Genomic DNA, 57,490 nt, shown 5'->3' with positions numbered 1-57,490 from the left:
ACATGCCTGATCGGGAGAAACATGCGCCAGTTCCGCTATTGGCGTCTGCCGGAACGGACCGCCGGAAGCCGTCAGCAAAATCCGACGTACACCGACCGCCTCAAGGCCACGGGCATAATCCAGCGGCATGCACTGAAAAATCGCGTTGTGCTCGCTATCGATCGGCAGCAGCACCGAACCGCTCTTGCGCACGGCCTGCATGAACAGCGCGCCGGACATGACCAGCGCTTCCTTGTTGGCCAGGAGGATCTTTTTGCCAGCCTCGACCGCCGCCAGTGTCGGGCGCAACCCCGCCGCGCCGACGATGGCCGCCATGACCGTATCGACCTCCGGATCGGAGGCAACCTGACACAAACCTTCCTCACCCACCAGGACACGGGTCGAAAGACCGGCCGCGCGCAAATCATCCTGCAGGGTGCGGGCAGCAGCGACTTCAGGCACCACAGCAAATCGCGGGACATGGCGCACGCATAACGCCAGCAATTCACTCAAGCGAGTGAAGCCACTCAAGGCAAAGACCTGATAACGATCAGGATGGCGAGCGATAACGTCGAGCGTACTCAGGCCAATCGAGCCGGTCGCACCCAGAACGGTAATCTGTTGCGGGCGGCTCATGGTGCCGCCATCCACAACAGCACGGCAAATACCGGAATCGCTGCCGTCAGGCTGTCGATACGATCCAGCACGCCGCCGTGCCCCGGAAGCAGATTGCTGCTGTCCTTGATCCCGGATTGACGCTTGAACATGCTTTCAGTGAGATCGCCCACCACCGAAACGAACACGATCAGTGCGGCACCGATCAGTCCCTTGAGCAACTCGGCCACCGTCCAGTCACGCACCAGAGCAACGATTGCGGTAATCACCAGACTCAGCGCCAGACCACCATACACGCCTTCCCAGCTTTTGCCCGGACTGACCTGCGGTGCGAGCTTGCGCTTGCCGAAAGCACGACCAGAGAAGTAGGCGCCAACATCGGCGCCCCAGACCAACACCATCACCGCCATGATCAGCCAGTTACCCAGCGGGTATTGTTTGATCTGCACCAGACCTTGCCAGGCCGGCAGGAGAATCAACAGGCCGATCACCAACCTGGTCGCCGCATTGGACCAATGCTCGCCCGAACGCGGATAGGTCAGCACCAGATACGTCGCCAACGCCCACCACAGCACCGAAGCGCCCAACACCCAGGGCGCGAGGCCGGGCAGGATGTACATGAGGAACAGCATAAAAGCGACCACAGCGGCATAGCCGACGCGGAACGCTTGACCGGCGAAACCCGCCAGACGCGACCACTCCCAGGCACCAAGGGTTACCACCAACCCGATGAACAGTGCAAAACCGGAACCTTCAAGCAGGAAAAACCCGCACAGGGCAATCGGTAGCAGGATCAGTGCAGTGATGATTCGTTGTTTAAGCATTAAACCCGGGCTCCAGCCTCTACCTGCTCGCTCGTTTTACCGAAGCGGCGCTGGCGGGAAGCGAAATCGGCCAGCGCATTGCGCATGGCATCGTGTTTGAAGTCCGGCCAGAACAGGTCGGAGAAATACAGCTCGGCATAGGCCAGCTGCCAGAGCAGGAAGTTGCTGATGCGGTGCTCGCCACCGGTACGGATACACAGGTCCGGCAGCGGCAGGTCGCCCGTGACCAGGCAGGTCTGCAGCAGATCAGGCGTGATGTCTTCCGGACGCAAGTGTCCGGCCTGAACCTCTCGCGCCAGTCGTTGCGCAGCTTGCGCGATATCCCACTGACCGCCGTAATTGGCGGCGATCTGCAGGATAAAACGATTGGCACCAACCGTCATGGCCTCGGCTTCACGCATGGCAGCCTGCAGCTCGGGATGAAAACGCGAGCGGTCACCAATGATGCGCAGGCTGATGTTGTTGTCGTTGAGGCGCTTGGCCTCACGACGCAGCGCCCTGAAGAAGAGCTCCATCAAGGCGCTGACCTCATCGGCCGGACGCTGCCAGTTCTCGCTGGAAAAGGCGAACAAGGTCAGCACTTCGACCTTGGCCTCAGCACAAACCTCAATGACCGCACGCACCGCATCCACACCCGCTTTATGCCCGGCGACACCCGGCATAAAGCGCTTTTTCGCCCAACGATTGTTACCATCCATGATGATCGCGACATGGCGCGGCACCGCGGGCGGTGCAGTCTGCTTTGTCTTATCCATGAAAACGCGACTCTTATACGGCCATCAGGTCTTTTTCTTTCTGCGCCAGATCCGCGTCGATTTTAGCCACGAACTTCTTGGTCAAATCGTCGATCTCGCCAGTCGCACGACGCTCTTCGTCTTCGCTGATCTCTTTTTCCTTGACCAGATCCTTGAGCTGGCTGTTGGCATCACGACGGATGTTGCGCACGGCAACACGGGCATCTTCAGCCACGTCACGCGCCTGCTTGGTGAAGCCCTTACGGGTTTCTTCGGTCAGGGCAGGCATGGAGATCAACAGCAGCTCGCCAAGGTTGGTCGGGTTCAGGTTCAGACCCGCACTACCGATCGCCTTGTCGACGGCACCCAGCATGTTGCGTTCGAAAGCAACGACTTGCAGGGTACGGGCGTCTTTGACGGTGATGTTGGCCACTTGCTTGATCGGGGTGTCGGAGCCGTAGTACGGCACCATCACGCCTTCCAGGATGCTAGGGTGCGCCTGGCCGGTACGAATACGGCCGAAGTTGTGCGCCAGCGATTCCACGGACTTCTGCATGCGCTCTTGAGCGTCTTTCTTGATTTCGTTGATCATTGTTCGCCTTCCTCGATCAGGGTTCCTTCAGCGCCGCCATGCACGATGTTCAGCAGGGCGCCGGGCTTGTTCATGTTAAATACGCGTAGCGGCATCTTGTGGTCGCGGCACAGGCATATGGCCGTCAGATCCATCACACCCAGCTTGCGATCCAGCACTTCATCGTAGGTCAGATGATCGAACTTCTCGGCATGCGGGTCTTTGAACGGGTCAGCGGTGTAGACACCATCGACCTTGGTCGCCTTGAGCACGACATCGGCATCGATTTCGATTGCACGCAGGCAGGCAGCCGAATCCGTCGTAAAGAACGGGTTGCCGGTACCGGCCGCGAAAATCACCACGTCCTTGGAGTTCAAGTGACGCATGGCCTTGCGGCGATCGTAGTGATCGGTCACGCCAACCATGGAAATAGCGGACATCACGATGGCCGAAATGTTGGCGCGCTCAAGGGCGTCGCGCATGGCCAGGGCGTTCATCACAGTGGCCAGCATGCCCATGTGGTCGCCGGTGACCCGGTCCATGCCAGCCTTGCTCAGCGCTTCACCGCGGAACAGGTTGCCACCACCGATAACCAGACCGACCTGAACACCGATGCCGACCAGCTGGCCAACTTCCAATGCCATGCGATCCAGAACTTTCGGGTCGATCCCGAACTCTTCCGAGCCCATCAGGGCCTCGCCGCTAAGCTTGAGTAGAATGCGTTTATAGCGAGCCTGATAACCACTGCCCTGCTGAGCCATTGCGAATCTCTCCTGCGGCGTATTTTAAAAATTCTTTGCGAGCTGTTTACAGCTGGCGCTCACTCTAGCTTGGCGCTGCTTCAGCGCCATCGGAACATGGCTTTGTAAGCCAGTTCCAAAAGGAAACCAATTAAAAATTGGTGCCCCATCTGAAAAGAGGCTGCGCGCGTGAGCGGGCAGCCTCTTCTGGGCGACAGTTAAAAAACCGTCTTATTGCTTGGCGGCAGCCAGCTGGGCAGCAACTTCTTCTGCGAAGTTGTCCACTGGCTTCTCGATGCCTTCGCCTACCTTGAAGTAAGTGAAGGAAACGATTTCAGCGCCGGCTTTCTTGGCCAGGGCACCTACGGTGACTTCCGGATTCATGACGAAAGCTTGCTCGACCAGGCTGGCTTCAGCCAGGAACTTGGTGATACGGCCAGCGATCATCTTCTCGACGATTTCAGCTGGCTTGCCTTTCATCTTGTCTTCGTTCAGGGTCAGGAAAACGCCCTTCTCGCGCTCGATGGCTTCTGGCGAAACCTGCGATGGCAGCAGGAACTCAGGGTTGCTTGCAGCCACGTGCATGGCGATCTCTTTGGCCAGCTGAACATCGCCGCCCTTGAGAACAACAGCAACACCGATCTTGTTACCGTGCAGGTAGGTGCCGACAACGTCACCCTCTACGCGCACCAGGCGACGGATGTTGACGTTCTCGCCAACTTTCGCCACCAGGGCTTCACGAGCTGCTTCCTGAGCGGCGATCAGCGGAGCTGCGTCGGTCAGTTTTTCGTCAAAGGCTTTTTCTACGCTGGCAGCAACGAAGTTTTTGAAGTCATCTTGCAGGGCCAGGAAGTCGGTCTGCGAGTTGACTTCCAGCAGCACGGCTGCCTTGTCGTCAGCCTTGATGGCGATTGCGCCTTCAGCGGCAACGTTGCCGGCTTTCTTGGCAGCCTTGATGGCGCCCGAAGCACGCATGTCATCAATGGCTTTCTCGATGTCGCCGCCAGCCTTGGTCAAGGCCTTTTTGCAGTCCATCATGCCTTCGCCAGTACGCTCGCGCAGTTCTTTGACCAACGCTGCAGTAATCTCTGCCATTTCAAAAATCCTCTTGGATAGGTTTTCAACCATTCCACCCGATCGAACGGGCGATCAATTCTTCCCGAACCACCCTTGTTAGCTGCCGCACGTTACAGATAGAGCGGTGGGCGCCGACAAATGGTTTTCGAGGTGGCAAAAAGGGGGCCAAGCCCCCTTTTTGCTTACTGAGTCAACGCCAAGGCGTCAATTACTCAGCTGCTGCTACCGGAGTTTCTTCAACGAATACTTCGGTGCCGCCGGCAACATTGTTGCGACCGCGGATGACAGCGTCAGCCATCGAACCCATGTACAACTGGATAGCGCGGATTGCGTCATCGTTGCCTGGGATGATGTAGTCAACGCCTTCCGGGCTGCTGTTGGTATCGACTACGCCGATAACCGGGATGCCCAGCTTGTTGGCTTCGGTGATCGCGATGCGCTCGTGATCAACGTCGATGACGAACAGAGCGTCCGGCAGACCGCCCATGTCCTTGATACCACCCAGGGAACGATCCAGCTTTTCCAGGTCACGAGTGCGCATCAGCGCTTCTTTCTTGGTCAGCTTGGCGAAAGTACCGTCCTCGGCTTGAACTTCAAGGTCACGCAGACGCTTGATGGAAGCACGGATGGTTTTGAAGTTGGTCAGCATGCCGCCCAACCAGCGGTGATCGACGTACGGCGAACCGCAACGTGCTGCTTCTTCAGCAACGATCTTGCCAGCGGAACGCTTGGTGCCGACGAACAGAATCTTGTTTTTGCCCTGGGCCAGACGCTCTACGAAAGTCAGCGCTTCGTTGAACATTGGCAGGGTTTTTTCAAGGTTGATGATGTGGATCTTGTTACGCGCGCCGAAAATGTATTTACCCATTTTCGGGTTCCAGTAACGGGTCTGGTGACCGAAGTGCACACCGGCCTTCAGCATATCGCGCATGTTGACTTGGGACATGATAGTTCCTTAATAAGTCGGGTTTGGCCTCCACGTATCCCAATGACCAACCAGCAGCATCAGCTGAAGGCACCCAGGTCATCGTGTCGACACGTGTGTGGATTTAGGCTTTTCGGGACATCCCCGGAAAGCGGCGCATTTTATACCACAAGGCAGGGCAAAACGGAACCCGGATTCTGAAATCCTGGCGAGCGCTTTGCTCCATCCCTTGGAATCCGCCAAGAATGCACCATTCTATAGAGAGAAGCGATGCACACAGGCGCAGATTTGCGCTGATCGTCTGGTAGAATCGCATTTTTCAGGGCCGCGAAGTTCGATCGCGCAATGCCCTTTCCGTTTAGAAAGCGCCGCCTGGCGCAGAGAGAGCCTGTATGACCGTCACCCTCAAAACCCCCGAGGATATCGCCAAAATGCGTATCGCCGGCAAACTGGCCGCCGATGTGCTGGAAATGATTGCCGAATACGTCAAGCCGGGCGTTACCACCGATCAACTGAACCAGATCTGCCACGACTACATCGTCAACGAGCAGAAGGCCATTCCTGCCCCGCTCAACTACAAGGGCTATCCAAAGTCGATCTGCACGTCGGTCAACCATGTGGTCTGCCACGGCATCCCGAACGACAAGCCGCTGAAAGACGGCGACACCCTGAACATCGACGTCACCGTCATCAAGGACGGTTACCACGGCGACACCAGCCGCATGTTCCACGTCGGCACTGTGCCGGTCTGGGCCGAGCGCCTGTCCCAGGTGACCCAGGAATGCATGTACAAGGCGATTGAAATCGTCAAGCCCGGCTGCCGCCTGGGCGACATCGGCGAAATCATCCAGAAGCACGCTGAGAAGAACGGTTTCTCGGTGGTTCGCGAATTCTGCGGTCACGGTATCGGCAAGGTGTTCCACGAGGAGCCGCAGATCCTGCACTACGGCCGCGCTGGCACCGGCATGGAACTCAAGGCCGGCATGACCTTCACCATCGAGCCGATGATCAACCAGGGCAAGGCCGACACCAAGGTACTGGGCGACGGCTGGACCGCGATCACCAAGGACCGCAAGCTCTCGGCACAGTGGGAGCACACCCTGCTGGTGACCGAAACCGGTTACGAGATCTTCACCCTGCGCAGCGATGACACCATCCCTCGCGTTTCGGCCTGACCCCGTTACCGTACATCGCCTATAGAAAGGAAAGCCAATCGATGCCGCAGGTGGATCCCGAACTCTTCGACCGCGGCCAGTTCCAGGCTGAACTGGCCCTGAAGGCAAGCCCGATCGCGGCCTTCAAGAAGGCGATCCGCCAGGCCCGCGAGGTGCTCGACGCGCGCTTTCGCAGCGGACGCGACATTCGCCGGCTGATCGAGGATCGCGCCTGGTTCGTCGACAACATCCTGAAAAAGGCCTGGGAGCAGTTCGACTGGAGCGAAGACGCCGACATTGCGCTGGTTGCGGTCGGCGGCTACGGCCGAGGTGAATTGCATCCTTACTCCGATATCGATTTGCTGATCCTGCTGGACAGCGCCGACCACGAAGTTTTCCGCGATTCCATCGAGCGTTTTCTGACGCTGTTGTGGGACATCGGCCTGGAGGTCGGTCAGAGCGTTCGCTCGGTCGACGAGTGCGCCGTCGAGGCCCGCGCCGACCTGACGGTTGTCACCAACCTGATGGAAAGCCGCACCATCGCCGGCCCCGAGCATTTACGCCAGCGCATGCTGGACGTCACCAGCACCGGGCACATGTGGCCGAGCAAGGACTTCTTCCTGGCCAAGCGCGCCGAACAAAAGGCTCGCCACCACAAGTACAACGACACCGAATACAACCTGGAACCCAACGTCAAAGGCTCACCCGGCGGCCTGCGGGATATCCAGACGATTCTGTGGGTGGCCCGCCGCGAGTACGGCACCCTGAACCTGCGGGCACTGGCTGGCGAAGGATTCCTGGTCGAGAGCGAAAACGCCCTGCTCGCCTCTTCCCAGGAGTTCCTGTGGAAGGTTCGTTATGCCCTGCACATGCTGGCTGGCCGCTCCGAAGACCGCTTGCTGTTCGATCACCAGCGCACCATTGCCGGGCTGCTGGGCTTCAAAGGCGATGACACCAAGCAAGCCATCGAAAACTTCATGCAGCAGTATTACCGGGTGGTGATGAGCATCGCCCAGCTCAGCGACCTGATTATCCAGCACTTCGAAGAAGTCATCCTCGCACCGGAAGACGAAACGCCACCGCAACCGATCAACTCGCGCTTCCAGTTGCATGACGGCTACATCGAGGCACGCAACGACAACGTCTTCCGTCGCACGCCGTTCGCCATGCTCGAGATCTTCGTGCTGATGGCCCAGCAGCCGGAAATCAAAGGCGTGCGCGCCGACACCATTCGTCTGCTGCGGGAAAACCGTCACCTGATCGACGACGACTTCCGCAACGATATTCGCAACACCAGCCTGTTTATCGAACTGTTCAAGTGCAAGATCGGCATCCACCGCAACCTGCGGCGAATGAACCGTTACGGCATCCTGGGGCGTTATCTGCCCGAATTCGGTTTTATCGTCGGGCAGATGCAGCATGACCTGTTCCACATCTATACGGTCGACGCGCACACACTGAACCTGATCAAACACCTGCGTAAATTGCAGTACACCCAGGTGTCGGAAAAATTCCCGTTGGCCAGCAAGCTCATGGGCAAGCTGCCCAAACCCGAGCTGATTTACATGGCCGGCCTCTACCACGACATCGGCAAAGGCCGGCATGGCGACCACTCGGACATCGGTGCCGTGGATGCCGAGGCCTTTTGCCAGCGCCATCAGCTGCCAGTTTGGGACAGCCGCCTGATCGTGTGGCTGGTGCAAAACCACCTGGTGATGTCGACCACCGCCCAGCGCAAGGACCTGTCCGACCCGCAGGTCATCCACGATTTCGCACAGATCGTCGGCGACGAAACCCGCCTCGACTACCTCTATGTGCTGACCGTCGCCGACATCAACGCCACCAATCCGACACTGTGGAACTCCTGGCGCGCCAGCCTGCTGCGCCAGCTCTACACCGAAACCAAGCGCGCCCTGCGTCGAGGCCTGGAGAACCCGGTGGACCGTGAAGAGCAGATACGCCAGACCCAGAGCGCCGCCCTGGATATCCTGGTGCGTGGCGGCACCGACCCGGACGACGTCGAGCAGCTGTGGGCGCAGTTGGGTGATGACTATTTCCTGCGCCACACCGCCGGCGACGTTGCCTGGCACAGCGATGCGATCCTCCAGCAACCGGCCGACGGCGGGCCACTGGTGCTGATCAAGGAAACCACCCAGCGCGAGTTCGAAGGTGGTACGCAGATCTTCATCTATGCCCCGGACCAGCACGACTTCTTTGCCGTGACCGTGGCGGCGATGGACCAGCTCAACCTGAACATTCACGACGCCCGGATCATCACCTCCAGCAGCCAGTTCACCCTCGACACCTATATCGTGCTCGACGCCGACGGCGACTCGATTGGCGACAACCCGGCACGGGTCAAACAGATCCGCGACGGCCTGACTGAAGCCCTGCGCAACCCGGACAACTACCCGACCATCATCCAGCGCCGGGTGCCGCGCCAGCTCAAGCATTTCGCCTTTGCGCCACAGGTGACGATCCATAACGACGCCCAGCGCCCGGTGACAGTGCTGGAACTCACGGCGCCCGACCGCCCGGGCCTGCTGGCGCGAATTGGCACGATTTTCCTGGAGTTCGATCTGTCGCTGCAAAACGCCAAGATCGCCACCCTCGGCGAGCGCGTGGAAGACGTGTTCTTCATCACCGACGCGAACAATCAGCCGCTGTCCGACCCACTGCTGTGCAGCAGCCTGCAGGATGCGATCGTCGAACAACTGAGCGTCAACCAGGAACCCGATATCAAACTGTCGCGCATCAGCTTCTGACTTAACAACGGCCCGCCTTTTGTAGGAGCGAGCTTGCTCGCGATTGAACTCAAATACGCCGCGTTATTCTGGCAAGAACGCGTTATCGTTGACGACCATCGCGAGCAAGCTCGCTCCTACAGGGACCAGCGCCGCTCCAACACCGAACGAGATTTATCGATGAACAACGCTCTGTCACAGCTCCAGCCCTACCCCTTCGAAAAGCTCCGCACCCTGCTCGGCAGCGTGACGCCGAACCCGGACAAGCGCCCGATCGCATTGTCCATCGGCGAGCCGAAGCACCGTTCGCCAAGCTTCGTCGCCGAAGCCCTGGCCAGCAATCTGGAAAAAATGGCGGTGTACCCGACCACCCTCGGCATCCCGGAGCTGCGTGAAGCCATCGCCGCCTGGTGCGAGCGTCGCTTCGATGTCCCCAAAGGCTGGATCGACCCGGCGCGCAACGTCCTGCCGGTCAACGGCACCCGTGAGGCGCTGTTCGCCTTCACCCAGACCGTGGTCAACCGTGGCGATGACGCGCTGGTGGTCAGCCCGAACCCGTTCTACCAGATCTACGAAGGCGCGGCGTTCCTCGCCGGGGCCAAGCCGCATTACCTGCCGTGCCTGGACGAGAACGGCTTCAACCCGGATTTCGACGCCGTGTCGCCGGACATCTGGAAGCGCTGCCAGATCCTGTTCCTGTGCTCGCCGGGCAACCCGACCGGCGCCCTGATTCCGGTCGACACCCTGAAGAAGCTGATCGCCCTGGCCGATGAATACGACTTCGTGATCGCCGCGGACGAGTGCTACAGCGAACTGTACTTCGACGAACAAACCCCGCCGCCTGGCCTGCTCAGCGCTTGCGCGGAACTGGGTCGCCAGGACTTCAAGCGTTGCGTGGTATTCCACAGCCTGTCCAAGCGTTCCAACCTGCCGGGCCTGCGCTCGGGTTTTGTCGCCGGCGACGCCGACATCCTCAAGGGCTTCCTGCTCTACCGCACCTACCACGGCTGCGCGATGCCGGTTCAAACCCAACTGGCCAGTGTTGCCGCGTGGAATGACGAAGTGCATGTGCGCGCCAACCGCGCGCTGTATCGCGAGAAATTTGATGCGGTACTGGAAATCCTCAGCCCGGTCATGGACGTACAGCGACCGGATGGCAGTTTCTACCTGTGGCCGAATGTAAACGGTGATGACGCGGCGTTCTGCCGTGACCTGTTCGAACAGGAACACGTGACCGTGGTACCGGGCTCCTACCTGTCCCGCGATGTCGATGGCGTCAATCCGGGTGCCGGGCGCATACGCATGGCGCTGGTAGCACCGTTGGCTGAATGTGTGGAAGCGGCCGAGCGCATTCGCGCGTTCATTACCCGCAACAAATAGTCTCCCCGCCCGCACTGTGCAACACAGTGCGGGTACTTTTTATAACCAGTAACACATCACCCGTAATTAAAACTCACCGAACTGCAGAGACCTCTTATTCTTATGCAGCGCATCACTGTGCGCACTCACAAAACGTTAGCCCTTACTTCATGGAAGAAGTACCCAATGAACAGTATTGAAAACTGCACCCTTATCCAATGGCCCAACGACCAGCAATCCTACGACGCGGCTATCAATGAAAACCCCGGGAATGCAGGATCCACTCGCGGCACACGTCGCAAGCGCTCTCTGATCGATTATTCAAAGTTGTGGGCAAATGGACGCACGCTCAAAATCGCATTTATCGACGATCCCGACGATGAACACAAACAGAAGATCATCAGGGCGGCCAGTCAGTGGCTGCCCTATATCAATCTGAGTTTCGATTTCGTCGAAGGGCTGGAAGGCGATATCCGAATCGCGACAAAAAACAATATCAACAGCTCGATGTTGGGCACCGATGCGCTATTGATTCATCCGGACTCGCCAACCATGGATCTGGGCGTCAAACCTGAACATGAAGATTTCGAAGTGATCGTGACTCATGAGTTCGGACATGTATTAGGGGCGATGCACGAACATCAACACCCCGAAGCCAATATTCCCTGGGATAAACCGAAAGTGTATGCGTTCTACCAGAATCGAGAGATGAATCCACTGACCAAAGAACAAGTCGATAGAAACCTCTTTGAACCGTTCAATACAATCGAAGCGATTTATACGCCTTACGACAGGAATTCCATCATGCATCACCCCGTGGCTAACACACTGACATTGGGCGATTGGGAAATCCCTATCAACCGCAAGATCAGTAAAAAAGACAAACAACTCATGAAGTTACTGTATCCAAAACGCTAACAGCCCAACACTTCCTGCAATGCGTCATCACCGATCTGGTGATGACGGCCGAGGCTATGCCACTCCAGCCGTTGCTCTCATAGATCTGTACCAGCGACGACTGCAGTGGGGGCATCCGTCCGATGCGGCTGCCTGTTGCCCCCCATGTCGCTCGACGCAGCTGATTGCCAGGTCGAAAAGACAAACCCGACCACAGCCGACGCGAAACCGTCCGGTCATGGCATAATCCGTCACCTTTTATTTTCAGCACCTGCAAAGGGGGCGATTCCTTGACCGTTTCAAGCAAAACGTTGCACCTTTTCGGCATCAAAGCCTGCGATACCATGAAAAAGGCGCGCACCTGGCTCGATGAACACGCTGTCGGTTATGACTTTCATGATTACAAAGCGGTCGGTATCGACCGTGAACACCTGACCCAATGGTGCAACGAGCACGGCTGGGAAGTGGTGTTGAACCGTGCAGGCACGACCTTTCGCAAGCTCGACGACGAACGCAAAGCCGATCTCGACCAGACGAAAGCCATCGAACTGATGCTTGCACAACCTTCGATGATCAAGCGCCCGGTGCTCGATCTCGGTGACCGAACCCTGATTGGCTACAAGCCAGATATCTACGCGGCCGCGCTCAAGTAAGCAGCCCGTTCAATTTTGTTAGAGGTATACACATGTCCACTACCCTGTTCAGCCTGGCCTTCGGCGTCGGCACTCAAAACCGTCAAGGCGCATGGCTGGAAGTGTTCTACGCCGCCCCGGTACTCAAGCCATCGGCTGAAGTCGTCGCTGCTATCGCACCGATTCTGGGCTACACCGAAGGTAATCAGGCCATCGCATTCAGCACCGCCCAGGCCTCGCAACTGGCCGAAGCCCTCAAAGGCGTCGACGCTGCCCAGGCTGCGCTGCTGACCCGTCTGGCCGAAAGCCACAAGCCGCTGGTCGCCACCCTGCTGGCCGAAGATGCCCAGCTGTCGTCCACCCCCGAGGCTTATCTCAAGCTGCACTTGCTGAGCCATCGCCTGGTCAAGCCACACGGCCTGAACCTGGCCGGCATCTTCCCGCTGCTGCCGAACGTGGCCTGGACCAGCCAGGGCGCGGTCGACCTGAGCGAACTGGCCGAACTGCAACTCGAAGCCCGTCTGCGCGGCGAGCTGCTGGAAGTGTTCTCGGTGGACAAGTTCCCGAAAATGACCGACTACGTGGTACCGGCCGGCGTGCGTATCGCTGACGCTGCGCGTCTGCGCCTGGGCGCTTACGTGGGCGAAGGCACCACCGTGATGCACGAAGGCTTCATCAACTTCAACGCCGGCACCGAAGGCCCGGGCATGATCGAAGGCCGCGTATCCGCTGGCGTATTCGTCGGCAAGGGTTCGGACCTGGGCGGCGGCTGCTCGACCATGGGCACCCTGTCGGGCGGCGGCAACATCGTGATCAAGGTCGGCGAAGGCTGCCTGATTGGCGCCAACGCCGGTATCGGTATTCCGTTGGGCGACCGCAACACCGTCGAGTCGGGCCTGTACGTGACCGCTGGTACCAAAGTGGCGTTGCTGGACGAAAACAATCAACTGGTCAAAGTGGTCAAGGCCCGTGAACTGGCCGGCCAGCCGGACCTGCTGTTCCGTCGCAATTCGGAAACCGGTGCCGTGGAATGCAAAACCCACAAATCGGCCATCGAGTTGAACGAAGCGCTGCACGCTCACAACTAAGCGTCACACGTCTTCCTGTAGGAGCGAGCCTGCTCGCGAAAAACGTAAAGGCAACGCGGTTATTCAGACAATGCGCGTTATCGTTCACGTCCATCGCGAGCAGGCTCGCTCCTACAGGGGGCCGGCGTACGCCCGCCCATGTTCACCAGGGCCCGATAACATGATGATTCTCTCTCCCTGGCGTGTCGATTTTCCAGCCATCGCCGCCCTGCAACGGCAAGACCAGACCTATCTGGACAACGCCGCCACCACGCAAAAACCTCAAGCCCTGCTCGATGCCCTGGCGCACTACTACGTCAACGGCGCGGCCAACGTACATCGGGCTCAGCATTTGCCCGGCGCCCACGCCACCCAGGCGTTCGAGGACAGCCGCCGCAAAGCCGCGCAATGGCTCAACGCCAGTGACTGTGGGCAGATCATCTTTACCCACGGCGCGACGTCCGCGCTGAATCTCCTGGCCTACGGCCTGGAACACTTTTTCAACCCGGGCGACGAGATTGTCATCAGCGCCCTGGAGCATCACGCCAACCTGTTGCCGTGGCAGCAACTGGCGCACCGTCGCGACCTGAAACTGGTGATCCTGCCGCTGGATGCCGACGGTGTGATCGACCTTGAAGCCGCTGCCGGTTTAATCGGCTCGCGCACACGCCTGCTGGCGGTCAGTCAACTGTCCAACGTGATTGGCGCGTGGCAGCCACTGCCCGAATTGCTGGCACTGGCCAAGGCGCACAATGCCTTGACCGTGATCGACGGCGCCCAGGGCGTGGTCCACGGCCGCCACGACGTGCAAGCGCTGGGCTGCGATTTTTATGTGTTCTCCAGCCACAAACTCTACGGGCCCGATGGCCTGGGCGTGCTGTTCGGACGCCATGAAGCGCTGCAACAACTGCGCCCGTGGCAATTCGGCGGTGAGATGGTGCTGGACGCCAACTACCACGACGCCCGCTTTCGCCCGGCACCACTGGGCTTTGAGGCCGGGACGCCGCCGATTGCCAGTGTGATCGGCCTCGGAGCGACCCTTGATTACCTCGCCGGGCTCGATCAGGACGCCGTGTCCGCCCATGAAGCGGCGTTGCATGCCTGCCTGCTCAAGGGCCTTGAGGCACGTCACGGCATCCACCTGCTGGGCAAGCCGCAAGTGGCACTGGCCAGTTTTACCGTCAAGGGTGTGCATAACGCCGATCTCGCGCATTTGCTGACCGAACAAGGGATCGCGGTGCGCGCCGGCCATCACTGCGCCATGCCGCTGCTCAAACGCTTTGAACTGGCCGGGGCGATTCGGGTGTCGTTGGCGCTGTACAACGACTCCGAGGACCTGGAGCGGTTCTTTGAAGCCCTGGATCAGGCACTGGAGCTATTGCGATGAACCTGCCTGCCGATGCCGTTACGGCGCTCGAAACCTTTCACAAAGCTGCCGGTTGGGAACAGCGCGCACGCCTGCTGATGCAATGGGGCGAGCGCCTGCCAGCGTTGAGTGACGTGCAGATGTGTGATGCCAACCGGGTGCACGGCTGTGAAAGCCAGGTGTGGCTGGTGGGTGAGTTGCGCGATGGCCATTGGCAGTTCAGTGCCAACAGCGATGCGCGGTTGATTCGCGGATTAGTGGCATTGCTGCTGGCGCGGGTCAACGGGTTGTCCGCGGCCGAGTTGCAGCAGGTGGATTTGCCGGACTGGTTCAATCAGTTAGGGCTGGGGCGGCAGTTGTCCGAATCCCGCAGTAATGGCTTGAATGCGGTGCTTCAGCGGATGCGGGAGTTGGCACAGTAACGGGGCCGCTTCGCAGCCCATCGCGAGCAAGCTCGCTCCCACAGGGGTATGCATTCCAAATGTGGGAGCGGGCTTGCTCGCGAAGAGGCCATCAGCAGCAACCTCAATCTTGAGGCTTGATACGATCCGCCGGCCGCCGCACACCCGCCACTATCTTGTCCACAGCCTTGGTCGCCGCGACCATGCCGAAGGTCGCCGTCACCATCATCACCGCACCAAACCCGCCGGCACAGTCGAGCTTCACCCCGTCACCGACAAAACTCTTCTGCAGGCAAATGCTGCCGTCTGGTTTCGGATAGCGCAGTTGCTCGGTGGAAAACACGCACGGCACGCTGTAATGGCGGGTCACGGTGCGTGAGAAGCCGTAGTCGCGGCGCAGCGTGGAGCGTACTTTCGACGCCAACGGATCGTTGAACGTGCGATTCAGGTCGCAGACCTGAATCAAGGTCGGATCGATCTGCCCGCCGGCACCACCGGTGGTGATGATCTGGATCTTGCGGCGCTTGCACCAGGCGATCAGCGCAGCCTTGGCGTTGACGCTGTCGATGCAGTCGATCACGCAGTCGATGTTCGGCGTGATGTACTCGGCCATGGTGTCGCGGGTGACGAAATCAGGCACCGCGTGCACCGTGCAATCGGGATTGATCCCGCGCAGACGCTCGGCCATCACCTCGACCTTGGGCTTGCCCACAGTGCTGTCCAGCGCGTGCAACTGACGGTTGGCGTTGCTGACGCAGACGTCGTCCAGATCGAACAGCGAAATCTCGCCCACGCCACAACGGGCCATGGCTTCCGCCGCCCAGGAACCGACGCCACCGACACCGACGATCGCCACATGGGCCGCGCGCAGGCGCTCAAGGCCTTCGATGCCATACAAACGGGCGATGCCAGCAAACCGCGGATCTTCTGTACTCATGACCATTACCCCAAAAACCGGCGCGCATTATAAGGGGTCTCCTGCCTCACAAACACTGTTCCTTTTTGACGGCGTCTGTTGCCGTCATGCTGCGTTGCCGCTCCTCGCCATAGCGGGCTATGACTCGTCGCGGCGCCTTGCCTGACGACAACAGCCACTCGTCAAAAGAGGAACGTGTCTGCGAGGCAGGACACCTACGCAGCAACAAGATTTAAGTTTCAAGCGACAAGTGTAAGAACTTATGTGAAAGCCAATTGCCCAACGTCAGGCATTTCCCTGTCCGATGTACGTTCAGTGAGCTGCCGGTGTAGGATGCGCGCCCCTTGGCGGCAGCCAACCGTTCCTTCGTTCCACAGCCTTTGGAACCTGAAATAACCATGTCATCGCGTAAATTTGGACTCAACCTGGTCGTGGTGCTCGCCATCGCAGCCTTGTTTACCGGCTTCTGGGCGCTGATCAATCGCCCGGTCACCGCCCCCAACTGGCCGGAGCAGATCTCCGGTTTCTCCTACTCACCGTTCCAGCAAGGACAATTCCCACAGAAGGATCAGTATCCGTCCGACGATGAGATGCGCCGTGACCTGGAGATCATGAGCAAGCTGACGGACAACATCCGCATCTACTCGGTCGATGGCACCCTGCAAGACATCCCGAAACTGGCGGAAGAATTCGGCTTGCGGGTGACACTGGGGATCTGGATCAGCCCGGACCAGGAACGCAACGAACGGGAAATTACCCGCGCCATCGAAATCGCCAACTCCTCACGCAGTGTGGTTCGCGTGGTGGTGGGCAACGAAGCGATCTTCCGCAAGGAGATCACCGCCGCCGAACTGAGCGTCATGCTCGACCGAGTCCGCGCAGCCGTGAAGGTGCCGGTGACCACGTCCGAGCAATGGCACGTGTGGGAAGAACATCCGGAACTGGCCAAGCACGTCGACCTGATCGCCGCGCACATCCTGCCTTACTGGGAGTTCATTCCGGTGGACAAAGCCCAGCAGTTCGTTCTGGATCGCGCCCGCGACCTGAAAAAGATGTTCCCGAAAAAGCCGCTGCTGCTGTCCGAAGTGGGCTGGCCGAGCAACGGCCGCATGCGCGGTGGCGCCGATGCCTCACCGGCAGACCAGGCGATCTACCTGCGCACCCTGGTCAACAAGCTCAATCGCCAGGGCTTCAACTACTTCGTGATCGAAGCGTTCGACCAGCCGTGGAAAGCCAGCGACGAAGGCTCCGTCGGCGCCTACTGGGGCGTGTTCAACGCAGCGCGCCAGCAGAAGTTCAACTTCGAAGGCCCGGTGGTGGCGATTCCGCAATGGCGCGTATTGGCCATTGGTTCGGTGGTGTTGGCGCTGTTGTCGCTGACCCTGCTGATGATCGACGGCTCGGCCCTGCGCCAGCGCGGTCGCACCTTCCTGACCTTCATTGCGTTCCTCTGTGGTTCGGTGCTGGTGTGGATCGGTTACGACTACAGCCAGCAATACAGCACCTGGTTCAGCCTGACGGTGGGCGTCTTGCTCGCCCTCGGTGCGCTCGGGGTGTTTATCGTATTGCTGACCGAAGCCCATGAACTGGCCGAAGCGGTGTGGGTGCACAAGCGCCGGCGCGAGTTTTTGCCGGTGGAAGGCGATTCCAGCTACCGCCCGAAAGTGTCGATTCACGTACCCTGCTACAACGAACCGCCGGAGATGGTCAAACAGACCCTCAACGCCCTGGCCAACCTCGACTATCCGGATTTCGAAGTCCTGATCATCGACAACAACACCAAGGACCCGGCGGTCTGGGAACCGGTGCGCGACTACTGCGCAACCCTCGGCCCGCGCTTCAAGTTCTTCCACGTGGCACCGCTGGCCGGCTTCAAGGGCGGCGCGTTGAACTACCTGATTCCGCACACCGCCAAGGATGCCGAAGTCATTGCCGTAATCGACTCGGACTACTGCGTCGACCGCAACTGGCTCAAGCACATGGTGCCGCACTTCGCCGACCCGAAAATCGCCGTAGTGCAATCGCCGCAGGATTACCGCGACCAGAACGAAAGCACGTTCAAGAAGCTCTGCTACGCGGAATACAAAGGCTTCTTCCACATCGGCATGGTCACCCGCAACGACCGTGACGCGATCATCCAGCACGGCACCATGACCATGACCCGTCGCTCGGTGCTCGAAGAACTGGGCTGGGCCGATTGGTGCATCTGTGAAGACGCCGAATTGGGTCTGCGGGTCTTCGAAAAAGGCCTGTCGGCGGCGTATTACCACACCAGCTACGGCAAAGGCCTGATGCCCGATACCTTCATCGACTTCAAGAAACAGCGTTTCCGCTGGGCTTACGGAGCGATTCAGATCATCAAGCGCCACACCGCCAGCCTGCTGCGCGGCAAGGACACCGAGCTGACCCGCGGCCAGCGCTACCACTTCCTCGCGGGCTGGTTGCCGTGGGTGGCGGACGGCATGAACATCTTCTTCACCGTCGGCGCACTGCTGTGGTCGGCGGCGATGATAATCGTGCCGCAACGGGTCGATCCACCGCTGCTGATTTTCGCGATCCCGCCGTTGGCGCTGTTCGTGTTCAAGGTCGCCAAGATCATCTTCCTCTACCGTCGTGCGGTTGGAGTGAATTTGAAGGATGCCTTCTGCGCGGCGCTGGCCGGTCTGGCGTTGTCTCACACCATCGCGAAAGCGGTGCTGTACGGTTTCTTCACCAGCAGCATTCCGTTCTTCCGTACGCCGAAAAACGCCGACAACCATGGCTTCTGGGTAGCGATTTCGGAAGCCCGGGAGGAGATGTTCATCATGCTGCTGTTGTGGAGCGCGGCGCTGGGGATTTATCTGGTCAATGGCATGCCGAGCAACGACATGCGCTTCTGGGTCACCATGTTGCTGGTGCAGTCGCTGCCGTATCTGGCGGCGCTGATCATGGCGTTCCTGTCGTCGCTGCCGAAACCGGCCGCCGAGCCTGAAACGGCACCAGCGGTCTAAATCTCTGCGGATGCACTAAACGGCGGCCAATGGTCGCCGTTTTGCTTTAAGATAACCGCCATTTTGCGGGGCTTGGCTCAAGGGCCGACCCCAATACCTGTAGGAGCGAGCTTGCTCGCGAGAAACGCAAGGACAACGCGGTCACACAGATCGCACGCATTATCGTTAACGTCCATCGCGAGCAAGCTCGCTCCTACACATTTACAGATTCCGGAGTTTTCCATGACGGCCCACGCCGACCTTTCGCCGACCCTCCAACTCGCCATCGACCTGATCCGCCGTCCGTCCGTGACGCCGATCGACGCCGATTGCCAGAAGCAGATGATGCAGCGCCTGGGCGATGCCGGTTTCACCCTGGAACCGATGCGCATCGAAGATGTGGATAACTTCTGGGCCACCCACGGCCAGGACGACGGTCCGGTGCTGTGCTTTGCCGGTCACACCGACGTGGTCCCGACCGGCCCGGTGACGGCCTGGCAGATCGAGCCGTTCAACGCGCTGATCGACGAACACGGCATGCTCTGCGGCCGTGGCGCCGCCGACATGAAAGGCAGTCTCGCCGCCATGACCGTCGCCTCCGAGCGTTTCGTCGCCGACTACCCGAATCACAAGGGCAAAGTCGCGTTCCTGATCACCAGCGATGAAGAAGGTCCGGCGCACCACGGCACCAAGGCGGTGGTTGAACGCCTGGCCGCGCGCAAGGAGCGCCTGGACTGGTGCATCGTCGGCGAACCGTCGAGCACCACTCTGGTCGGTGACGTGGTCAAGAACGGCCGTCGCGGCTCCCTCGGCGCCAAGCTGACCGTGCGCGGTGTGCAAGGCCACGTGGCTTACCCGCACCTGGCGAAGAACCCGATCCACCTCGCCGCTCCGGCCCTGGCGGAACTTGCCGCCGAGCACTGGGACCACGGCAACGATTTCTTCCCGCCGACCAGCTTCCAGATCTCCAACGTCAACTCCGGCACCGGTGCGACCAACGTGATCCCGGGTGACCTGGTGGCGGTGTTCAACTTCCGTTTCTCGACTGAATCCACCGTCGAAGGCCTGCAAAAGCGCGTCGCCGACATCCTCGACAAGCATGGCCTGGACTGGCACGTCGACTGGGCTTTGTCCGGTCTGCCGTTCCTCACCGAGCCAGGCGCGCTGCTGGACGCGGTGTCGTCGAGCATCAAGGACATCACCGGTCGCGACACCAAGGCGTCCACCAGCGGCGGCACCTCCGACGGGCGCTTCATCGCAACCATGGGCACGCAAGTGGTTGAGCTGGGCCCGGTCAACGCGACCATCCACCAGGTCAACGAGCGCGTGCTGGCAGCGGATCTCGACGTGCTGACCGAAATCTACTACCAGACCCTGATCAAGTTGCTCGCCTGATGCTTGCCTGCCCTATCTGCAGCGAACCGCTCAATGCGGTGGACAACGGTGTGGTCTGCCCCGCCGGGCACCGTTTCGACCGTGCGCGCCAGGGTTACCTGAACTTGCTGCCGGTGCAGCACAAGAACAGCCGCGACCCTGGGGATAACCAGGCAATGGTCGAAGCCCGCCGCGACTTCCTGAATGCCGGGCATTACGCCCCGGTGGCCAGGCGTCTGGCGGAGCTGGCAGCCAGCTATGCACCACAGCGCTGGCTGGACATCGGTTGTGGCGAGGGCTACTACACCGCGCAAATCGCCGAGGCGCTGCCGGATGCCGAAGGTTATGCCCTGGACATCTCCCGCGAAGCGGTCAAACGCGCCTGCAAACGCAACCCGCAGCTCACCTGGTTGATCGCCAGCATGGCGCGGGTGCCGTTGGCTTCCGGCAGTTGCCAGTTCCTCGCCAGCGTCTTCAGCCCACTGGACTGGGAAGAAGCCAAACGCCTGCTCAGCGTCGGCGGCGGCCTGATGAAAGTCGGACCGACCAGCGGCCACCTGATGGAACTGCGTGAGCGGCTGTACGATGAAGTCCGCGAGTACATCGACGACAAGCACCTGGACCTGGTGCCGGAAGGCATGTCGCTGGCGCACAGTGAAACCCTGGAATTCAAGCTGACGCTCGACAGTGGTCAGGATCGTGCCAATCTGCTGGCGATGACGCCCCACGGCTGGCGCGCCAGTGCCGAGCGCCGTGCTGCCGTGATCGAGCAGGCCGAGCCATTCGAGGTCACCGTGTCGATGCGCTACGATTATTTCGTTCTTCAATAACTTCAAACATTTTTGGTCTTGGGCAACGGCTCAAGACCGGCTAAATCCGCGAATGGATTTTTCAGACACGCAGTGAGGACATCCATGCGCCAACCCGATATCGAGATTTACCTGAAAGACGCCGACGTCGATCACAAAGCCATTGCCGCCTGGCTCGGCGCGGCACTTGGCCCGTGTTCGGATTGGGTCCAGAAGGGCCAGACCTACAAGTGCAAGGCCGGCAACGTGCCGGTGACCTGGCTGCCAAAAGCCGTTGGCAAGTGGAACAGCCTGTACCTGGAAAGCGACCAGACCCCATGGGATGACGACATCGCCTGCGCCCGCGCCGCGTTTGCCGCGCTGAACGTCGAAGTGCGTTGCGCGCCGGGAACCTGGGTCGAGGAAGAAGGTGAAGAGACGGCGGACCGCTGGATTCGCATCAGCGCCGATGGTGAAGAAGAGATCACCTGGAAGACCGCTTAAGAGTCAGCAACACCGATCAAATGTGGGAGCGGGCTTGCTCGCGAATGCGGTGGATCAGCCGATATCAACTGCGACTGGCACACCGCATTCGCGAGCAAGCCCGCTCCCACAGTGGTTTTGGGTGATCTGAAGAACTGTTTACAGCCCCACCACATCCTCAGCCTGCAACCCCTTCTGCCCTTCGACCACCGCATATTCAACCTGCTGGCCTTCGGTCAGCGAACGGTGCCCTTCGCCGCGAATCGCGCGGTAATGCACGAACACGTCCACCCCGTCCTCGCGCTGAATGAAGCCGTAGCCCTTGGCGTCGTTGAACCACTTCACATTGCCGGTTTCGCGTGTTGCCATTTGTTCATACTCCCTTTTTATTATTGATCGGGCTTTTCGCAGGAAAGCCTCGGGAACGTCAGCCTGCGCATACCGGTCCCATGAGGGCAACGGCGACAGAGCGCCGAGTATATGACAGACGCTGAAACTCTCAATAGCAGTTTACTTCGCCGCTTTTTTGCCGATTTTAAGCGAATACGGCACACTATCGGCCGCCCGAGCAAACGCTTGGTTTCATTCACTCACGCAGAAGCCGTATGACCCGTTCCCCGTTCCGCCGTCTTGTGTTTGGCGCCCTGCGCCGACTGTTGTACCTCTGGGTTCGCTCCGAGACGATCAACCAGTCGTCGTTCACCCTTAACCTCGACCGCAGTCGTCCGGTGTTCTACGTCCTGCAAAACCCTTCGCTGACCGATCTCGCCGTGGTCGACACCGAGTGCAGCAAGGCCGGCCTGCCACGTCCGGTGCTGCCGGTCTCGGTGGGCAACCTGCTGGAACCCGCCGCGTTCTTCTACCTGACACCGGACCCGGACTGGCTCGGCCGCCAGGACAAGCGCGGCGCGCCGCCGACACTGACACGCCTGGTCAGCGCCCTGAGCCAGAACGCCGCCGAAGATGCGCAGATCATTCCGGTCAGTGTGTTCTGGGGTCAGTCGCCAGACAGCGAAAACAGCCCGTGGAAACTCCTGTTCGCCGACAGCTGGGCCGTTACCGGGCGCCTGCGGCGCTTGCTGAGCGTCATCGTGCTGGGGCGCAAGACCCGCGTGCAGTTTTCCGCGCCGATCCACTTGCGCGAACTGATCGAGCACAACAAGGGTCACGAGCGCACTGTGCGCATGGCCCAACGCATCCTGCGGGTGCACTTTCGCAACCTGAAGGCCGCGGTGATAGGCCCGGACATTTCCCACCGCCGCAACCTGGTCAAGGGCCTGCTCAACCAGCCGCAGGTCAAACAAGCGATCCTCGACGAAGCCGAACGCGAGAACATCTCGCCGGAGAAGGCCAAAGCTCAAGCGCTGCGCTACGGCAACGAAATCGCCTCCGACTACACCTACACTGCGATCCGTTTTATGGAAGTGGTGCTGAGCTGGTTCTGGAACAAAATCTACGACGGGATCAAGGTCAACCACATCGAGGGCGTGCAGAAGGTCGCCCAGGGTCACGAAGTGATCTACGTACCGTGCCACCGCAGCCACATCGACTATCTGCTGCTGTCCTACCTGCTGTTCCGCAACGGCCTGACTCCGCCGCACATCGCCGCCGGCATCAACCTGAACATGCCGCTGATCGGCGGCCTGCTGCGCCGTGGCGGCGCGTTCTTCATGCGCCGCACGTTCAAGGGCAACCCGCTGTACACCTCGGTGTTCAACGAATACCTGCACACCCTGTTCACCAAGGGCTTCCCGGTGGAGTACTTCGTCGAAGGCGGCCGTTCGCGCACCGGGCGCATGCTGCAACCGAAAACCGGGATGCTGGCGATCACCCTGCGCAGCTTCCTGCGCTCCTCGCGCATGCCCATCGTGTTCGTGCCGGTGTACATCGGCTACGAGCGTGTACTGGAAGGCCGGACCTACCTCGGCGAACTGCGCGGCGCGAGCAAGAAGAAAGAGTCGATCTTCGATATTTTCAAAGTCATTGGCGCACTCAAGCAGCGCTTCGGCCAGGTCGCCGTGAACTTCGGCGAGCCGATCAAACTGGCGGAATTCCTCGACAGCGAGCAGCCGGACTGGCGCAAGCAGGAACTCGGCCCGCAGTTCAGACCCGCCTGGCTCAACGAAACCACCAACCGTCTCGGCGAGAAAGTCGCCCGGCATTTGAACGAAGCGGCGGCGATCAACCCGGTCAACCTCATTGCCCTGGCGCTGCTGTCCACCAGCCGCCTGGCCCTGGATGATCGCGCCATGGCGCGGGTGCTCGATCTGTATCTGGCGCTGTTGCGCAAGGTGCCGTACTCGCCGCACACCACCCTGCCGGACGGTGACGGCCGGGCGTTGATCAAACATGTGAAAGACATGGACCTGCTGTCCGAGCAGAGCGATGCGTTGGGCAAGATCCTCTATCTGGACGAGCAGAACGCCGTCCTGATGACCTATTACCGCAACAACGTGCTGCACATCTTCGCCCTGCCGGCGCTGCTGGCGAGCTTCTTCCAGAGCGCCTCGCGCATGAACCGCGAACAGATCCTGCGCTACACCCGCGCGCTGTACCCGTACCTGCAAGCGGAGCTGTTCATTCGCTGGTCGCTGGACGAACTGGATGCGGTGATCGATCAATGGCTGGAGGCGTTCGTCGAGCAAGGCCTGCTGCGTTTCGAGAACGATGTGTACCTGCGCCCGGCGCCAAGCTCACGGCATTTCGTGCTGCTGACCCTGCTGTCGAACAGCATCGCGCAGACCCTGCAGCGCTTCTACATGACTGTGTCCCTACTGCTCAACAGCGGCCAGAACAGCATCAGCGCCGAAGAACTGGAAGACCTGTGCACGGTCATGGCCCAGCGCCTGTCGATCCTGCATGGCCTGAACGCCCCGGAGTTCTTCGACAAGAGTCTGTTCCGCCACTTCATCCAGACCATGCTCGACCTCGACGTACTCAAGCGCGATGAAGCGGGCAAGCTGAGCTATCACGAGTTGCTCGGTGAACTGGCCGAAGGAGCGGCCAAACGGGTCTTGCCGGCGGAGATTCGGTTGTCGATCCGGCAGGTGGCGTTGCATCGCGGTGAAGATGCCGCGGAGTTGGTGACGCCAGTCTGATACAGCGATGTAAAGGCCTTACAGAAGCAAGGAAGCTTCTCACCCATATTGCTGTTCATTCGCTACCGAAGGAAGGACTTTCCCTACGCGGGATTCTGCACCCAGGCGATACGCTGCCAGCTCGTCACTTTCGACGAATCATTGGATAAGGAAATCAATATGAGCAACGAAACCGTAAGGACCATTAGTGGCAAAGCAGATTACCTGCCAAAGATAGGGCTGCCACCTAATTCGACTTTTCATGTCCGCCTGCTGGATGTCAGCCTGCAAGATGTCGTCGCGAAGGAACTGGCCGCACAGACCACTACCAACGCAATAGCAGGCAGGCTGAACTTCAACCTGACGTACAACCTTGCCGATGTCCTGCCCGGCCATACCTATGCAATCAGCGCGAGCGTCACCCACGAAGACCGTCTGCTCTACGCCACTCCTCAACCACAGCAGGTGGAACTGGGCGTCGATTGTGTAAATGAGCAGGAAGTGTGGATCAACCTCTTCTGAGAACACCCCCGAGGCAAGTTGGGCGATATCCTCGGTAAAATCCGTTAAATTGTCGTTGGCGCCGGTCTTCTTCGGGCGCCAATGACAAGGATCCGCTTCATGAAAAAACTCTCTCTCCTCGGGCTTACGGTTTTGCTCGGCGCCTGCCAATCCATGCAACCTGCCCCGAAAGCCAGCCTCGACGGCGAAGTCTTTTACCTGCAACGCAGCGCCCTGCCGCCCACCGCTACCCTGAACGTGAGCTTGCAGGACGTGTCCCTGGCCGATGCACCGGCCATTGTCCTCGACGAACAGAAAGGTCAGGTCAAAGGCCAGGTGCCACTGCCGTTTCATCTGAGTTACGATCCGGCGCAGGTCAAACCGGGTCATCGTTACTCGGTCAGCGCGCGCATCGAAGTCGACGGCAAGCTGATGTTCATCACCACCGAAAACCATGCCGTGCGTCTTGATGGCAAGGACCCGCAACCGCTGAAAGTCCGCGTCGACGCCGTTCGCTAATTCTCTCTTTTTTTGAACAAGGAAGCTGCCATGCTCCGCCCTACCCTTCGTTTTGCCGGCCTGTGCGCAGGTTTGATGATCTGCGCCAACGCCCTGGCGCTGTCCCTCAGCGACCTGTCGCAGAAAGACGCCACTGGCGGACTCAAGGACGCACTGACCCAAGGCGCGCAACTGGCCGTGAAACAACTCGGCACCCCGGGCGGCTTCAGCAACAACCCCGACGTGAAAATCGAACTGCCGGGCAAACTGGGCAAGGTCGCCAGCAAAATGAAACAGTTTGGCATGGGTGATCAGGTTGATGAATTGGAAGCCAGCATGAACAAGGCGGCCGAAACCGCCGTGACCCAGGCCCAGCCAATCCTCATCGATGCCGTGAAGAAAATGACCGTGGAAGATGCCAAGGGCATCCTCAGCGGCGGCAACGACTCGGCCACCCAATACCTGAACAAGACCAGCCGCGAACAGATCCGCGCCAAGTTCCTGCCGATCGTCAAGCAAGCCACCGACAAGGTGGGTCTGGCCCAGCAGTACAACTCGTTCGCCGGACAAGCCGCAACAATGGGTGTAGTGGATGCGAAGAATGCCAACGTCGAAAACTACGTCACCGAGCAGGCGCTGAATGGCTTGTTCGAAATGATCGGCAAACAGGAAGAAACCATCCGCCAGAACCCGGCGGCTGCGGCGACCAGTTTGGCGAAAAAGGTGTTTGGTACGCTCTAAGCCACAACACAAAACCCTGTGGGAGTGGGCCTACTCGCTCCCACATTGGTTTAGGTCGCGGAGGCAGGTCGTAGAAAAAACACCCACTCCTGTCCCATCTTCCGTTTCTCAAATAACTTCAACTCGACCAGCCCATTCAATGTGGCTGATGCCGTGTTGTAAGAGCATCCCAGGTTTTCCTTCACATTGACCGCGGTAAATTCCTTGGCCATTCCGCTCTTGGCCACTTGAAACACGGCCCGCTGCTTCTCCGTGAGTTGGTCGAGAAAACCACTTTCCCGCAACCATCGATCAAAGCACTCGGCATCAACCAGACTTTTCCGATACGCCTCGGTAAAACTGCCCACGGCACGCAGCACCACCGAACACTGGAAATCGATGAAGTACGTCAGATCCAGATCATCCGCCTCGGTATCCAGGTATGAGCGCCCGTACTTCACCGGCGCATTGCGTAACAAGACGCTGATCGCGATGTAACGGAACGCCGAGAAGTCATTCTTGAACATGAACCAGTAAAACAGCGCCCGCGCGACCCGACCATTACCATCGCGAAAAGGATGCTCGTAACCCAGGGCAAAATGCAGAGCGATGCCTTTGATCAAAGGATGAAGGTAATCCGCTTGATGGAGGTTGTCATGGGAATGGTTGATCCATTCCGCCAGCGCCTGCAAACGCAACCCAATGCCTGCTGCGGGCGGCGGCGTATGAACGGTGTTGCCCTCGCCATCCTGCACCACGACATCATCACGGCTTCTGAACACCCCCGGCGAATACTGCGGATCATCGATGCCCTCGACGCCAACGCGGTGCATCGCCGCGATCAACTCAACGCTCAGAGGCTCGTAGCGCTGCTCCCAGGCGAAGTTCATCATCTTGAAATTACCGATGACCATTCGCTCGTCCGGCGTGCGCGGCAGGCGATGACGCTTGAGCATATCCTTGGCCACACGTGTCGTGGTTGCCGCACCTTCGAGCTGGCTGCTACTGATGGCTTCATCTTCAATCAGGTCATTGAGCAGATAGCTGAAGTGCGCACGCTCACCGATCTGGCTGGTCATGTACTCCAGCACGGCCGTAGTGGTTTGCCGGTCTACCGCGGAAATAGCCTTTTGCGCCAGCGGCGTCAGCACGAATTGCAGCCACCGCACCGGATCACCCAATGGCAAAAGACTCGAATACTGCGCCGTCCGGGCTTTCTTGACCAAGGCCCAGCACAAATTGGAATCCAGACCCGGCGCCCAGCGATAGCGCAATGCATCGAATGGCAGATAACGCCCCTGATCGTCCAGGGGCTTGAGCAGAGCCAAGTAATCCGAGAGGCGTTCCTTGTGAGGCGACTGCCCTAGCCGATCAAACACCGGGTCGGTCCTTCCCCGCAACTTGGGTGGATTCTTCATACGCACTGTCTCAAACATTCACAAAACCGGGTTTTGAGTACAACACCTGGGCTCTTGAGCCTCAATATCAGACGGGTCTGAGATAAATGTAGGAACAATGAGGGCCCGCTGATTGGTACAGGTTCAGCGGGCTTCTTACTATTGCTATTGCTGCTGATCCAACTGATCGAGGACGCGATTCACTGATAGCTGCGCCAGGACAATCATCTGCTGAATGCCGAGTGCCAGATTGCAGGCTGGGCCGCTCAGGATGGACGACAGTTCGGTTGCCATTACATTGGCTGAAGCGAGAGTTTCATAGGCGTGGACCAAGAGGGTTTCGGAGTTGATGCCTGGGCGGATGGTGAAAATTGGGCAGGGGCGGTGTGGAGTGCCGGTATTTTCTTCGGACTCTGGGGCCGGGGGTTGGGGCTGGGTTTGATCATTGTGAAGCTCCTAACAAAAGTTGGAGCAGCCAGCATCACTTGCAGATGATGGGTGGCAGCTGTATGCGGGTCTGCAAGACCGAGTCGTTAGGCAAACCCGGCAGACCCGAAGATCTCCCGCACACAGCCACCATAAATCGGTGGTCGCTAAAAAAGCGCCACGATTATAGGTGCGCCAGTAGGCGCCTAACAAACTATTGGCGGGCTTGCAGTCCCGGTCGCTGAATTGGCAGCGACCGTCAGAGGCTAGGGATCGTGCTTCCGACAGGCAACCTGAAAGTCTTGTGGGAATGGTCTGAATGGTTGGCTTGGGCGATAAACGTTGTTGACTGTTGGGCAGCCATCGCGAGCAAGCTCGCTCCCACAGTTGGGCCGGGGACACCTGAAAGAAATTGGTCGGTTGGCAGGCCGCCATCGCGAGCAAGCTCGCTCCCACAGAAGAGCAACGGCCGGTCGGCGTACACCCAAGCTCTTCACCACTCATCAGGCCGAGCGTTAGCTCGCCTGCAGCTCTTGATCTTGATCCACCCGCCCCCTCGGCAGGCTGAGTGGAGGTGTTCATCCGGGGATGGGCGCGCAGCGCCGTTCGACGCAGTCGAACTCATTGCATGCAGGTCGCGCGAAGCCGACCGGAGGGCAATGCCCCCGGATGAATACCGGAGCGAAGGAACCCCGAGCCTAAGCGAGGGGCCGTACGTAAGGGGCGAGACCTTTGGTTCCTTTGGGGCGTTTGCCAAAGGGACTCGCCGTAAGGGCGAAACCCTAAGTAGCCGTTACCGAGAAAATGGATATGTCCCCGGTCAAACAGGCTCCTTCCTGACCCGAAACCAAGCCGCATACAACGCAGGCAAAAACAGCAGCGTCAACGCCGTGGCCACAATCAACCCCCCCATGATCGCCACCGCCATCGGCCCGAAAAACACACTACGCGACAACGGAATCATCGCCAGAACAGCAGCCAGTGCCGTCAACACAATCGGCCGAAACCGCCGCACCGTCGCCTCGATAATCGCCTGCCAGGGCTTCAAACCGGCAGCAATATCCTGCTCGATCTGATCCACCAGAATCACCGAGTTACGCATGATCATCCCCGACAACGCGATAGTCCCCAGCATCGCCACAAAACCGAACGGCTGGCGAAACACCAACAAAAACAGCGTCACCCCGATCAACCCCAGCGGCGCTGTCAGGAACACCATCGCCGTGCGCGAAAAACTGCGCAGTTGCAGCATCAGCAAGGTCAACACCACCACGATGAACAACGGCACGCCGGCCTTCACCGAGTTCTGTCCGCGCGCCGAGTCTTCCACCGTGCCACCGACATCGAGCAAGTAGCCGTCGGGCAGTTCGGCGCGGATCGGATCGAGGGTCGGCATGATTTGTTGCACCAGCGTCGCCGGTTGCTCCTTGTCATAGATGTCGGCGCGAACCGTCACGTTAGGCAAGCGATTGCGGTGCCAGATGATGCCCTCCTCGAAGCCATATTCCAGGGTCGCGATCTGCGACAGCGCGACACTGCGCCCGTTATCGGTCGGCACCGCCAGGCTCGGCAGCAATGACAACTCGGTGCGCTCATGCAAGGTGCCGCGCAACAGGATTTCGATCAACTCGTTGTCTTCGCGGTACTGGCTGACGCTGGAACCGGTCAGGGAGCTTTGCAGGAACCTCGACAGGTTCGCCGTGCTCACGCCCAGCGCCCGCGCGCGATCCTGATCGATGTTCAGGTACACCACCTTGCTCGGTTCTTCCCAATCCAGATGGACGTTGACCACATGCGGGTTCTCGCGAACCTTGGCCGCGACTTTACGTGCCAGCGCCCGCACCTCTTCGATGTGCTCTCCGGTCACACGGAATTGCACCGGGTAGCCAACCGGTGGGCCGTTTTCCAGACGCGTGACCCGCGAGCGCAGCGCCGGGAATTGCTCGTTGAGGGTCGAGATCAACCAGGTGCGCAGGGTTTCCCGTTCTTCGATGGTTTTGGCCAGGACGACAAACTGGGCGAAGCTCGCCGCAGGGAGTTGCTGATCCAGCGGCAGGTAGAAACGCGGCGAACCGGTACCGACATAGGCCACGTAATTGTCGATCCCAGCCTTGTCCTTGAGCAGCGCTTCGAGGCGCTTGACCTCGTCGGCAGTGTTGCTCAGCGAAGCGCCTTCGGCCAGTTTCAGGTCGACCATCAACTCCAGGCGACCCGATGCCGGGAAGAACTGCTGCGGCACAAACTTGAACAGCACGATAGAGGCAATGAACAACAGCACAGTCGCCAGGATCACGGTTTTGCGCCAGTGCACGCACCACTCCACCAGACGCCGGACGCGCTGATAGAACGGTGTGCCATACGGATCGGGCTGGCCGGCACCGTGTTTGGCTGCGTGAATTTTCGCCAGGTCCGGCAGGAGTTTTTCCCCCAGGTACGGCACGAAGACCACCGCGGCCACCCACGACGCCAGCAGCGCGATGGTGACCACCTCGAAGATCGAACGGGTGTATTCGCCAGTGCCCGATTGCGCCGTGGCAATCGGCAGGAAGCCGGCCGCGGTGATCAGCGTACCGGTGAGCATCGGAAACGCGGTACTGGTCCAGGCATAACTCGCCGCTTTGACCCGGTCGAAGCCCTGCTCCATTTTGATCGCCATCATTTCCACGGCGATGATCGCGTCGTCCACCAGCAAGCCCAGGGCCAGTACCAGCGCGCCGAGGGAGATCTTGTGCAGGCCGATGCCGAGGTAATACATGCAGGCGAATGTCATCGCCAGCACCAGCGGAATCGCCAGCGCCACCACCATGCCGGTGCGCACGCCGAGGGAGAAGAAGCTCACCAGCAACACAATGGCCAGCGCCTCGACCAGCACTTGCACGAACTCGCCAACACCGGTTTTCACCGCCGCCGGCTGGTCGGAGACTTTGCGCAACTCCATGCCGGCCGGGAGGTTTTTCTGGATGCGGGCGAACTCGACTTCCAGCGCCTTGCCCAGCACCAGAATGTCACCGCCATCCTTCATCGCCACCGCCAGGCCAATGGCGTCCTGCGCCATGAAGCGCATGCGCGGTGCCGGTGGATCATTGAAACCACGGCGTACGTCGGCCACATCGGAGATGCGGAAGGTGCGATCACCGACGCGGATCGGGAAGTTCTTGATCTCGTCGACCGTCTGAAAACTCCCCGTCACCCGTAGCTGCAATCGCTCGCTGCTGGTTTCGAAGAAACCTGCCGTGGACACCGCGTTCTGCTCTTCAAGGGCTTGCTGGACAGCCGCCAGCGGCAAGCCGAGGGTGGCGAGCTTGACGTTGGAGAGTTCGATCCAGACTTTCTCGTCCTGCACCCCCAGCAGTTCGACCTTGCCCACATCCTTGACCCGCTGCAGCTGGATCTGGATGCGGTCGGCGTAATCCTTGAGCACGGCGTAGTCGAAACCCTCGCCGGTCAGGGCGTAGATATTGCCGAAAGTGGTGCCGAACTCATCGTTGAAGAACGGCCCCTGAATCCCCGGCGGCAGGGTATGACGGATGTCGCTGATCTTCTTGCGCACCTGATACCAGAGCTCCGGGATCTCCACCGAGTGCATGGAGTCGCGCGCGATGAAGGTCACCTGGGATTCGCCCGGACGAGAGAACGACACGATGCGCTCGTACTCGCCGGTTTCCATCAGTTTCTTTTCGATGCGTTCGGTGACCTGGCGCGAGACTTCCTGGGCAGTCGCTCCCGGCCAGTTGGTGCGAATCACCATGGCCTTGAAGGTGAATGGCGGGTCTTCACTCTGGCCGAGCTTGGTGTAGGAAAGTGCGCCGACGATGGCCAGCAACAGCATCAGGAACAGGACGATCTGGCGATTACGCAGCGCCCATTCGGAAACGTTGAACCGCATCGGGGCTTACTCCTTGTCCGCCAGATTGACCACGCGATTGGATCGATCCACCGGGCGCACCTGCTGCCCTTCGAGAAGCACATGAACACCGGCGGCCACGACCCAGTCGCTGGCGTTGAGCCCTTCAAGCACCGGTACGGTTTTCTCACCGAAGGCACCAACGCGCACCGGGGTTCTCTTCAACGTGTTGTTGGCGCTAACGACCCAGACATAGGTCACGCCGTTTTCGGCGGTCAGCGCAGACAGTGGAACGGACAGTGGGACCACGTCGGCGGCCTGCACGAACACTCGGGCGCTTTGTCCCAGTTCGACAGGAACGTTGCCGGAGTTGAAGGCGATACGCGCCGCAAAGGTACGCGACTTGGGGTCGGCTGACGGCGACAGTTCACGGATGCGCCCGGCGAAACGCTGGTCGGGCTGGGTCCAGAGCTCCACCGTCACCGGTTCACCGACCTTGAAGCGGCCGAAATTCTGCTCCGGCAGACTGATCAACACTTCACGCTCGCCATCGGTCGCCAGTGTGAACACCGTTTGCCCGGCGGCCACGACTTGCCCGACTTCCACCAGACGCTTGGCTACGACGCCGTCCTGTGGCGCACGCAACACGGCATAGCTGGCCTGGTTATTGGAAACGTTGAATTCGGCTTTGATTTGCTTGAGGCGGGCTTCGCCAGAGCGGTAGAGGTTTTCGGCGTTGTCGTACTGCGAGCGACTGACCATTTGCCGTTCCATCAGGGTCTTGTAGCGATCACGCTCGGCACGCACCATGCTCAAATTGGCTTCAGCGGCGGCGACCTGGGCGCGAGTGGCTTCCAGTTGCAGGCGCACATCCTGAGGATCGAGCTCCGCCAAGGGTTGATCGGCCTTGACCCGCTGCCCTTCCTCAACCAGTCGTCGGCTGACTTTGCCGCCAATACGGAACGCCAGATCCGGCTCATAACGCGCGCGAACTTCACCGGGATAGCTTTCCATGGACTGCGCCGAAGGCTCTGGCTGGACCACCATGGCCGGGCGCACGCTGACTGGCGGCGCCTCTTCATGACCACACGCAGACAATAAAAAAGCCAGGGTGACTGGCAACGCGAGGGGCAAGGCATAGCGGAACATGGTAAAGGACCTTTCGCTAATGGTGCTTTGAATAATTATACTGAGCAGTATGTTATTAATAGCAAACTCACCAGTCCAGTAATAAAAACGAATATGCCAAACAATCTTTCAGCACCCAATGGCCCAGGCAGACCCAAGGACTTGGTCAAGCGCCAGGCCATTCTCGATGCGGCGAAAACGCTGTTTCTGAGTAAGGGTTATGCCAATACCAGCATGGATGCCGTTGCAGCCGAGGCCGGTGTGTCAAAGCTGACGGTCTATAGCCATTTCAATGACAAGGAGACGCTGTTCTCCGCCGCCGTGATGGCCAAGTGCGAGGAGCAGTTGCCACCGCTGTTCTTCGAACTGCCGGAAGGTGTGGCAGTGGAAACCGTGCTGCTGAACATCGCGCGCGGTTTTCATCAGTTGATCAACAGTGATGAATCAGTGAACCTGCACCGTTTGATGATGACCCTGGGCAGCCAGGATCCTAAGCTGTCGCAGATATTCTTCGAAGCCGGGCCGGAGCGCATGCTGCACGGCATGGAGCGCCTGCTGATCAAGATCGATGAAAGTGGCGTGTTGCACATCGACAAGCCGCACAACGCGGCCGAGCATTTCTTCTGCCTGATCAAGGGCGCCGGGAATTTCCGCTTGCTGTATGGCTGCGGCGAGCCGCCGGTTGGCGAGGCGGCAGAGAGCCATGTGCGGGAAGTGGTGGGGTTGTTTATGCGGGCTTATCGGCCTGAGTGAGCCTGATGGATTGTCGGTAACCGGGCTGACGCCATCGCGAGCAAGCTCACTCCCACAAGGATTCACCATACCTGTGGGAGCGAGCTTGCTCGCGATTGGGGCGACTCGGTCTTAAGGCTTGAGCGCTTTCTTAGGGTAGATATCATACCGACTGGACTTGCCATCCAGCGCATGGCTCGGCTTCGGCCCGTCGATGCACGGTGCCTTGCGCGGGCGCTTGACCACCACCCGGTGGCTGGCCAGGGCCAACGCGGCTTCGAGCAATGCCGGCGCATCCGGGTCATCGCCCACCAGCGGCCGGAACAGGCGCATTTCCTTCTTCACCAGCGCAGTTTTCTCACGGTGCGGAAACATCGGGTCGAGATAGATCACCTGCGGCGGTTCACCTTCCCAATTGCGCATCACCTCGATCGAGTTGCCCCTGAGCAAGTGCATGCGCGCCACGATCGGCGCCACGTCGAAATCTTCCGCGCCACGGGCCAGGCCATCCTCCAGCAAGGCACCAATCAGCGGCTGACGCTCGATCAGGCTCATCTCGCAACCGAGGCTGGCCAGCACAAACGCATCCTTGCCCAGCCCGGCCGTGGCATCCAGTACCCGTGGGCGCACGCCTTGGGCGACGCCAACAGCCTTGGCAATCATCTGCCCGCTGCCACCGCCATACAACCGGCGATGGGCCGCACCGCCCTCGACGAAATCCACCCGCACCGGCCCCGGCGCATCCGGCCCCAGCTGTTGCAACTGCAAACCCTGGTCGCCCACCTGCAAGGCAAATTCGCCGTCCGCCACTTGCATCGGCAAGCCCAGTCGCTCGGCCCATTGCTCGGCTTGTGGCTCGAAAGCCGCGTCCAGAGCCTGGACATGGATGCGGCAGGCCGCAGGTTGATCAATCATCGGAAAACACGCTCAAAAAATTAATGATCGGCAAAAACGGCCGATAACAAAACTATCGAGCATTTTGCCAGAGCTGAGCGTCGACCGAGAGAAATGTCAGACATTCAACCCACAATCACAGGTTTTATCTCGCCCTACGGCGACTATAACCTGCGAAATACCCAGGCACTGAGCGGCGTCAGCCAAATCTGGCAGGACTTCTTTGCCCGGGCGCTGGCCGATCAGTCGGGTGATGTGCTGCCTGAATCACTGAATTTCCCACCGGTCGATCTAGAAAGCCCGGTCGAGCCGACCGTTGGCAGCGAGCTGCTGGAACACATCGTTTCCCAGCGTGAGTGCGATGTCAAAGAGACCCAGGTCCGCCCGCCAGAGCCACTGTTCCTGCCCATTGCCGAATTCGAAATGGGCCTGGCCGACAAACCATTCCCACCGTTCCCGGCGGATGAAATCGTCGCCCAGCAAAAACAGCAGGACTTCGAAAGCGGCTGGGTTCGCCCGATCGTATTGAATGCCGATCAGCCGGTGCCGCAAGCCGGTCCTGCCCCGCAACCGCGTCCGCTGCACCTGCCCATCGCCGAGTTCGAACTCGACCTGCTCGACAAGCCGTTCCCGCCGTTCTCGCCAGAAGAACTGCGGGAACAACAGAAACAACTCGATTTCGATAACGGCTGGGCCCGCCCGATCATCCTGCAGAACCTGCGCATCGCCGCCTGATCCTCAGCTGCGCCCTCTTGCGCATCCCTCAGCCTTTGAAGAACTGATTGGCCTTCTGGTACGGCATCGACCGGGACGTGAAACCGAACGTGCCCGATGTCTGGATTTCTTCGGCGGCGCGAAAGAATTCGCCATACGCCGCCAGTGCGAGCGCCGAGCCCACGCTGATGCGCTTGACGCCCATTTCACTCAACTGCGCGACCGTTAGCTTCAAACCACCCGACATCAACACATTCACCGGTTTTGGCGCCACCGCCCGCACCACCGCCAATACGTCCTCGGCGCTGCGCAGGCCCGGTGCGTAGAGCACGTCGGCACCGGCCTCGGCGAATGCCTGCAAGCGGCGAATGGTGTCGGCCAGATCGGGATTACCATGCAGGAAGTTTTCGGCCCGGGCAGTCAATGTGAAGGGGAACGGCAGACTGCGGGCGGCCGCGACAGAAGCTTCGATACGCGCCACAGCGTGATCGAAACAGTAGATCGGGCCTTCTTCGCGGCCGGTGGCATCTTCAATCGAACCACCGACAGCACCGGCCTCTGCCGCGCGCAAAATGCTTTTGGCGCAATCGGCCGGGTTGTCGGCAAAACCGTTTTCCAGGTCCACGGCAACCGGCAAGTCGGTGGCGGCAACAATTGCCTGAACGTTCAGCAGGGTATCGTCCAGGGTCAATCCGCCATCGGCACGCCCCTGGGAAAAGGCATAACCGGCACTGGTAGTCGCCAGCGCCTCGAAGCCGAGGCTGGCGAGCATTTTCGCCGAACCGGCGTCCCACGGATTGGGAATCACAAAAGCCCCGTGGCGTTCGTGAAGGGCTTTGAACGCCTGGGCTCGAAGGGTTTGCGCATCCATTGGCAGGCTCCTGAAGAGGGGGAAATCCGCCTCAGAGCAGGCCAAGTTGCTCGATGGCGGGTTCTCTGTATAGCTCAGGTAACGCAGGCAAGCCAGGCAAACGCAGCATCAGCCTGGCGTGAAAGCGCTGCGCCAGTTTCGCCGCCAGTATGTTGTCGGCCGTGTGCAGGAAGATATACGGCGTGCGGCCTTCTTCGATCCAGAGCGCGATTTTCTCGACCCAAGGCTCCAGAAACGTATCGTTGGCCTCAAGCGTCGGGTGGCCGATAAAACGTACCTGCGGGAATGCCGTGAATGCCGCCGGACGCGGTGGCACACGGGGTTTCTTCGATTGCGCATGGAGCACCGAGGGCTCGGTCGACGTGCAACTGAACAGCGCACGAGGATCGAGGCAGATGCGTTCGACTCCGCGATCCAGCAACAGACGGTTGAGCATTCGCTCGCTGTCACCCTTGGCGAAAAAATCGTCATGCCGCACTTCCACGGCCAGCGGCCGCTGCAGGGCATCGATAAATCCGGCCAGTTCGGGTAAACGTTGGGGCGTGAAGCTTTTCGACAGCTGCAACCACAGTGGCGACACCCGCTCGCCGAGCGGGCTGAGTAATTGCAGGAAGGTTTCGGCGGCTGTCAGTTGCTCGCGCAGGTCACCGCCGTGGCTGATCTCGCCGGGAAACTTGGCGGTGAAACGAAAGTGTTCGGGCATGGTGTCGGCCCAACGCTGCACGGTGCTCGCAGCCGGGCTCGCGTAGAAGGTCGTGTTGCCTTCTACGGCATTGAATACTCTGGAATAGAGATGAAGAAACTCAGCTGGCCTGGCGTCCAGCGGATACAGGTAGTCGCGCCAGGCGTTTTCGCTCCACGAGGGACAACCGAGGTAGTACGGCAGCAACATCAGATGTACAGGTCGAGACCCAGCACATCCGCTTCCCAATCGACGAAACCGGCGGTGCTCAGGTAGCTGGCCAGGGCCATCGCCACGCTTTTGCTCATGGCACGGTGGTAAAGCATGTCTTGCTGACGGGCGGGGAGATTGCTCAGTTTTTGCGCAGAGGCCTTGGCGGCGCGTGCAGCCAGTTGCTCTTCAGTCGGGAATTCCAGCTCGCCATCGATATCAATGGCGTCGTTTTCCACCACGCGGCCTGTGCGAGGTTTGCGCTTGATGGGGTAGGACTGAGAGGAAACGCCGTCTATACGCATAGCTGCATTCTCGGAATCAGTAATGGCAGTTTAGTGGCGCATTTCCCACTTCGCAAACCGCCGAGTGATAACTAGAACACATAAAAGGCAAAAGGTTTAAAAGCCGGGGTTAGAAAATGACGATTGACTGCGTCCGATAGATCGCCATCGCGGGCAAGTCCGCTCCCACAGGGTTAGCGATGATCCTGTGGGAGCGGGCTTGCCCGCGATTGAACCAACTCAATCCTGAAAATCTACCGTGCTTTAGGCGTCGCCACTTTGTCACGCAGATACACCGGCTGAGCCTCGTCGGCCACGATCGCCTCGCCGCGCGCCCAGGCAAATCGCGCCAGGGTCAGCAGGTCTTCGGCATGGGGCAACATGCCCGCGTCCTGCCCGCTCGGGCTGACGGCGATACGCTCGCCATAACCCCAACCGGTGCCTGCGCCGAACCATTCGCCACTGGCATCGGCCGGCAATGCAGCGGACTCCGGCGGCAGGACCGCTTCCGCACCCACCAGGCGCATTTCCCCCGCCGTTTCGCGGTAGCAACCCCAATACACTTCATCCATGCGCGCATCGATGGCAGCAGCGACCTGACTGGCACCGTGTTCACGGAACGCACGTTGCGCCAGCACGGCCAGATTCGACACCGGAAGCACCGGGCGATCCAGGGCAAACGCCAGGCCTTGCACCACGCCGATGGCGATACGCACACCCGTGAAGGCGCCCGGGCCACGGCCGAACGCGATGGCATCGACCGCTTGCAAGGTGGTCCCGGCATCGGCCAGTAACTGCTGGATCATCGGCAACAGCTTCTGCGCGTGCAGGCGCGGGATCACCTCGTAATGGCTCGTGACCTTGCCGTCATGCAGCAAGGCAACGGAGCAAGCTTCAGTCGCGGTGTCCAGGGCCAGCAAGGTGCTCATCGATGTTTCCGTAAGAAGAAGTCAGAAAAAGTGCGCCAGTATAAACAACTACGGCCCGCAAGCGGGCCGTGGATGATGCAGCGGATCAGGTTTTTCAGCTCAGGGCTGCAAGCACCTTGGAGGTGATCGCTTCAACCGATCCGACGCCTTCGATATGGCTGTATTGCGGCTTGCCATTGGCAGCCGACAGCTTCTGGTAGAAATCCACCAGCGGCTTGGTCTGCGAATGGTAGACCGACAGGCGATGACGTACGGTTTCTTCAGTGTCGTCCTTGCGCTGTACCAGCTCTTCACCGGTGATGTCGTCTTTGCCAGCGATTTTCGGCGGGTTGTAGACGATGTGGTACACGCGGCCGCTGGCCTCGTGAACACGGCGGCCAGCGATACGCTGGACGATTTCTTCGTCTTCGACGGCGATTTCAACCACTGCATCCAGCTCGACGCCGGCAGTCACCAGGGCTTCAGCCTGGGGAATGGTGCGCGGGAAGCCGTCGAACAGGAAACCGTTGGCGCAATCGGACTGGGCAATGCGGTCCTTGACCAGTGCGATGATCAGGTCATCGGACACCAGGCCACCGGCATCCATGATGCTCTTGGCCTTGATGCCCAGTTCGGTGCCGGCCTTGACCGCTGCACGCAGCATGTCACCGGTGGAGATTTGCGGAATGCCGAATTTTTCGGTGATGAACTTAGCCTGAGTACCTTTACCGGCCCCGGGAGCTCCCAGCAGAATGACGCGCATCGATGTGCTCCTCAATTTTTTATATGGATAACGTCAGATTCGCCTCGTGGGGCCAATCTCAAAAATAGGGTCGTGACCGCCCAAACGGCCAAAGGCTGATCAAGATACACAGCAGGCTGCGCCCACACAAGACGCCAAAAGTCGGAGAAACCGCTGCCTCTTGCGACCATTGCGCGCAGTTCCCCAAGTCGCAACCCCATCATTAACTGTCGCCTGACAGCACTTTTCAACCCCTGCTGAGGCGGCATCCGCCTCACCTGCCGGATGCCTGACCCCACGGCAAAAACCTTAGCCGGTGTTACGCAATCCGGCGGCAATCCCCGCGACAGACACCAGCAGGGCCTGTTCTACCGGGCTGCCCTGCGCCACGTCCTGCACTCGCGAACGGGCCAGCAACTCGGCCTGCAATAGATGAAGCGGGTCGAGGTAGGTGTTGCGCAAGCGGATGAACTCGAGGGTCGCCGGGCTATGTGCCAGCAGCTGCGACTGCCCGGTCAGGCCGAGAACGATGGTGCACGCCTGCGACAATAGGTCGCGTAAGTGCGCGCCCAATGGCAACAGATTCGGCTCCACCAGACGCTCGTCGTAGGACTGTGCAATGTCGGCATCGGCCTTGGCCAGGACCATTTCCAGCATATCGATGCGGGTGCGGAAGAACGGCCATTGCTCACGCATCTGCCCCAGCAGTTCACCTTCGCCACGCTCCAGAGCCTTGCTCAGGGCAGATTCCCAACCCAACCAGGCTGGGAGCATCAAGCGTGTCTGGGTCCAGCCGAAGATCCACGGAATCGCCCGCAGGCTTTCGATCCCCCCGGCCCGGCGCTTGGCCGGACGGCTGCCCAGCGGCAAACGACCGAGTTCCTGTTCCGGCGTGGACTGGCGGAAATACTCCACGAACTGCGGGTTTTCCCGCACCACCGCGCGGTAAGCGCTGACACCGTCTGCCGCCAGTTCATCCATCAAGTGTCGCCATTCAGGCGTAGGTGGCGGCGGAGGCAGCAACGTCGCTTCAAGCACGGCGGCCAGGTACAGATTGAGGTTTTGCTCGGCGATGTCCGGCAGGCCGAATTTGAATCGGATCATTTCGCCCTGTTCAGTGGTGCGGAACCGCCCCGCCACCGAACCCGGTGGCTGCGACAGGATCGCCGCGTGGGCCGGGCCGCCGCCACGCCCCACGGTACCGCCGCGTCCGTGGAACAACAGCAGCTCCACTTGCTGCGCACGGCAGATATCCACCAGTCGCTCCTGTGCCCGGTACTGCGCCCAGGCCGCCGCGGTGGTGCCGGCATCCTTGGCCGAATCGGAGTAACCAATCATCACTTCCTGCGGGCCTTGCAGGCGCGAGCGATAGCCCGGCAACAGCAGCAGTTTCTCGATCACCGGACCGGCGTTGTCGAGGTCGGCCAGGGTTTCGAACAGCGGCACCACGCGCATCGGCCGCAGCACGCCGGATTCCTTGAGCAGCAATTGCACGGCCAGCACATCGGAGGCGGCACCGGCCATGGAAATCACATAGGAACCAAGAGACGCCTGCGGCGCAGCGGCGATTTCCCGGCAGGTCGCCAGCACTTCGGCGGTGTCGGCGGACGGTTTGAAATACGTCGGCAGCAATGGCCGACGGTTGTTCAGTTCGCGCATCAGGAAGGCGATGCGCTCCTCCTCGCTCCAGTCCTCGTAGCGACCCAGGCCCAGGTAATCGGTGATTTCGGTCATGGCGGCGGTGTGCCGCGACGAGTCCTGGCGCACATCCAGACGAACAAGGAACAGACCGAACGTCACTGCCCGACGCAGGCAATCGAGCAACGGCCCGTCGGCGATCACGCCCATGCCGCATTCATGCAGCGAGTGGTAGCACAGCTCCAGCGGGTCGAGCAGTTCGCGGTTGTTTTGCAGCACATCGGTCGGTGCCGGTGTGGGCGTCGACAACGAGGTGTGCGCCCAGTTGCGCGTCGCCCGCAGGCGTTCGCGCAGCTGTTTGAGCACTGCCCGGTAAGGTTCGGCGCTGTCACCCGCCTTGGCCTTCAATTCATCGCTGGCCTGCTGCATCGACAGTTCAGCGGCAAGGTGATCGACATCCCGCAGGTATAAATCAGCCGCCATCCAGCGCGCCAACAGTAAAACCTCTCGGGTAACCGCCGCCGTCACGTTCGGGTTGCCGTCGCGGTCGCCGCCCATCCACGAGGCAAAGCGAATCGGTGCGGCCTCCAGTGGCAAGCGCAGGCCGGTGGCGGCGTGCAGGGCCTGATCGGCCTTGCGCAGATAATTGGGAATGGCCTGCCACAGCGAATGCTCGATCACCGCGAAACCCCACTTGGCTTCGTCTACCGGCGTCGGACGCGTGCGGCGGATTTCTTCGGTGTGCCAGGCTTCGGCGATCAGGCGCTGCAAGGTGGTCTTGATCTGCTCGCGCTCGGCACTGGTCAGGTCGCGGTGATCCTGAGCCGCCAGTTGCGCGGCGATGGCGTCGTACTTCTGGATCAGCGTACGGCGCGCGACTTCGGTCGGGTGCGCGGTCAGCACCAGTTCAATCTCCAGTCGCCCCAATTGCCGGGCCAGTGCTTCGGCACCATGACCCTCGGCGCGCAGGCGCGCGAGCAATTCGGGCAACACCCGGGCTTCGAACGGCGCCTGTTGAGTCTCCTCGCGACGGTGAATCAACTGGTATTGTTCGGCGATATTGGCCAGGTTGAGAAACTGATTGAACGCCCGCGCTACCGGCAACAGTTCGTCTTCGGTCAATTGGTTGAGGCTGGCGCTGAGTTCGGCGTCCATGGAGCCGCGCCGGTCAGCCTTGGCGCCCTTGCGGATCTGCTCGATCTTGTCGAGAAAACCATCGCCATATTGTTCACGAATGGTGTTGCCCAACAGCTCACCCAACAGGTGAACATCCTCGCGCAAGCGTGCATCAATATCGGTCATCAGCAGGTCTCCAGCAAGAAATCCGGGCGGCTAAGAACCTAGAGAGTGCCGCTCCAGACAGGTTCTTACAAGCAAGACGACGAAGGGACTTCAAACCCTGCCTGTTGAAGCTAGTCTGAAGATAAGCCTTACAACGGCTATCACCGGCCAATGCCGGACACTCACCCAGCCTGCCACGAGCGGGAGCGTAATGAGGTCAATATGAAAATCCGCGAGCTTGCCCACCACTGGGAAGAAAGCGCCAAGGGGCGCCTGACCGACACCGGGTACTCGATTCATCTGGACGTGGAGTCTGCCGCACGGCTGGCCGCGCTCGTCGAGATGTACCCCAAGCGGCATCCCGAAGAATTGCTCGGCGACCTGATCGGCGCCGCGCTGGAAGAGCTGGAAAGAAGCTTCCCGTACGTCAAAGGTTCGACCGTGGTCGCCACCGATGAAGAAGGCGATCCGCTGTACGAAGACATCGGGCCGACCCCGCGTTTTCTCGCGTTGTCCCGTCGGCATCTGCACGATTTGTCGATGCCTGACGACAAACAGAAACACTGAGTTTGCATTGAACCCTGTGGGAGCGGGCTTGCTCGCGAAAGCGGTGTATCAGTCAACATTATTGCTGAAAGTTAAACCGCTTTCGCGAGCAAGCCCGCTCCCACATTGGATCTGTGTTGTTAGTTAGAACCGGCTTATTGCTCCAGCTTCTGCGGTGTTTCCTGTCCCATGCAACGCACCGCTTTTTTCTTGCCGTCGACCAGTACGCCGGTCAGGCCTTTCTGCTCGGTGTCGAACAGCACCAGCACGCCATCGATGCACTGCGCCACCTGGGCGGCCGGCTCCAGGGAGACTTTGTAGTCTTCGCCCGGAATCGTCTTGAGCATGGTGAAGTCACTGAGCAGCAACGCATCCTCGGGCTTGGCGAAGTGCAGGTAGCCGTACCACCACAGGGCAGCGACGGTGCCGAGGATGCTGCAGATACCGGTGATGATCAGCGGGATGGCGTTACGTTCTTCACTCATTGCGGACTCTCTGGTGGTTCATCTTCAGAATTCGGGGGCGCCGGGTAGTTGGGGATTTCACCCAACCGGCGCAGGCCGTTGAAATGCTGCGGGTCATCAAGATAACGCAGCATGACCTTGCGCCAGACCGGATTGGCGAACGTCTGCACATGGCCGCCACGGGTCAGTTGCAGCACCCGCGGCGGCGGCGCAGCTTGATACAGTCGGATGCCGTTGGAAAGAGGCACGATCGGATCGTCGATGCTGTGGTAGAGCAGTTTCGGCACATCCTTGAGTTGCGCCATGGCGTTGATCGCGCTGTCGCCGTCCGGTACCAGCCACGACAACGGCACCTGGAACGGCCAGGTCAGCCACGAATTGCTCAGGGCAAACTGGCCCACGCTGCGATAACTGGCGGGTGCACCATCGAGCACGATGGCCTTGAGTTGCTTCTGGCGTTCCGGGTGCTGGACCAGATAATGCACGGCCATCGAACCACCGAGACTCTGGCCGAGCAGGATCAGCGGCTTGCCTTGAACCTGCGGCGCCTTGTCCAGCCAGGCGAACGCCGCATCGATGTCCTGATAGATCGCCGGCAGGCTCGGCTTGCCCTCGGACAGGCCGTAACCGCGATAGTCCACAAGCAACACCTGGTAACCATTTTTCGGCAACCAGAAGCTCCCGCCGAGGTGCATGGGCAGGTTTCCGCCGTTGCCGTGCAGGTGCAACACCGTGCCTTTGACCTCGACACCCGGCTTTGCCGGCAGCCACCAGGCATTCAGCTTGAGGCCATCGGCGGTGTTCAGGGTGACGGTGCGGTATTCGAGGCCGGCCTTTTCCGGGGTGAACAACTGGCCGGGTTCCGGGTAGAACAATAGCGAGCTGCAACCGCTCAAGGTGAGGAGAAGACAGATGATGCCGAGGATTCTCATCCGTTGAAACCTTGCAAGTATTGAGTTGGAACACATTACCTGTGGGAGCGAGCTTGCTCGCGATAGCGATCTGTCAGCTTGCACCCATGTTGAATGTTAAGCCGCCATCGCGAGCAAACTCGCTCCCACATGGGGTCCGTGTGAACCTCAGAGGATGTTGGAGTAATCCGCCTCGATCCGGTCCAGGCTCAGGTGGTTGAGGAAGTTGGAGAAGCACATCCACGCCGACAATGCGTTCATGTCGCGGAACTGTTCCGGCAGATACTTGGGCGGTACCACCAGGCCTTCGTCCACCAACTGGCGCAAGGTACGCATGTCTTCCAGGGTGGTCTTGCCGCAGAACAACAGCGGTATCTGCTCCAGCTTGCCTTTACGCACGGCCAGTTGAATGTAGTTGTAAATCATGATGAAGCCCTTGAGGTAGGACAAGTCTTTGGTAAATGGCAGACCTGTCGGCACCGAGCCGCGGAAAACGCGACTGGCGTTGCTGTAGCTCTCGGGCATTTCGAAACCTTGCTCGCGGAAGAACTCGAACACCTGCAGGAAATCCGCGCCCTCCTCCACCATGTGAATCGCGCGCGTGCGGTTGGTCAGCTTGCGCAGGCGACTCGGGTAGGAGGCGAAGGTGATGATCTCCATCAGGATCGCCAGGCCTTCCTGGGTCACCGTCGACGAGGGCGGCCCCTTGGAGAGGAAGGTGCAGATCGGCTGGTTCAGGCCGTTGAGCGTGGTGCCGACGTGCACCAGTCCTTCATGCACTTCCAGCGCCCGCACGTCGCGGTCGTTGAACATCGCATCGGCGCGAATCTTGATGTAGTCGGCGCCCGCCGCCGCATCGGCGACGATCCCGTCGGACTCGAACACCCGGATGGTTTCCTCGGCCTCGCCGAACACCTTGTTCAAGCGGTGTTGCAGCAGGTCGACGGCATCTTTGGCGGTCAAGGTCTTCGGCTCATCCTTGAGGTCGCCACGGCCGTCAATGTTGTTCAGGTATTCGGACAACATCATGCCCAGGTCGGACAGCGTCGGGTCGCCGGCATGGAACGCATCGGACGCGGCGCCGTACAACTCCTGGGAAATCAGGCCGAAATCCTCGGTGCCACGCGCTTCGAGCATGCGCACCACCATGCGGTATTCCTTGCACATGCGGCGCATGATCTGGCCGACCGGGTTGAACTGGCCGAGCTGGCGGGTGATGTCGCGCTCGATGTTCTGGAACTCCAGCTTCACTTTGCTGGAATCGAACGCCAGCGGCCGGTTGAGATAGTAGTCGCGGTCCACCGCCGGCATTTCCTTGCCCTTGGCCTTGAGGAAGCCCTTGCGAATGTTGTCGTCCCATTTGACCGCATCGAGAACGCGGATCGGCGTCTGCGCCAACACGATGCGATCGGACAAAGCACGTATCGACTGTTGGTAATCGTCCACGCGAAACTCCTGTAAAAACCTGTTGGTGCCGGTTATTTGGCTTTGGCCTGACGCTGATAGCGCACCGCTTCGACGAACACATCGGAATTGGCCGGGTCGTCGAGGTAGGCGGCGACTTGATCCATGTTGCTGTCGATCAATACGCCTTCGCCGTCGTTGGTCTGGAAGCTTTCACCACTCAGGGCTTTTTGCTTCATGGCCTGGTTGATCTGGTCGAGGTCGAGGTTGTAGACCACCAGTTCATGCTTGTCGGTCAACTCAAACCCGCCAATAGTGAAATGCCCGCCGAATTGCGCCGGCACCTTCGCCGACAGATACCAGCGGTTGCCATGGCGCGACAGGGTGAACGGATAGGCTTCACGTTCCCTGGGCCGAGCACGGTAGTAGCTGACGGCCTGATAGCGGTTGTCGCCGATGCGGGTCAGTTCGAGGTTGAGCGGCTCGCCCCAGGCATTGGTGCTGGTCCATTTGCCGAGCAATCCTTTGGGCGCGGGTTCGCTTGCAGGCAGCGGTTCCTTGAAGGTCACCAGACAGCCACTGAGCAGCAGGAACGACAAGGCGATCACAACGACACGCCAGGCTTTCATTCAATACTCCCTATGAAACACAACGCCCCTCGCGCTGACCGGTAGCAGCTGCCGAAGGCTGCGTTCGGCTGCGAAGCAGTCGTAAAACCTGAATCCCGAATCAACCTGAAGGAACACGGTGGCAGGTTTTACGACGACTTCGTCGCCGAACGCAGCCTTCGGCAGCTGCTACGGGGACGGCGCTCAACTCACTCCGACGCCAGCACCAGGTGCATGTAGCGCGTCAGGATGCCGAGCATTTCCTCTTCGGCGGCAGGCTCGTCTACGTTGAGCAGCCCCTGATATTCCATCCGGCCGATAATCGCCGTCAACACCTTGGCATCCTGATGCGGCTCGCGCGAGCCCAACACCTGGAACAGCTGGCAAGAGCCCTGCAACAGGATTTGCTGATGCGAGCGCACCAGCTCGGCCAGGCGCGGGTTGAGCAATGCCTCCTGGCGGAACGCCTGCTCGGCCATCAAATGTTCACGGCGATTGACCAGTTGCCGATGAACGTAATCGGTCATCAGCCGCGCAATATCGTCCGCCAGTTTCGAGCGCGCCTGCGGGCTGCCGTCGCCACTGTCGATCATTTCACGCAACAGGCCTTCGTTGTTCACCCACAGCTTGCCCATGTACGCCGCACTGCGTTCCACGTATTGGGCAAAGGTGTCGGTGAGCAAGTCATCGATATCCTTGAAATAGTAAGTGGTCGCCGACAACGGCACTTGCGCCTCGGCGGCCACCGCACGGTGCCGTACGGCGCGCACGCCATCGCGCACGACAATGCGCATCGCGGCGTCGAGAATGTCCTGTCGACGCTGCTCGCTGCCCTGTCGGCTGGCCTTGCGGCCCTGGTACTGAACACTTTCAGCGACCGCAGTGGCGATACCCGCTGCACCTTCTTGAGCCATTGCACGAATCACGACAGGTATTTCCTCTCAGATGAAAGTAACAAGTTGATACGTTTGTACCAGACAGGCAATAAAAAACCGCCTGAAAAGGCGGTTTTTTAATTGAAACACTTACGCTTGCGGCCGCATGTGCGGGAACAGGATCACGTCGCGGATCGACGGGGAGTTGGTCAACAGCATCACCAGGCGGTCGATGCCGATACCTTCACCCGCCGTTGGCGGCATGCCGTACTCCAGCGCACGAACGAAGTCGGCGTCGTAGTGCATGGCTTCGTCGTCGCCGGCGTCCTTGTCGGCCACCTGAGCCATGAAGCGCTCGGCCTGGTCTTGCGCGTCGTTCAACTCGGAGTAGGCGTTGGCGATTTCACGACCACCGATGAACAATTCGAAACGGTCGGTGACGTTCGGGTTCTCGTCGTTGCGACGGGCCAGCGGCGACACTTCGAACGGGTACTGGGTAATGAAGTGCGGCTGTTCGAGCTTGTGCTCGACCAGCTCTTCGAAAATCATCACCTGCAGCTTGCCCAGGCCTTCGAAGCCCAACACCTTGGCGCCTGCTTTCTTGGCGATGGCGCGGGCCTTGTCGATGTCGTTCAGGTCGTCAGCGGTCAGCTCAGGGTTGTACTTGAGGATCGAGTCGAACACCGACAGACGCACGAACGGCTCGCCGAAATGGAACACCTTGTCGCCGTACGGCACGTCGGTGCTGCCCAGAACCAGCTGCGCCAGTTCGCGGAACAGCTCTTCGGTCAGGTCCATGTTGTCTTCGTAGTCGGCGTAGGCCTGATAGAACTCCAACATGGTGAATTCAGGGTTGTGACGAGTCGAAACGCCTTCGTTACGGAAGTTGCGGTTGATCTCGAACACTTTCTCGAAGCCGCCGACAACAAGGCGCTTGAGGTACAGCTCCGGCGCGATACGCAGGAACATGCCCATGTCCAGCGCATTGTGGTGGGTTTCGAACGGCTTGGCTGCCGCGCCGCCCGGAATGGTTTGCAGCATCGGCGTTTCCACTTCCAGGAAGTCACGCTTCATCAGGAAACTGCGGATGTGAGCAATGACTTGCGAACGCACGCGGAAGGTCTGGCGCACGTCTTCGTTGACGATCAGGTCAACGTAGCGCTGGCGGTAGCGCTGTTCGGTGTCGGTCAGGCCGTGGTGCTTGTCCGGCAGCGGGCGCAGGGATTTGGTCAGCAGGCGTACGCTGGTCATTTCAACGTACAGGTCGCCTTTGCCGGAGCGGGCCAGGGTGCCTTCGGCGGCAATGATGTCGCCCATGTCCCAGGTTTTCACCGCGGCCAGGGTTTCTTCGGACAGGGTCTTGCGGTTGACGTAAACCTGGATGCGACCGGTCATGTCCTGGATCACCATGAACGAGCCACGGTTGAGCATGATACGACCGGCAACCTTGACCGGGATCGCAGCCTCTGCCAGCTCTTCCTTGGTCTTGTCCGCGTACTGTTTCTGCAGTTGTTCGCAGTAGTTTTCGCGGCGGAAGTCGTTCGGGAAGGCATTGCCCTTGGCGCGCTCGGCAGCAAGCTTTTCCTTGCGCAGGGCGATCAGGGAGTTTTCTTCCTGTTGCAGGGCTTGCGGGTCGAGTTCTAGGTCGCTCATGTCTTTAAATATTCCATCACAGGTTCGTTGCCCCCAGGCCTGCGGCCTGGGGATCGCCGGCAAGCCGGCTCCTACAAGGGATCGCGGGGAGTCAGCCGATCCGGTATTGCATTGCTTACAGCCCGGACTTCAGGCTCGCTTCCAGGTATTCGTCGATGTCGCCATCGAGCACCTTGTCACAGTCGCTGCGTTCGATGTTGGTGCGCAGATCCTTGATCCGCGAGGCATCGAGCACATACGAACGGATCTGATGACCCCAACCGATATCGGACTTGGTGTCTTCCAGCGCCTGGGACGCCGCGTTGCGCTTCTGCATTTCCTGCTCGTACAACTTGGCCCGCAGCATTTTCATGGCGGTGTCTTTGTTGGCGTGCTGGGAACGTTCGTTCTGGCAGCTGACCACGGTGTTGGTCGGTACGTGGGTGATACGTACGGCCGAGTCGGTGGTGTTTACGTGCTGACCACCGGCACCCGAGGAACGATAGGTGTCGATCCGCAAGTCTGCCGGGTTGATTTCGATTTCCACCTTGTCATCGATCTCTGGCGAGACGAACACCGCGCTGAACGAGGTGTGGCGACGGTTGCCGGAGTCGAACGGGCTCTTGCGCACCAGACGGTGCACGCCGATTTCGGTCCGCAACCAGCCAAACGCGTATTCGCCCTTGATGTGCACGGTGGCGCCCTTGATCCCGGCGACTTCACCGGCGGACAGTTCCATGATGGTCGCGTCGAAACCGCGTTTGTCGGCCCAGCGCAGGTACATGCGCAGCAGAATGTTGGCCCAGTCCTGGGCTTCGGTGCCGCCGGAACCGGCCTGGATGTCCAGATAGGCGTTGTTCGGGTCCATTTCGTGGCTGAACATGCGACGGAATTCCAGCTTGGCCAGACTTTCCTCGAGTCGGGCCAGCTCGGCGACGACATCGTCCACTGCGCCTTCGTCGTTTTCTTCGACGGCCATGTCCAGCAGATCGCGGCAATCGGCCAGACCGGTGTTCAACCCGTCGAGGGTATCGACGATTTGCGCCAGCGCAGCGCGCTCGCGGCCCAATTCCTGGGCGTATTCAGGTTTGTTCCAGACACTCGGATCTTCAAGCTCGCGATTGACTTCGGTCAGACGCTCATGCTTTTGATCGTAGTCAAAGATACCCCCGAATAGTTTCGGAGCGCTCGGACAGGTCCTTGATGGTGTTCAGGATCGGGTTGATTTCCATGACGGGCAGCACTCGTTGGCGAACTTTTGAAAGCCGGCGAGTATACCGGGAAACGGCCGAAAACGGCAGCCCGCCTGGCCGAAAAGACGGGGTTACAGACGTTCTTTACAGCGATTGAGGCCATTGTGGGAGCGAGCTTGCTCGCGATGACGGCGTGTCAGTCCATGGAACTATCGACTGACACCACGCCATCGCGAGCAAGCTCGCTCCCACAGGGCTTTGCGTCGCTCAGGAAATAGGGTAGATCACTCCACGCCCACCTGATTACGCCCGTTATTCTTCGCCAAATACAGCCCCTTGTCCGCCGCTGAAATCAGGTCACGGCAGTGGCTGCCCGCTTTCGGGGTGATGGTCGACAGGCCGATGCTGATGGTCAGGCTCGCCCCTTCGGCGGGCGAAATGTGCGGGATCTTCATGGCTTCCACGGTCATGCGCAGCTTTTCCGCCACCAGGCGCGCACCGCCCTGGGAGGTGTTGGGCAGTACCAAGGCGAACTCTTCGCCGCCGTAACGGGCCGGCAGGTCCGAAGGCCGGGCGCTCGCGTCACGAATCGCAGCGGCGACCTTGCGCAGGGCTTCATCGCCTTCCAGGTGGCCAAAGCTGTCGTTGTAGGCCTTGAAGTAGTCGACATCGATCATCAGCAAGGACAACTGGCTCTGTTCACGCAGCGAACGGCGCCACTCCAGTTCCATGTATTCATCGAAGTGCCGACGGTTCGACAGCCCGGTCAGGCCATCGGAGTTCATCAGGCGTTGCAGCACCAGGTTGGTGTCGAGCAGTTGCTGCTGGCTGACCCGCAACGCGCGGTACGCCGCATCCCGTTGCAGCAGGGTCATGTAGGACCGCGAGTGATAGCGGATGCGCGCGACCAGTTCGATGGTATCCGGCAGCTTGACCAGGTAATCGTTGGCCCCGGCCGCGAAGGCCGCGCTCTTGATCAGCGGGTCTTCCTTGGTCGACAGGACGATGATCGGAATGTCCTTGGTCGCCGGGTGATTGCGGTATTCGCGCACCAGACTCAGGCCGTCCAGCCCCGGCATCACCAGGTCTTGAAGAATCACCGTCGGCTTGATGCGGACCGCATGGGCGATGGCCTGGTGCGGGTCGGCGCAGAAGTGGAAATCGATATTATCTTCATTCGACAGGCCGCGGCGCACGGCTTCGCCGATCATTGCCTGATCGTCCACCAGCAACACCATGGCGGCGTTTTCGTCGGTCTTGAAGTCATCGAGCTGTAATTCATTCATGTGCGGTCACCTGAGTACTACCTGGACCAGGAATGCGGAAAAAGGTGCTCATTTGGCGAAAATTTCCAGCAATCGTGGCGCTATCTTGTCCAGCGGGCGAATCTCCACGGCAGCGTCGATGGCTGCGGCCGCCTTCGGCATGCCGTACACCGCACTGCTGCTTTGGTCTTGTGCGATGGTCAGGTAGCCCTGTTGGCGCATGAGTTTAAGCCCCTGGGCGCCATCACGCCCCATGCCGGTGAGTAAAACCCCTATGGCGTCACCGTTCCAGTAACTGGCCACGCTCTCGAAGAACACATCGATTGAGGGTCGGTAGATTTCGTTGACCGGTTCGGCGGTGTAGGCCAGCGTGCCGTTTTTCAGCAAGCGGATATGGTGATTGGTGCCGGCCAGCAACACCGTGCCGCTTTGCGGTGGCTCGCCTTCCTCGGCCAACCGCACGTTGAGGCCACTGGCGCTGCCAAGCCATTCAGCCATGCCGGCAGCAAACACCTGGTCAACGTGCTGCACCAGCACGATGGCCGGAGAGAAATCACGCGGCAGTCCCTTGAGCAAGATTTCCAGCGCTGCCGGCCCACCGGCGGATGAACCGATGGCGATGAGGCTCTGGCGTGAGCCCGGACTGCGCAATGGCGCCGGCGTCGGGCGCGGGCGATTGTCCTTGTCGCCGATCAGCCAACTGATGTTCAGGATCTTGCGCAACAACGGCGCGGCCGCTTCCTGGGCATTGCCGGTGCCGACGGCCGGGGTGTCGACCACGTCCAGCGCACCGTGGCCCATGGCCTCGAATACCCGGTGCACGTTCTGCTGGCGATCCACGGTGACGATGACGATGGCACACGGGGTCTCGGCCATGATCCGCCGCGTGGCCTCGACACCATCCATCACCGGCATGATCAGGTCCATCAGAATCAGGTCCGGCGTGTCCTGCGCGCACTGGCGCACCGCCTCGGCGCCATTGCCGGCGACCCAGACCACCTTGTGTGCCGGCTCGAATGCCAGGGCGCGGCGCAGGGCCTCCACCGCCATGGGCATGTCGTTGACGATTGCGATCCTCATGCCCGCGCTCCTCCAATGAGCTCGACCACCGCATCGAGCAAGGCGTCATCATGAAAACTGGCCTTGGCTAGATAATAGTCGGCCCCGGCATCCAGTCCACGGCGCCGGTCCTCTTCACGATCCTTGTAGGACACCACCATCACCGGCAGCGATTGCAGGCGATTGTCCCGACGCAGCAGCGTGACCAGTTCGATGCCGTCCATGCGCGGCATATCAATGTCGGTGATCAGCAGATCGAAATCCTCAGAACGCAACGCGTTCCAGCCGTCCATGCCGTCCACCGCAACCGCCACGTCGTATCCGCGATTGAGCAACAGCTTGCGCTGCAACTCTCGCACGGTCAGGGAATCATCCACCACCAGAATTCGTTTGCGGGCCGCCTCGACCACCTGATTGCTGTGACGGGCAATGCGCTCCAGACGCCCCGTATTGAGCAATTTGTCCACCGAACGCAGCATGTCTTCGACGTCGACGATCAGCACCACCGAACCGTCATCGAGCAAGGCCCCGGCGGAAATGTCCTGCACCTTGCCCAGACGCTCGTCCAGCGGCAACACGACCAGCGTGCGCTCGCCGATAAAGCGCTCGACCGCCACGCCGTAGATGGTATCGCGCTCGCGAATCACCACGACTTTCAGGGTTTGCCCGCTGTTCTGGCTTGCCGGACGTTGCAGCAATTGGCTGGCCGCCACCAACCCGACATGCCGGCCTTCGTACCAGAAATGCTGGCGGCCTTCGACCTGCACGATATCTGCCGGTTCCAGGTCGCACATGCGCTCGATATGAGCCAGCGGGAAGGCATAGGCTTCGTCGCCGACATCCACCACGAGACTGCGAACCACCGACAGGGTCAGCGGCACCTCAAGGTGGAAACGACTGCCCTCGCCCGCCGTCTGCTCCAATACCACCGCGCCGCGCAACTGCCGGACCATGTGCTGCACCGCATCCAGTCCGACGCCGCGACCGGACACCTCGGTGACCGTGTCGCGCAGACTGAAACCGGGCAGGAACAGGAACGTCAGCAGTTCCTCTTCGCTCAACTGCGCGGCGGTTTGCGCGGGCGACAAATTTCGCTCGACGATGCTGCTGCGGACTTTTTCCAGGTCCACACCATTGCCGTCATCGCTCAACTCAAGCACCAGCAAACCGGCCTGGTGAGAAGCTCGCAGGCGAATCAAACCTTCAGCCGGCTTGCCCGCCAGCAGGCGTTGTTCCGGCGTTTCGATGCCGTGGTCGACTGCGTTGCGCAACAGGTGAGTCAGCGGTGCTTCAAGCTTTTCCAGTACGTCGCGATCGACCTGAGTCTTCTCGCCTTCAATTTCCAGCCGCACCTGTTTGCCCAGGTCGCGCCCCAGATCCCGGACCATCCGCACCTGCCCGGTCAGCACATCGGCAAACGGCCGCATGCGACAAGCCAGCGCGGTGTCGTACAACACCTGTGCGCGCTGGCTGGCATGCCAGGCGAACTCATCGAGTTCGGCGTTCTTTTCCATGAGCAATTGCTGGGATTGCGCCAGCAGGCGCCGCGCATCCTCAAGGGCTTCCTGGGCCTCCAGGCTCAGGGCCTGGTCCTTGAGATGAACGTTGAGACTTTCCAGTGCGCGCAGGCTGTTGCTCTGCATGCGCTTGAGTCGCTGCATGGTCGCAAGGTGCGGCTTGAGCCGCAGGGTTTCCACCAGGGATTTACTCGACAGATCGAGCAGGCTGTTCAGGCGCTCGGCGGTGACACGCAGCACACGTTCGCCGTTTTCCGTGGTGCGTTTGGTCTTGCGCGGGGCCGGATCTGTCGCCGCTGGCAGTTCGACGGCAGGCACCGGCAACTCGACCCTGGGCGTGGGGGCTTCGAGTTGAAGTTCGGCCATTACCGGTGCAGCAGGCGCAACCACAGCGGCCGCCGGGTCCAGCAACCGCGCCATCAATGCCACATAGGCGTCAATGTCCGCGGTCCCCGGCGTGCTGTTCGGTGTGGCGATGCGCATCAGCAAGTCGGTGCCTTGCAGCAGTGCATCGATGTGTTCGGGGCGCAGCAACAGGCGGCCTTCCTGGGCACTGACCAGGCAGTCCTCCATCACGTGGGCGACGCTGACCCCTGCGTCGACGCCGACGATCCGCGCCGCCCCCTTGAGCGAGTGCGCCGCACGCATGCACGATTCAAGTTGATCGGCCTGGGTCGGGTCGCGCTCAAGCGCCAGCAGGCCAGTGCTCAAGACCAGGGTCTGGGCTTCGGCCTCCAGGCTGAACAGTTCCAGCAAAGAGGTGTCGCGCATTTGCTCGGGGGTCATGTGAGGCTCCGGGTCACGGCGGACAGCAACTGCTCTTCATCCAGCCAACGCAGGCTGCGACCTTTGAATTGCAATACGCCACGGGTGTATTTGGCGCTGGCCTGAGCACCCGAGCGCGACGCGGCATCGAGGATGTGCTCATCGATGGCATGAATCCCGTCGACCTCGTCCACCGGCACCACCACCGGCCCGCCATCGGCCGCGATGATCAGCATGCGTGGCATGACCCGCGCGCCGGGAGCCACGTTACTGGTGCCGTCGAGCCCGAGCAGCTCCACCAGCGACAGGCAGGCGACCAGCGTGCCGCGCACATTCGCCACGCCGAGCAAGGCCCGGGAACGCTGGTGCGGCAATGAGTGAATCGCCTGCAACGGCGAAACTTCCACCAGGCTGCGCGTGGCCAGGCCCAGCCATTCCTCACCCAGACGGAACATCAATAACGAGCGGCTCTTCACCTCGCTCTCGACCGCGACGGACACTGGCCCGCGATCTTCCTGCTGCAATGCATAGCGATCGAGCAAACGCGTCGCGGCCGCCGAATACACCGCGCAATTGCGGCAATGAATATGCTCGCCGAGCAGCGGACAGGACTTGTCGCCGTGGATACCGATGCGGTTCCAGCAGTCGTCGATGGCCTGGGCATCCCGGGTGACGCTAAAGGTGTCGGAGGCGATCATCGTTTGCGCTCACTGTCGGCGGCGCGCCCGCTGCGGGCGGCACGCTCCTGCAATCGTCTGGCTCCCGGCGCGTCGCCCTGGGCCTGCAGCAATGCGGCCAGGTGCATCAACGCTTCAGGATGTTGCGGTTCGAGGTACAACGCCTTGCGGTAAAAACCCTGAGCTTCAAGGGTATTGCCGGCCACATCGCTGAGCAGTCCCAGCCAGTAAAAGACTTGAGCCACCGGTTCATGGCTGCGCAAGTAGCTTTCACACGCCGCTCGTGCCTCGGCGCTTTTGCCTTCATCGGCCAGCGCGGCGATATTGGCCAGCAGCACGGCAGTGTCGGCACCTGAGATCGCAGGCGCAGGCTGCAGCGGCGCAACCCGGGCAAATGGACGACTGCGCGCTGGCGCAGGCGGTGGGTTGCGCAACGGCTGCGGCACTGGCAGTGGCGCTGGAACGAATGCCGGCAAAGGCTCAGGGTCGGGCGTCCCTTGCCGACTGAACGCGAAGGACTGCGCGATACCGATCGAGCGCATCCCCAAACGCCCCAGCAGACTGCCTTCGGCCGGACCGATAAACAGCACGCCGTCAACGTGAGTCAGACACTTGAGCACATCGAAGACTTGTTTCTGGGTCGGCTGGTCGAAATAGATCAGCAGGTTGCGGCAAAACACGAAATCAAACGGTGGTTCGCCGGCAAGCAAATCCGGATCCAGCAGATTGCCAACCTGCAAGCGCACCTGCTCAAGTACGCGTGGATTGAGGCGATAGCTCTCGCCTTCGGCAATGAAATGACGGTCGCGGTACACAATGTCGTCACCCCGAAAAGAATTCTTGCCGTACACCGCACGTTTGGCTTTTTCCACCGACAACGGGCTGACGTCCATGCCGTCGACCTTGAACTGGTGCGGTTGGAGCCCGGCATCGAGCAACGCCATGGCGATCGAGTACGGTTCTTCGCCGGTGGAGCACGGCAGGCTGAGAATCCGCAGTGCGCGCAGATTATTGATCTCGGCCAGACGCTTGCTCGCCAGTTTCGCCAGGGTGGCGAAGGATTCCGGATAGCGGAAGAACCAGGTTTCCGGAACGATCACCGCTTCGATCAACGCCTGCTGCTCGTCCCGCGAGCCCTGCAAGGTTCGCCAGTACTCGTCGGCCGAGGGTGCTTGCGCAGCGATGCTGCGCTGGCGCACCGCTCGCTCGATGATCGCAGGCCCCACGGAGGTCACGTCCAGACCGATACGTTCCTTGAGGAAGTCGAAAAAACGCTGATCGCTACTCATGACCGCTCCTCAAGCAGCGCCGGATCCAGTGGCGGCGAGGGGAACAACAATGCGCGAACCTGCTCGTCCAGCAGATCGCTGACCCGCACCCATTGCAGCAAGCCCTGCTCATCCTTGCGCACGGGCCCCAGGTAAGGCGTCTGCCGATTGTCCAGGCCGTAGGGCTGAAAATCCGCCGGATCGCAACGCAAGGTGTCGGTCGCCTGTTCCAGAATCAACCCGAGCAGGTGCGCCTCGGTGGTTGCATCCGGCCGGTAGTTGACCAGCACCAGCCGCGTACTGGTACGCGCCTGTGCAGGCGTACCAAAGGTCAGTGCGCTCAAGTCGATCACCGGCACCACCGCGCCCCGATAGGCGAACACCCCGGCGACCCAGGCGGGTGCATGGGGAATTGGCTTCAACGGCAGGCGCGGCAGCACTTCCGCCACCTCGATGGCTTGCAAGGCATAGCGCTCGCTGCCGATGCGGAACACCAGGAACAATGCATGCAGCGCCTGCTTCACGGCAGAGCGTTTGGCCGTGATTTCGCTCATCAGACTTTGAATCGCGAAACGCCGCTGCGCAGCCCGACGGCCACCTGGCTCAGCTCATCGATGGCGAAACTGGCCTGGCGCAAGGACTCGACGGTCTGGCTGCTGGCGTCCCCCAACTGCACCAGCGCGTGGTTGATCTGCTCGGCGCCGGTGGCCTGGGCCTGCATGCCTTCGTTGACCATCAGCACCCGCGGCGCCAGCGCCTGAACCTGATGGATGATCTGCGATAACTGCTCGCCGACCTGCTGCACCTCGGACATGCCGCGACGCACTTCTTCGGAGAACTTGTCCATGCCCATGACCCCGGCCGACACCGCCGACTGGATCTCGCGCACCATTTGCTCGATGTCGTAGGTGGCCACGGCCGTCTGGTCCGCCAGACGCCGCACTTCGGTGGCAACCACGGCAAAACCGCGCCCGTACTCCCCGGCCTTCTCGGCCTCGATGGCGGCGTTGAGCGACAACAGGTTGGTCTGGTCGGCGACCTTGACGATGGTCACCACCACCTGATTGATGTTGCCGGCCTTCTCGTTGAGGATCGCCAGTTTGGCGTTGACCAGGTCGGCCGCGCCCATCACCGAGTGCATGGT

General features: G+C 60.3%; 53 protein-coding genes (2 of these 53 only partly in view). 19 read left to right on the top strand and 34 right to left on the bottom strand.

Translation table 11 applies throughout. The features are described 5' to 3' along the window. From ispC to rpsB, 7 genes are all read right to left on the bottom strand, one after another. Positions 1-615 carry the 5' portion of a 1-deoxy-D-xylulose-5-phosphate reductoisomerase gene (gene ispC / locus ACEN8Z_RS08460; RefSeq protein WP_442095669.1) on the bottom strand. Its footprint begins 576 nt before the window's first position, so 615 of the gene's 1,191 nt are visible here — the first part of the coding sequence; the start codon lies at positions 613-615; its stop codon lies beyond the left edge, outside the window. Then, entirely contained in the window at positions 612-1,418 is an 807-nt protein-coding gene (locus ACEN8Z_RS08455; protein WP_495597349.1) for a phosphatidate cytidylyltransferase, read from the bottom strand. The genes ispC and ACEN8Z_RS08455 overlap by 4 nt, the downstream gene beginning before the upstream one ends. Then, the gene (uppS, locus tag ACEN8Z_RS08450) at positions 1,418-2,173 is read right to left on the bottom strand and encodes a polyprenyl diphosphate synthase (protein WP_495597348.1); all 756 of its coding nucleotides are present in this window, start codon (positions 2,171-2,173) and stop codon (positions 1,418-1,420) included. The genes ACEN8Z_RS08455 and uppS overlap by 1 nt, the downstream gene beginning before the upstream one ends. Positions 2,174-2,186: 13 nt before the next feature. Continuing rightward, positions 2,187-2,744, bottom strand: coding sequence for a ribosome recycling factor (gene frr / locus ACEN8Z_RS08445; RefSeq protein WP_008000041.1), 558 nt, complete (start codon positions 2,742-2,744; stop codon positions 2,187-2,189). Next, positions 2,741-3,484: a UMP kinase gene (gene pyrH, locus ACEN8Z_RS08440; protein ID WP_008000043.1), complete on the bottom strand. Its 744-nt coding sequence runs from the start codon at positions 3,482-3,484 to the stop codon at positions 2,741-2,743. Before pyrH ends, frr begins: the two co-directional genes overlap by 4 nt. Before the next feature lie 210 nt (positions 3,485-3,694). Further along, positions 3,695-4,558 carry a translation elongation factor Ts gene (gene tsf, locus ACEN8Z_RS08435; protein ID WP_008000045.1) on the bottom strand — a complete coding sequence of 288 codons (864 nt, stop codon included), beginning with the start codon at positions 4,556-4,558 and terminating at the stop codon, positions 3,695-3,697. Between the two features lie 190 nt (positions 4,559-4,748). Continuing rightward, positions 4,749-5,486 (bottom strand): 30S ribosomal protein S2, encoded by a 738-nt coding sequence (rpsB, locus tag ACEN8Z_RS08430; protein ID WP_111281351.1) that lies wholly within the window; start codon positions 5,484-5,486, stop codon positions 4,749-4,751. A gap of 371 nt (positions 5,487-5,857) precedes the next feature. Here rpsB and map point away from each other — a divergent pair, with 371 nt between their 5' ends. From map to ACEN8Z_RS08390, 8 genes are all read left to right on the top strand, one after another. Continuing rightward, the gene (gene map, locus ACEN8Z_RS08425; RefSeq protein WP_495597347.1) at positions 5,858-6,640 is read left to right on the top strand and encodes a type I methionyl aminopeptidase; all 783 of its coding nucleotides are present in this window, start codon (positions 5,858-5,860) and stop codon (positions 6,638-6,640) included. 41 nt (positions 6,641-6,681) lie between these two features. Continuing rightward, positions 6,682-9,384: a [protein-PII] uridylyltransferase gene (locus ACEN8Z_RS08420; protein WP_495597346.1), complete on the top strand. Its 2,703-nt coding sequence runs from the start codon at positions 6,682-6,684 to the stop codon at positions 9,382-9,384. A 159-nt stretch (positions 9,385-9,543) separates the two neighbouring features. Next, the gene (gene dapC, locus ACEN8Z_RS08415) at positions 9,544-10,743 is read left to right on the top strand and encodes a succinyldiaminopimelate transaminase (RefSeq protein ID WP_495597345.1); all 1,200 of its coding nucleotides are present in this window, start codon (positions 9,544-9,546) and stop codon (positions 10,741-10,743) included. 165 nt (positions 10,744-10,908) lie between these two features. Beyond that, entirely contained in the window at positions 10,909-11,640 is a 732-nt protein-coding gene (locus ACEN8Z_RS08410) for a M12 family metallopeptidase (protein WP_495597344.1), read from the top strand. 269 nt (positions 11,641-11,909) lie between these two features. Continuing rightward, positions 11,910-12,272 (top strand): ArsC family reductase, encoded by a 363-nt coding sequence (locus ACEN8Z_RS08405; RefSeq protein ID WP_008000055.1) that lies wholly within the window; start codon positions 11,910-11,912, stop codon positions 12,270-12,272. A gap of 32 nt (positions 12,273-12,304) precedes the next feature. Further along, a complete protein-coding gene (gene dapD / locus ACEN8Z_RS08400) occupies positions 12,305-13,339 on the top strand; it encodes a 2,3,4,5-tetrahydropyridine-2,6-dicarboxylate N-succinyltransferase (RefSeq protein ID WP_015093756.1) in 1,035 nt (344 codons plus the stop codon). 160 nt (positions 13,340-13,499) lie between these two features. Further along, positions 13,500-14,705, top strand: a complete 1,206-nt coding sequence (locus ACEN8Z_RS08395; protein WP_495597343.1) for an aminotransferase class V-fold PLP-dependent enzyme — start codon at positions 13,500-13,502, stop codon at positions 14,703-14,705. Beyond that, the gene (locus ACEN8Z_RS08390) at positions 14,702-15,106 is read left to right on the top strand and encodes a SufE family protein (protein ID WP_495597342.1); all 405 of its coding nucleotides are present in this window, start codon (positions 14,702-14,704) and stop codon (positions 15,104-15,106) included. The genes ACEN8Z_RS08395 and ACEN8Z_RS08390 overlap by 4 nt, the downstream gene beginning before the upstream one ends. A 103-nt stretch (positions 15,107-15,209) precedes the next feature. Here ACEN8Z_RS08390 and tcdA read toward each other — a convergent pair whose 3' ends face one another. After that, positions 15,210-16,028 carry a tRNA cyclic N6-threonylcarbamoyladenosine(37) synthase TcdA gene (tcdA, locus tag ACEN8Z_RS08385; RefSeq protein WP_277535090.1) on the bottom strand — a complete coding sequence of 273 codons (819 nt, stop codon included), beginning with the start codon at positions 16,026-16,028 and terminating at the stop codon, positions 15,210-15,212. A gap of 371 nt (positions 16,029-16,399) precedes the next feature. Here tcdA and ACEN8Z_RS08380 point away from each other — a divergent pair, with 371 nt between their 5' ends. From ACEN8Z_RS08380 to ACEN8Z_RS08365, 4 genes are all read left to right on the top strand, one after another. After that, on the top strand, positions 16,400-18,991 hold the full coding sequence (locus tag ACEN8Z_RS08380) for a glycosyltransferase (RefSeq protein ID WP_495597341.1): 2,592 nt from the start codon (positions 16,400-16,402) through the stop codon (positions 18,989-18,991). Positions 18,992-19,213: 222 nt separating this feature from the next. Next, the gene (gene dapE, locus ACEN8Z_RS08375) at positions 19,214-20,365 is read left to right on the top strand and encodes a succinyl-diaminopimelate desuccinylase (RefSeq protein WP_007995764.1); all 1,152 of its coding nucleotides are present in this window, start codon (positions 19,214-19,216) and stop codon (positions 20,363-20,365) included. Further along, the gene (locus tag ACEN8Z_RS08370) at positions 20,365-21,174 is read left to right on the top strand and encodes a putative RNA methyltransferase (protein ID WP_495597340.1); all 810 of its coding nucleotides are present in this window, start codon (positions 20,365-20,367) and stop codon (positions 21,172-21,174) included. The genes dapE and ACEN8Z_RS08370 overlap by 1 nt, the downstream gene beginning before the upstream one ends. Positions 21,175-21,258: 84 nt before the next feature. Further along, positions 21,259-21,636, top strand: a complete 378-nt coding sequence (locus ACEN8Z_RS08365) for a hypothetical protein (RefSeq protein WP_007978418.1) — start codon at positions 21,259-21,261, stop codon at positions 21,634-21,636. 138 nt (positions 21,637-21,774) lie between these two features. Here ACEN8Z_RS08365 and ACEN8Z_RS08360 read toward each other — a convergent pair whose 3' ends face one another. Then, entirely contained in the window at positions 21,775-21,984 is a 210-nt protein-coding gene (locus ACEN8Z_RS08360) for a cold shock domain-containing protein (protein ID WP_007954750.1), read from the bottom strand. A gap of 236 nt (positions 21,985-22,220) precedes the next feature. Between ACEN8Z_RS08360 and plsB the strand changes: the two genes are divergently transcribed. From plsB to ACEN8Z_RS08340, 4 genes are all read left to right on the top strand, one after another. Continuing rightward, a complete protein-coding gene (gene plsB / locus ACEN8Z_RS08355) occupies positions 22,221-24,713 on the top strand; it encodes a glycerol-3-phosphate 1-O-acyltransferase PlsB (protein WP_495597339.1) in 2,493 nt (830 codons plus the stop codon). A 159-nt stretch (positions 24,714-24,872) separates the two neighbouring features. Continuing rightward, positions 24,873-25,214, top strand: coding sequence for a YbaY family lipoprotein (locus ACEN8Z_RS08350; RefSeq protein ID WP_495597338.1), 342 nt, complete (start codon positions 24,873-24,875; stop codon positions 25,212-25,214). Positions 25,215-25,313: 99 nt separating this feature from the next. Next, positions 25,314-25,712, top strand: a complete 399-nt coding sequence (locus tag ACEN8Z_RS08345) for a YbaY family lipoprotein (protein ID WP_495597337.1) — start codon at positions 25,314-25,316, stop codon at positions 25,710-25,712. Between the two features lie 30 nt (positions 25,713-25,742). Further along, complete coding sequence (locus ACEN8Z_RS08340; protein ID WP_007995770.1) at positions 25,743-26,432, top strand: DUF4197 domain-containing protein; 690 nt, start codon at positions 25,743-25,745, stop codon at positions 26,430-26,432. Between the two features lie 50 nt (positions 26,433-26,482). Here ACEN8Z_RS08340 and ACEN8Z_RS08335 read toward each other — a convergent pair whose 3' ends face one another. The 4 genes from ACEN8Z_RS08335 to ACEN8Z_RS08320 form a co-directional block, all read right to left on the bottom strand. Then, a complete protein-coding gene (locus tag ACEN8Z_RS08335; protein WP_495597336.1) occupies positions 26,483-27,829 on the bottom strand; it encodes a Fic family protein in 1,347 nt (448 codons plus the stop codon). A gap of 144 nt (positions 27,830-27,973) precedes the next feature. Then, positions 27,974-28,141 (bottom strand): DUF6124 family protein, encoded by a 168-nt coding sequence (locus tag ACEN8Z_RS08330; protein ID WP_495597335.1) that lies wholly within the window; start codon positions 28,139-28,141, stop codon positions 27,974-27,976. 913 nt (positions 28,142-29,054) lie between these two features. Beyond that, positions 29,055-32,120: an efflux RND transporter permease subunit gene (locus ACEN8Z_RS08325; protein ID WP_495597334.1), complete on the bottom strand. Its 3,066-nt coding sequence runs from the start codon at positions 32,118-32,120 to the stop codon at positions 29,055-29,057. 6 nt (positions 32,121-32,126) lie between these two features. Continuing rightward, complete coding sequence (locus tag ACEN8Z_RS08320; RefSeq protein ID WP_495597333.1) at positions 32,127-33,227, bottom strand: efflux RND transporter periplasmic adaptor subunit; 1,101 nt, start codon at positions 33,225-33,227, stop codon at positions 32,127-32,129. A 93-nt stretch (positions 33,228-33,320) separates the two neighbouring features. Here ACEN8Z_RS08320 and ACEN8Z_RS08315 point away from each other — a divergent pair, with 93 nt between their 5' ends. Continuing rightward, positions 33,321-33,959, top strand: a complete 639-nt coding sequence (locus ACEN8Z_RS08315) for a TetR/AcrR family transcriptional regulator (protein ID WP_495597332.1) — start codon at positions 33,321-33,323, stop codon at positions 33,957-33,959. Positions 33,960-34,070: 111 nt separating this feature from the next. On the opposite strand, the gene ACEN8Z_RS08310 is transcribed toward ACEN8Z_RS08315, so the two are convergent. Then, complete coding sequence (locus ACEN8Z_RS08310; protein ID WP_495597331.1) at positions 34,071-34,853, bottom strand: class I SAM-dependent methyltransferase; 783 nt, start codon at positions 34,851-34,853, stop codon at positions 34,071-34,073. 93 nt (positions 34,854-34,946) lie between these two features. On the opposite strand from ACEN8Z_RS08310, the gene ACEN8Z_RS08305 reads away from it, so the two are divergent. Next, positions 34,947-35,567: an energy transducer TonB gene (locus ACEN8Z_RS08305; protein ID WP_495597330.1), complete on the top strand. Its 621-nt coding sequence runs from the start codon at positions 34,947-34,949 to the stop codon at positions 35,565-35,567. A gap of 28 nt (positions 35,568-35,595) precedes the next feature. Here ACEN8Z_RS08305 and ACEN8Z_RS08300 read toward each other — a convergent pair whose 3' ends face one another. The 6 genes from ACEN8Z_RS08300 to ppc form a co-directional block, all read right to left on the bottom strand. After that, a complete protein-coding gene (locus ACEN8Z_RS08300) occupies positions 35,596-36,417 on the bottom strand; it encodes an isocitrate lyase/PEP mutase family protein (protein ID WP_495597329.1) in 822 nt (273 codons plus the stop codon). Between the two features lie 31 nt (positions 36,418-36,448). Further along, positions 36,449-37,309, bottom strand: coding sequence for a DUF72 domain-containing protein (locus ACEN8Z_RS08295; protein ID WP_007995777.1), 861 nt, complete (start codon positions 37,307-37,309; stop codon positions 36,449-36,451). Further along, entirely contained in the window at positions 37,309-37,614 is a 306-nt protein-coding gene (locus ACEN8Z_RS08290; protein WP_495597328.1) for a hypothetical protein, read from the bottom strand. Before ACEN8Z_RS08290 ends, ACEN8Z_RS08295 begins: the two co-directional genes overlap by 1 nt. A gap of 233 nt (positions 37,615-37,847) precedes the next feature. After that, entirely contained in the window at positions 37,848-38,522 is a 675-nt protein-coding gene (gene tsaB / locus ACEN8Z_RS08285) for a tRNA (adenosine(37)-N6)-threonylcarbamoyltransferase complex dimerization subunit type 1 TsaB (RefSeq protein ID WP_495597327.1), read from the bottom strand. 94 nt (positions 38,523-38,616) lie between these two features. Next, positions 38,617-39,264 (bottom strand): adenylate kinase, encoded by a 648-nt coding sequence (gene adk, locus ACEN8Z_RS08280; protein ID WP_007995783.1) that lies wholly within the window; start codon positions 39,262-39,264, stop codon positions 38,617-38,619. 288 nt (positions 39,265-39,552) lie between these two features. Then, positions 39,553-42,183: a phosphoenolpyruvate carboxylase gene (ppc, locus tag ACEN8Z_RS08275; RefSeq protein ID WP_495597326.1), complete on the bottom strand. Its 2,631-nt coding sequence runs from the start codon at positions 42,181-42,183 to the stop codon at positions 39,553-39,555. Between the two features lie 201 nt (positions 42,184-42,384). Here ppc and ACEN8Z_RS08270 point away from each other — a divergent pair, with 201 nt between their 5' ends. Continuing rightward, complete coding sequence (locus tag ACEN8Z_RS08270; RefSeq protein ID WP_495597325.1) at positions 42,385-42,729, top strand: pilin assembly protein; 345 nt, start codon at positions 42,385-42,387, stop codon at positions 42,727-42,729. A gap of 134 nt (positions 42,730-42,863) precedes the next feature. Here ACEN8Z_RS08270 and ACEN8Z_RS08265 read toward each other — a convergent pair whose 3' ends face one another. The 14 genes from ACEN8Z_RS08265 to ACEN8Z_RS08200 form a co-directional block, all read right to left on the bottom strand. Beyond that, positions 42,864-43,193 (bottom strand): PA3694 family proteiin, encoded by a 330-nt coding sequence (locus tag ACEN8Z_RS08265; protein ID WP_495597324.1) that lies wholly within the window; start codon positions 43,191-43,193, stop codon positions 42,864-42,866. Next, entirely contained in the window at positions 43,190-44,104 is a 915-nt protein-coding gene (locus ACEN8Z_RS08260) for an alpha/beta hydrolase (protein ID WP_495597323.1), read from the bottom strand. Before ACEN8Z_RS08260 ends, ACEN8Z_RS08265 begins: the two co-directional genes overlap by 4 nt. 147 nt (positions 44,105-44,251) lie before the next feature. Beyond that, positions 44,252-45,529, bottom strand: coding sequence for a flavohemoglobin expression-modulating QEGLA motif protein (locus tag ACEN8Z_RS08255; protein ID WP_310056820.1), 1,278 nt, complete (start codon positions 45,527-45,529; stop codon positions 44,252-44,254). 32 nt (positions 45,530-45,561) lie between these two features. After that, the gene (locus ACEN8Z_RS08250; RefSeq protein WP_495597322.1) at positions 45,562-46,116 is read right to left on the bottom strand and encodes a hypothetical protein; all 555 of its coding nucleotides are present in this window, start codon (positions 46,114-46,116) and stop codon (positions 45,562-45,564) included. Positions 46,117-46,304: 188 nt separating this feature from the next. Then, on the bottom strand, positions 46,305-47,009 hold the full coding sequence (locus tag ACEN8Z_RS08245; protein ID WP_495597321.1) for a TetR/AcrR family transcriptional regulator: 705 nt from the start codon (positions 47,007-47,009) through the stop codon (positions 46,305-46,307). Positions 47,010-47,120: 111 nt separating this feature from the next. Continuing rightward, positions 47,121-48,623, bottom strand: coding sequence for a lysine--tRNA ligase (gene lysS / locus ACEN8Z_RS08240; protein ID WP_495597320.1), 1,503 nt, complete (start codon positions 48,621-48,623; stop codon positions 47,121-47,123). Positions 48,624-48,738: 115 nt separating this feature from the next. Continuing rightward, a protein-coding gene (prfB, locus tag ACEN8Z_RS08235) for a peptide chain release factor 2 (RefSeq protein ID WP_104450710.1) occupies positions 48,739-49,834 on the bottom strand; the annotation gives its coding sequence in 2 pieces (ribosomal slippage) (positions 48,739-49,761 and positions 49,763-49,834; 1,095 coding nt in all). A 245-nt stretch (positions 49,835-50,079) separates the two neighbouring features. Beyond that, positions 50,080-51,081 carry a diguanylate cyclase gene (locus ACEN8Z_RS08230; RefSeq protein ID WP_495597319.1) on the bottom strand — a complete coding sequence of 334 codons (1,002 nt, stop codon included), beginning with the start codon at positions 51,079-51,081 and terminating at the stop codon, positions 50,080-50,082. Positions 51,082-51,129: 48 nt separating this feature from the next. Beyond that, positions 51,130-52,140 (bottom strand): chemotaxis response regulator protein-glutamate methylesterase, encoded by a 1,011-nt coding sequence (locus tag ACEN8Z_RS08225; protein ID WP_495597318.1) that lies wholly within the window; start codon positions 52,138-52,140, stop codon positions 51,130-51,132. Further along, a complete protein-coding gene (locus ACEN8Z_RS08220; protein ID WP_495597317.1) occupies positions 52,137-54,422 on the bottom strand; it encodes a hybrid sensor histidine kinase/response regulator in 2,286 nt (761 codons plus the stop codon). The genes ACEN8Z_RS08225 and ACEN8Z_RS08220 overlap by 4 nt, the downstream gene beginning before the upstream one ends. Continuing rightward, positions 54,419-55,099 carry a chemotaxis protein CheW gene (locus tag ACEN8Z_RS08215; protein WP_495597316.1) on the bottom strand — a complete coding sequence of 227 codons (681 nt, stop codon included), beginning with the start codon at positions 55,097-55,099 and terminating at the stop codon, positions 54,419-54,421. The genes ACEN8Z_RS08220 and ACEN8Z_RS08215 overlap by 4 nt, the downstream gene beginning before the upstream one ends. Beyond that, complete coding sequence (locus tag ACEN8Z_RS08210; protein ID WP_495597315.1) at positions 55,096-56,367, bottom strand: CheR family methyltransferase; 1,272 nt, start codon at positions 56,365-56,367, stop codon at positions 55,096-55,098. Before ACEN8Z_RS08210 ends, ACEN8Z_RS08215 begins: the two co-directional genes overlap by 4 nt. Next, on the bottom strand, positions 56,364-56,900 hold the full coding sequence (locus tag ACEN8Z_RS08205; RefSeq protein WP_007996967.1) for a chemotaxis protein CheW: 537 nt from the start codon (positions 56,898-56,900) through the stop codon (positions 56,364-56,366). The genes ACEN8Z_RS08210 and ACEN8Z_RS08205 overlap by 4 nt, the downstream gene beginning before the upstream one ends. Further along, positions 56,900-57,490, bottom strand: partial view of a methyl-accepting chemotaxis protein gene (locus ACEN8Z_RS08200; protein ID WP_495597314.1) — the final stretch only. It continues 1,032 nt past the right edge of the window; only the last 591 of its 1,623 coding nucleotides appear in the window; the start codon falls outside the window, past its right edge; the stop codon is at positions 56,900-56,902. The genes ACEN8Z_RS08205 and ACEN8Z_RS08200 overlap by 1 nt, the downstream gene beginning before the upstream one ends.

This window comes from Pseudomonas sp. Pseusp10 (assembly GCF_059492225.1).
The sequence above is the reverse complement of the archived record's forward strand: the minus strand, read 5'-3'. Positions and strand labels throughout refer to the sequence as shown.

Bases quoted from the DNA above. Each gene is read 5' to 3' on its own strand.
- ACEN8Z_RS08455 (WP_495597349.1), bottom strand. From the start codon at position 1,418: ATGCTTAAACAACGAATCATCACTGCACTGATCCTGCTACCGATTGCC.
- uppS (WP_495597348.1), bottom strand. From the start codon at position 2,173: ATGGATAAGACAAAGCAGACTGCACCGCCCGCGGTGCCGCGCCATGTC.
- frr (WP_008000041.1), bottom strand. From the start codon at position 2,744: ATGATCAACGAAATCAAGAAAGACGCTCAAGAGCGCATGCAGAAGTCC.
- pyrH (WP_008000043.1), bottom strand. From the start codon at position 3,484: ATGGCTCAGCAGGGCAGTGGTTATCAGGCTCGCTATAAACGCATTCTA.
- tsf (WP_008000045.1), bottom strand. From the start codon at position 4,558: ATGGCAGAGATTACTGCAGCGTTGGTCAAAGAACTGCGCGAGCGTACT.
- rpsB (WP_111281351.1), bottom strand. From the start codon at position 5,486: ATGTCCCAAGTCAACATGCGCGATATGCTGAAGGCCGGTGTGCACTTC.
- map (WP_495597347.1), top strand. From the start codon at position 5,858: ATGACCGTCACCCTCAAAACCCCCGAGGATATCGCCAAAATGCGTATC.
- ACEN8Z_RS08420 (WP_495597346.1), top strand. From the start codon at position 6,682: ATGCCGCAGGTGGATCCCGAACTCTTCGACCGCGGCCAGTTCCAGGCT.
- dapC (WP_495597345.1), top strand. From the start codon at position 9,544: ATGAACAACGCTCTGTCACAGCTCCAGCCCTACCCCTTCGAAAAGCTC.
- ACEN8Z_RS08410 (WP_495597344.1), top strand. From the start codon at position 10,909: ATGAACAGTATTGAAAACTGCACCCTTATCCAATGGCCCAACGACCAG.
- dapD (WP_015093756.1), top strand. From the start codon at position 12,305: ATGTCCACTACCCTGTTCAGCCTGGCCTTCGGCGTCGGCACTCAAAAC.
- ACEN8Z_RS08395 (WP_495597343.1), top strand. From the start codon at position 13,500: ATGATGATTCTCTCTCCCTGGCGTGTCGATTTTCCAGCCATCGCCGCC.
- ACEN8Z_RS08390 (WP_495597342.1), top strand. From the start codon at position 14,702: ATGAACCTGCCTGCCGATGCCGTTACGGCGCTCGAAACCTTTCACAAA.
- tcdA (WP_277535090.1), bottom strand. From the start codon at position 16,028: ATGGTCATGAGTACAGAAGATCCGCGGTTTGCTGGCATCGCCCGTTTG.
- ACEN8Z_RS08380 (WP_495597341.1), top strand. From the start codon at position 16,400: ATGTCATCGCGTAAATTTGGACTCAACCTGGTCGTGGTGCTCGCCATC.
- dapE (WP_007995764.1), top strand. From the start codon at position 19,214: ATGACGGCCCACGCCGACCTTTCGCCGACCCTCCAACTCGCCATCGAC.
- ACEN8Z_RS08370 (WP_495597340.1), top strand. From the start codon at position 20,365: ATGCTTGCCTGCCCTATCTGCAGCGAACCGCTCAATGCGGTGGACAAC.
- ACEN8Z_RS08365 (WP_007978418.1), top strand. From the start codon at position 21,259: ATGCGCCAACCCGATATCGAGATTTACCTGAAAGACGCCGACGTCGAT.
- ACEN8Z_RS08360 (WP_007954750.1), bottom strand. From the start codon at position 21,984: ATGGCAACACGCGAAACCGGCAATGTGAAGTGGTTCAACGACGCCAAG.
- plsB (WP_495597339.1), top strand. From the start codon at position 22,221: ATGACCCGTTCCCCGTTCCGCCGTCTTGTGTTTGGCGCCCTGCGCCGA.
- ACEN8Z_RS08350 (WP_495597338.1), top strand. From the start codon at position 24,873: ATGAGCAACGAAACCGTAAGGACCATTAGTGGCAAAGCAGATTACCTG.
- ACEN8Z_RS08345 (WP_495597337.1), top strand. From the start codon at position 25,314: ATGAAAAAACTCTCTCTCCTCGGGCTTACGGTTTTGCTCGGCGCCTGC.
- ACEN8Z_RS08340 (WP_007995770.1), top strand. From the start codon at position 25,743: ATGCTCCGCCCTACCCTTCGTTTTGCCGGCCTGTGCGCAGGTTTGATG.
- ACEN8Z_RS08335 (WP_495597336.1), bottom strand. From the start codon at position 27,829: ATGAAGAATCCACCCAAGTTGCGGGGAAGGACCGACCCGGTGTTTGAT.
- ACEN8Z_RS08325 (WP_495597334.1), bottom strand. From the start codon at position 32,120: ATGCGGTTCAACGTTTCCGAATGGGCGCTGCGTAATCGCCAGATCGTC.
- ACEN8Z_RS08320 (WP_495597333.1), bottom strand. From the start codon at position 33,227: ATGTTCCGCTATGCCTTGCCCCTCGCGTTGCCAGTCACCCTGGCTTTT.
- ACEN8Z_RS08315 (WP_495597332.1), top strand. From the start codon at position 33,321: ATGCCAAACAATCTTTCAGCACCCAATGGCCCAGGCAGACCCAAGGAC.
- ACEN8Z_RS08310 (WP_495597331.1), bottom strand. From the start codon at position 34,853: ATGATTGATCAACCTGCGGCCTGCCGCATCCATGTCCAGGCTCTGGAC.
- ACEN8Z_RS08305 (WP_495597330.1), top strand. From the start codon at position 34,947: ATGTCAGACATTCAACCCACAATCACAGGTTTTATCTCGCCCTACGGC.
- ACEN8Z_RS08300 (WP_495597329.1), bottom strand. From the start codon at position 36,417: ATGGATGCGCAAACCCTTCGAGCCCAGGCGTTCAAAGCCCTTCACGAA.
- ACEN8Z_RS08295 (WP_007995777.1), bottom strand. From the start codon at position 37,309: ATGTTGCTGCCGTACTACCTCGGTTGTCCCTCGTGGAGCGAAAACGCC.
- ACEN8Z_RS08290 (WP_495597328.1), bottom strand. From the start codon at position 37,614: ATGCGTATAGACGGCGTTTCCTCTCAGTCCTACCCCATCAAGCGCAAA.
- tsaB (WP_495597327.1), bottom strand. From the start codon at position 38,522: ATGAGCACCTTGCTGGCCCTGGACACCGCGACTGAAGCTTGCTCCGTT.
- adk (WP_007995783.1), bottom strand. From the start codon at position 39,264: ATGCGCGTCATTCTGCTGGGAGCTCCCGGGGCCGGTAAAGGTACTCAG.
- ppc (WP_495597326.1), bottom strand. From the start codon at position 42,183: ATGACCGATATTGATGCACGCTTGCGCGAGGATGTTCACCTGTTGGGT.
- ACEN8Z_RS08270 (WP_495597325.1), top strand. From the start codon at position 42,385: ATGAAAATCCGCGAGCTTGCCCACCACTGGGAAGAAAGCGCCAAGGGG.
- ACEN8Z_RS08265 (WP_495597324.1), bottom strand. From the start codon at position 43,193: ATGAGTGAAGAACGTAACGCCATCCCGCTGATCATCACCGGTATCTGC.
- ACEN8Z_RS08260 (WP_495597323.1), bottom strand. From the start codon at position 44,104: ATGAGAATCCTCGGCATCATCTGTCTTCTCCTCACCTTGAGCGGTTGC.
- ACEN8Z_RS08250 (WP_495597322.1), bottom strand. From the start codon at position 46,116: ATGAAAGCCTGGCGTGTCGTTGTGATCGCCTTGTCGTTCCTGCTGCTC.
- ACEN8Z_RS08245 (WP_495597321.1), bottom strand. From the start codon at position 47,009: ATGGCTCAAGAAGGTGCAGCGGGTATCGCCACTGCGGTCGCTGAAAGT.
- lysS (WP_495597320.1), bottom strand. From the start codon at position 48,623: ATGAGCGACCTAGAACTCGACCCGCAAGCCCTGCAACAGGAAGAAAAC.
- ACEN8Z_RS08230 (WP_495597319.1), bottom strand. From the start codon at position 51,081: ATGAATGAATTACAGCTCGATGACTTCAAGACCGACGAAAACGCCGCC.
- ACEN8Z_RS08225 (WP_495597318.1), bottom strand. From the start codon at position 52,140: ATGAGGATCGCAATCGTCAACGACATGCCCATGGCGGTGGAGGCCCTG.
- ACEN8Z_RS08220 (WP_495597317.1), bottom strand. From the start codon at position 54,422: ATGACCCCCGAGCAAATGCGCGACACCTCTTTGCTGGAACTGTTCAGC.
- ACEN8Z_RS08215 (WP_495597316.1), bottom strand. From the start codon at position 55,099: ATGATCGCCTCCGACACCTTTAGCGTCACCCGGGATGCCCAGGCCATC.
- ACEN8Z_RS08210 (WP_495597315.1), bottom strand. From the start codon at position 56,367: ATGAGTAGCGATCAGCGTTTTTTCGACTTCCTCAAGGAACGTATCGGT.
- ACEN8Z_RS08205 (WP_007996967.1), bottom strand. From the start codon at position 56,900: ATGAGCGAAATCACGGCCAAACGCTCTGCCGTGAAGCAGGCGCTGCAT.